Genomic DNA, 57,150 nt, shown 5'->3' on the forward strand with positions numbered 1-57,150 from the left:
CAGGCGGAAGAGCTCCTTCAGCTCCTCGGGGTCGGTCTCCCGGCGCTCCATCACGTCGAGGACGGTGAGCTGCCGGTGCACCAGGCCCTGGGTGCGGCGGGCGAGGCTGAGCACCGGCGGCGAGCGGCCTCCGCAGCTTCCGCAGCCGGTCGCACCACCGACACGGCACACCGGGACGGCCGGCCCTGGGCCGCCTATGTCGACCCGCAGCCTCGTTCACACGGCTGATCAGGCGCCGGCCTCCCCATGCGGTGTGGGAAGCAGCGGTCGTCGCAGCTGTGAAGGAAGCCGGGGAGCCCTCGGCTCGCCCCTGGTCGCTCCTGCGGGGCCGCTGGTAGGCCCACGTCGGCCCGGCGATCCCCGCCCAGCCCCGGCGCGGCGCCCGCCCAACCGCGTGGGAAGTCGGCCCAACCGACTTCCCACGCCCCTCGCGCCACCCCCGACCACCCCGGCTCGACCGCCGCCCGGGCCCCGGCGTCGAGTGGCGGCCTCCGCAGCTTCCGCAGCCGATCGCACCACCGACACGGCACACCGGGACGGCCAGCCCTGGGCCGCCTGTGTCGACCCGCAGCGTCGTTCACACGGCCGCTCGGGGGCCGACCTCCGAATGCGTGCGGGAAGCAGCGGTCGTCGTGGGGGTGGAGAAGCGGGGAGCCCTTCGGCTCGCCCCTGGTCGCTCCTGTAGGACTGTTGGTAGGCCCACACACACCTGCTTCGCACCCCGCAGGGCTGCCCGTCGTCTTCGCCCTGGCCAGCGCGACGGCGGCCGAGCGCGAGACATGCTCCACGCCTGAATGGAGCCAACAGAACTGCGCAACGCCCAAGTCCCCACAGCTGTCAGCCCATTGAGTAGGCCATGGGGAAGAGGCCGCCGTGACAGGTGTGGACGACTTGTGGGCCGGATCGAGCCGCTGCTGCCGGTGCGGCAGCAGTCGGCTTCACAAGCTCGGCCGCCCGCAGGAGATCCCGTTCGTGCTGCACACCGGAATCCAGTGGGAGTGGCTGCCTCAGAGGTCGGCTTCGGTTCGGGCATGACATGCTGGCGCCCCCTGCGGGACTGGCACGAGGCCGGGGTGTGGGACCGGCTGCACCGGGTGCTGCTGACCGAACTGCACCGCCCGGCGAGCTGCACTGGCCGCGGCGGTGATCGACGGCCCGTACCGCCAGGCCCGTCGCGGCGGCCCAAAGGGACCGAGAGCGGTCGGCCGCGCCACCGGCCGAGGCAGTTGTTCGCTGACTGACCGGCGCTACGACTTCGACAAGTACCGTCGACTCCTGTGGAAGCGAGGCATCAAGCCCGTCATTGCTCGCCGGGGTGTGCCGCGCGGCTCCGGGCTCGGAGCCGCGCGGTGGGTCGTGGAGCGGACCAACGCCTGGCTCCTCGGCTCCGGCGCCTGCGGATCCGCTGGGAAATCCGCGACGACATCGACGAGGCCTTCCTCGAAGGGGCCTGCGAGCAATAGTCAATACCTGTGGATGGGTTGTTCATGATGTTGGTGGGTTGGTTCCCTGGATGACCTGCCAGCCGGATACCGGGGTGGCTGACGTGAGGTGTCGGACACCTCGGCCTCGGAGGGTCACGAGCGCGGTGTGGACGGGGTCGAGCTCCTCGACGGAGCGGTGATAGGCGAGGATCTGCGTCAGTTCCAGGTCGATGGCTTCCACGGCGTCGCGGGTGTAGGCGAAGCGGGCTCCGCGACGAACGGGCCCGAGCGTGCAGCGCACGGTGGCGGTGGCCTCGGTCGCGGTCACAACGGTGACCTGGTCGATCTGCAGTTCCACCTCGACCGCGCGCTTGTCCGGGTTGGCGTGCTCGGTCATGCCGCCGCCTCGGCGCGCTCGACCAGGACGCCGTTCTCGAAGCTGGCGCCAGAACGAACGACGGCGACGAGGTGGGCTCCGGTGATCGCGCGCCAGCGGGCCTGGGCGGACTCGACGAGCTTGAACACCATCGCGAGGGCCGCGGCGGGACTGCCGGCCCCGCGGGTGACCTTGGTCCGCAGCTTGACCGTGGAGAACGTGGACTCGATCGGGTTGGTGGTCCGCAGGTGGACCCAGTGCTCGGCCGGGAAGTCGTAGAACGCCAGCAGCTCGTCCCGGCCGTCGATGATCTTCGCGACGGCCTTGGGCCACTTCGTGCCGTAGGTGCGGGCGAACTCCTCGATCGCCTTCTCGGCGTGGGCACGGTCCTCCGCGTTGTAGACCTCCTGCATCGCCTTCGTTGCCCCTGACTGCGCGGACTTCGGAAGACAGTTTGTGACATTCCGGGCCTTGTGCACCCAGCAGCGCTGGTGCCGGGCGGCCGGGAACACCTCGATCAGAGCCTTCCACAGGCCCATCGCACCGTCTCCGATGACCAGCTCGGGGTCGCGCATCCCGCGTCTGCGGCAGTCCCGCAGCAGGTCGGCCCAGGACTCGGTGGACTCGCGCAGGCCCTCGGCCAGGGCGATCAGTTCCTTGGTGCCGTCCAGCCGGACGCCGAGCAGGACCAGCACGCACGAGTGGGCTTGGCCGAGCCGGACCTTGGGGTGGACTCCGTCGGCCCAGACGTAGACGAAGTCGCGGTCGGACAGGTCCCGGTCCTGGAAGGCGGCGTGATCGTCGCTCCACTGCTTCGTCAGCCGGGTCACGGTCGCCGGTGACAGCCCGGCGGTGCCGCCGAGGAACTGCTCCAGCGCGGGCACGAAGTCGCCGGAGGACAGTCCGTGCAGGTAGAGCAGTGGGAGGACCTCGGAGATCTTCGGCGACTTGCGGCACCACGGGGCGAGGATCTTCGAGGAGAACCGCTTGCGTTCGCCGGTGGTCTCGTCGACGCGGCGGTCGTTGACGCGGGGAGCGGTGAGCTGGACCGGGCCGGCTGCGGTGACCACGGTCCGGGGCCGGTGATGGCCGTTGCGGACCACCAGGCGCCGTCCGTGCTCGTCGGTCTCGGCTGCCAACTCGGCTATGTACTGGTTGACTTCCGCTTCCAGCGCGGCGGCCAGCATCCGCCGGGCTCCCTCGCGGACGAGCTCGTCGAGCAGGGAGCCGGACTGGGTCGAGCCGTCGTCGGTGACTACGCTGAGCACGGGCGTGCCTTCCCGACCCGCGCTGCAACGCGGGCCTACTCGGAGACCTTACGGATCATTCGGGAAGGTACGCCCTTCGCGTCGCTCCCGGCACCGATCCACAGGTTCAGAGAATTCCTCCACCTGCTGCGTCATCGCCTGTCGACGCGTCCGCTCCCGCCGCAGGCCGAGACCCGGTCACAGCGGGGCCGGACCCCGGTCGGGAGTGCGGGGCCGGTCCCGCAGACGGCTCTCCATCGCCGTGCTGACCTGCTGCAAACCCGGCCACCGGTCCCGGCTGATCTACCGGCCGCGCCGGGACGACGGTCAACGCGACGGTCGCAGGAGCTTCTCCTGGCGCGACTACGCAATCTGCTGACCGCCGCCCATCAGCAGCTCGGCGGCCCGATCGTGCTGGTCCGGGACAATCTCAACGTCCATGAGGCCGCCGGCCTGCGGCAGCGGGCAGCAGCCCGGGAGTGGCTCACCGTCTACGACCTGCCGCCCTACGCGCCCGGCCTCAACCCCGTCGAAGGGATCCGGTCGCTGCTGCGGCGCGGCTGGCTCTCCAACGTCGCCTTCAGCACACCACCCACCCGAGCACCTTCTCCAGCGCATCCGGCGCGGCCTACGGCACATCCGGTACCGCAGCGAACTCATGGACGGCTGCCTCGCCGAGACCGGCCTGACGATCAGACCCACCTGAGCGGCCCGCCCGCATCACGAGTTCAACCGCGGTCATGCAGGGCGGCCGCGAGTGCCTCGGCCAGGGTCACGGGCGGGCGGCCGATCAGGCGGCGCAAGTCGCCGGAGTCGGTGTACATCTCGCCGCGGGCCATACCGCGGTCAGCGTCAGCGAGGACCTCCGCCAGCTCGGCGGGTAGGCCGGCGGAGGCCAGTACCTGGGCGAAGTCGGCCACCGGGAGGTCAGCGTAGGTAACCTGCTTTCCGGCCGCAGCGGAGATCGCGGCGGCGAGCTCGGTCAGGGTGAAGGATTCGTCGCCGCCGAGCTCGTACACGGCGCCGGTGTGGCCTTCGCCGGTGAGGACGACCGCTGCGGCCTCGGCGTAGTCGGCGCGGGAGGCGGCGCTGATCCGCCCCTCGCCTGCGGCGCCGACGACCGCACCGTTCTGCAGGATCTGCGGCAGTTGGCCGGTGTAGTTCTCCAGGTACCAGCCGTTGCGCAGCAGCACGCTGGGGATCCCGTGGTCCCGCAGATACGCCTCGGTCTCGCCGTGCGTGGCGCCGATGACGGTGGTGGCCGTGTCCGCGTGCGTCGTGCTCGTGTACGCCACCAGCGACACGCCTGCGGACGCCGCGGCGTCGATCACGCGGCGGTGGTTGGCGACCCGCTCGTCCACGGGGACCGAGGCCGAGATCAGCAGCAGCCTTTCCGCCCCCGCGAATGCCTCGGCCAGGCCGTCGGTGTCCGCGAAGTCGGCGCGGCGCACCGTGATGCCCCGGTCGGCCAGATCCTTGATCCCGGTGATGTCCCGGCCGGTCGCGACGATGTCCGCGGCCGGGATCCCACGCCGCAGCAGTGCCTCGACGGTGAGCCTGCCCAGCTGGCCGGTGGCTCCGGTGACGACGATCGACATGATGGTCATTCCTTCCTTCCGCGCGTGCCTCGCACGCCTGCCGCGGTCCGTCCGCCGCGGGATGGAACACAGAATGACCTGGACACTTTCTGTTGGGGAGTAGCCACTTCTTGGTACGGTACTTACCGCAGCGAAAGCATCGAGGTGAGCCGTATGACTGCTGCCGAGAATGTGACCGGGCCCATGCCGTCATTCGATCCGTACGAGCGCGGCTGCCCGTCGCGGGACCTGCTCGATCAGATCGGCAGCAAGTGGGCGGTCCTCGTGCTCGGCGAACTCGGCCGGAACGGGGCCTCCCGGTTCAGCCAGCTCCGGCACGCGCTGGCGGGCGTGAGCGAGAAGATGCTCACCCAGACGCTGCGCACCCTCGAACGCGACGGGCTGGTCAGCCGGACCATCTATCCAGAGGTGCCGCCGCACGTGGAGTATGAGCTGACCGCGCTGGGCCAGACGCTACGGGAACCGCTGAAGGCGCTCACGGAGTGGTCCGTGCTGCACATTGAAGAAGTCATCGCCGCCCGCGAAGAGTACGACGACCGCACTGAGCGAACCAGGTGATCAGCGGCGGCCAGCGGTCTGGTCACAGACGGCCGCCTCGCCGAGACCGGCCCGGCAATCAGACCCACCTGATCCACCCGGCGACATCACCAGTTCAATCTCAGAGCGGGGATGCCGGTCCCACCGAGATCGACAGCGACCTGAGCGGGCGTCTCGGGCGGGACCTCGACGCGGATCAAGACGAACTCGGGCTTCGACTGCGGCAGGGGCCGACTCACGGGAAGATCCTCTCCCGAAGGACCGGCCCGGCAGCGTCTCGGCGTTCTTGTTCGGTGCGGTAGGGGCGGGCGTAGGCCCATTCGTCGAGCAGCGTGCGGTTGAAGCGTTCGACCTTGCCGTTGGTCTGGGGCCGGTAGGGGCGGGTTCGCTTGTGCGCGATGCCCTCGGCGGCGAGGGCATCGCGCCAAGGGTGCGAGCGGTAGCAGGCGCCGTTGTCCGTCATGACGCGCTGGACGGTGATGCCGGCCCGGGCGAAGAACGCGTTCGCCCGGGTCCAGAACGCGGCGGCGGTCTCCTTGCGCTCGTCGGGCAGGATCTCGCTGTAGGCCAGGCGGGAGTGGTCGTCGACGGCGTTGTGCAGGTAGCTGTAGCCCGCTCCGGAGCGGGTCTTGCGCCCGGCTTGGCGGCCCAGGGACTTGTGGCCGCCGCCGTCCGGGAAGTTGCCCAGCTTCTTGACGTCGACGTGGACCAGCTCACCCGGTGCGGCGCGTTCGTAGCGCCGCACCGGGCGTCCGGTGGCGCGGTCGAGGTGCGCCAGGCGGGCGAGTCGGTAGCGGACCAGGACCCGGTGGACGGTGGCCGGGTTGAGACGCAGTAGATAGGCGATGCGGGCCGGTCCCCAACGGCGTAGCACGCGGACCTTGACGATCCGCCGCTCGGTGCGGGAGGGCAGTCGGCGTGGGCTGCGGTGCGGCCGGCTGGAGCGGTCGCTCATCCCGGCTTCGCCCAGCGCCCGGTAGCGGTCGGCCCAGCGCTTGGCCGTGGTCGGCGAGCCTGGAAGCGTTCGGCGGCCCTGCGAAGCGGCCAGCCGTCCTCGACCACGCAGCGGGCCAGGCGCAGGCGTCCGGTCTCGGTCAGCGGTGCGTTACGGTGTGGCATGAGGGCCTTTCTGGGAGCCGGTGCAGATGTCGCAATCCACACCGAGCCAGAAGGCCCTCACTCATTTCAAGATCGCCAGGCCGTGAACCCCGTCACCAACCTCCGTGGTCAGAACACCTAGCGAGTATGCCCGTCGCCAGCACAGCGGGCGGCAGCGGCCGTCGGCGGCGAGGTGGGTCGTGGTGGTCAGCCCACCGCGGGAGCGTCCGACGGCGCGGTAGCCGGACTCGTCGGCCGGGGCCCCTTCGGACGGGCCCCGGCCGCGTTCCGGCGTGCGCGCATGATCACGGCGTCGGCCGAGGCGACCCGGTCCCGGTCGCCCTCCGCATCAGCGCGATGAAGATGCGCTCCCGGGTGCCGTCGATCGCCGGGTGCCGTCGATCGCCCAGTTCCGCAGCCGGGTGTTCCGCCATGACCTCTGAGGTGCCTTCTACGAGTGGCGCACCTTCCTGCGCGTCCATCACGCGCTGGTGCTCTGGCGCACGGCCACGACACCACCCGGACCGCCCATGCCTCTGGATGGGCCAACACCACCAGCCTCATCGCAGCGTCCCCCGACCTCGTCGGAACGACACCGGGCCGCTACCGAGCCGGTCACCGGGCGGACGCCCGCGCGGGCTGAATTCCCGGCGGTGGTGGGGCGGTCGAGCCCTCGGGGTGCGGGGGCGCCGCTGTGCCGGAGGGAGTGGCCGGTCCGGCCGTCCCCGGGGCGGGAGGGGCCGCCGAGGGCAGGGGGTTCAGTAGATCAGGTAGCCCGGGCGGTGTCCCTCGTCCTCGATCTCCCCGGTGGCCTGGGCCCGCAGCTTGCGGGACAGCTCCTCCAGGGCGCGGGATGCCGCGACCTCCTCGCCGATCCTGGCGAGCGGGCGGTCGTCCGCGCTCTTCACGGCCTCGCCGTGCGCGCTCAGGCCGGGCGCCCTCGCGCCGACCAGCCTGGCGTTGCACGCCGTGTGCACACCGTCCTCATCGAAGCTCAGCTCCACGTCCCACTGGTTGTGCATGCCACACCTCCTGGCGCAGGCCCCCGTCGCGCCTGATCGGGCCGGCACGGGCGGTGGCCCGTGGTGGCCGCTCACACCAGCGTGCGCCTGCCCGACAGGAAGCGGCAAGCCCGAGCGGGTGGCGCCGGCGGGGGCCTGCCACCGCGCCGGGATCGCCGGTGCGGCCGCGTCCGGTCGGCCCGGCCGCCGCCCCGGCGGTACGCTGACGGAAGCACGCCGCGACCGCCGACCCCACCCCGGACCCGCCGGCGCGGCGCGGGGCAGCGACGATCTGGTGGTCCCTCCGTGGCGGTCTTCCTCCTCGCCCTCGGCGCAGCCTGCTTTCTGGGACTGGGCTTCGTCCTCCAGCAGCACGCGGCGCAGCGGGCTCCTCGTGCCGACCTCCTGCACTGGCGGCTGCTGCTGGACCTGCTGCGGATGCCGGAGTGGCTGCTCGGCACCGGTTTCATGGTCAGCGGGCTGCTGCTCTCCGCTCTCGCGCTCAACCAGGGCCAGGTGTCCTTGGTCGAGCCGTTGTTGGCGACCAATCTGCTCTTCGCGATGGCGCTCGCCCGGGTACTGACCCGTCAGACGCTGGGGCGTTCCGGCTGGGGCGGGGTGCTCCTGCTGGGCCTCGGGGTGACGGCGTTCATCGTGGCCGGGCAGCCGACCGGGGGCGGGGAGCCCGCCGGGGAGCTGCGGCACTGGCTGGTGGTCGGCACGGTGGTCGGGTTGACCCTGCTGCTGGTCTCGTTCGCCCGCCGACTGCCGCTGTTGGAGGAGGCCACACTGCTGGCGCTCGCCGCCGGTCTGCTGTACGGGCTGCAGGACGCGCTCACCCGCACCACCACCCAGCGATTGGACCACGACGGGCTGGCCGCCGTGCTGCGCACCTGGCAGCCGTACGCGGTGGTGGTGGCGGGCGTGGTCGGGCTGCTGCTGGTGCAGAGCGCGTTCGAGGCCGCGCCGCTGCGGATGTCCCTGCCCGCGTTGACCGCCGCCCAGCCGCTGTCCGGGATCGCCTGCGCGGTCGGCTTCCTCGGCGACCGGCTGCGGGTCACCCCGGCGGCGCTGGCCTGGGAGGTGATCGGGCTGTTGGCCATCGTGATCGGGGTGATCGTGATCGGTCGGCATCCGGCGATGCCCGGCACCGTCCGAGACACGCTGGAGAACATCGGGGCATCACCGGAGGACGGCCCCGGGGACAGCGGCCCCCCAGCCGAGGACGGGAAGCGGGACGGCGAGAGGGAAGGGCGAGCAAACGGGGACGGGGATGGGAACGGGGACGAGAAGGACGGGCGCGACGACCAGGGCGCGGCCGCCCGCACGGCCAGCGAGGGCCAGGACGGCAGCGGAGACGCAGCGGAACGGCCTCCGAAGGGCGCGGACACGACCCGCTACGACAGGGCCGGCAACAACGCGACCGGCCAGAAGAGGGAGGGTCGAAGCCCGGAGGACGGACGGCCGAGGGACGGGTAGCAGGCCGATGTGCTGGAGCGCGCAGGCGGACGCCCTGGCCGGCGGGCTGGTGGCGGGCGTCGGCATGGCGTGCCTGGCCCGCGCCCGACGGTCCGGCCGGCCCCAGCGGCTGCCGCTCGCCGCGCTCCCGCTGGTCCTGGGGGTGCACCAGCTGATCGAAGCACTGGTCTGGCTCGGTGCGGACGACGGCCTGGCGGACGGACCGGCCAGCGCCGCCCGGACCGCCTGGGCGGCGATCGCCCTGCCGCTGCTGCCCGTGCTGGTCCCGGCCGCGGTGTGGTGCGCGGCTACCGAGCCGGGCGACCCGGCCGGCCCGGCGCGACGCCGCGTGCTCGCCGCGCTGGTCCTGCTGGGCGCAGCGGTGGCGATCCCCCTCACCGCAGCAGTCGCAGGCCACCCGGTGACGGCCACCCCGCACGGGCACACCCTCGACTACGCGATCGGCCTCCCGCACCCGGCGCTCCTGCTCACCGGCTACCTCCTCGCCACCGTCGGCTCCCTCCTGATCAGCGGCGACCGTCTGCTCTGTCGCCTCGGTCTACTCACCGGGGCGGGCGCCGTGGCCTGCGCCCTGCTCTGGCGGTTCGCCTTCGTCTCCACCTGGTGCGCCCTCGCCGCCCTGGTCAGCCTCCTGCTCCTGCGCTGGGCCGGTCGCCCGCGCGTTGCCCGGTCGATGCCTTAGGTACGGGCGGGCTCGGTCCGCCGCTCGGTGGCCGCGGCACGCGCGTTGCCCGGTCGATGCCTTAGCTACGAGCCGGCTCGCCCCGCCGCTCGGTGGCCGCGGCACTCGCGTGCCCGCGCAGTCGGTCCATGTCCCGCCACTCCGGCCGCAGACCGGTCAGCGTCGTGGTGGCGAAGTACAGGATCCCTGCCGTGAGCAGGCTGGGTATCAGACCGACGAGCGTGACCGCCCCGCCTGCGACGATCCCGCCCAGGGGGATGCCGGCCCAGGCGAGGGAGTCCCCCAGGGCGTGGACCCGGCCGAGGAGGTGGCGGGGCACCCGTTCGAAGAGGACCGCCCCGAGGATCGGGTTGAGGAAGCCGGAGCCGAAACCGCCGACCGCGAACACGGTGACCACGGCCCACATCGGCGCGCCGAGCGCGAGCACCAGGAATCGCGGTGCCCCCGCCACCAGGAAGCCGACGAAGAAGACCGTACGGCGGGGCAGCCGGTGGGCGAGCGCCGCAGCGATCAGGCTGCCGGCCACCGCCGTGACGCCCTGGACGCTGCCGATCAGGCCGATCACGGCCGGGCCGTTCCCGGACTCCTTGGCCCACACCGGGACGAGCACCGTGCTGAACCCGGCGTCGAGCAGGTTGGTGATGCCGACCATCACGATCACGGTGAGCAGCAGCGGCTCCGTCCGGAGGAAGCCGAAGCCCTCCCGGAACTGCTGCCAGTAACCGCCGCCCTGGTGGGACTCCTCCGGTGACGCGGCACCGGCCGGGACGGCCGGACGCCCCATGCCCTGCGGCAGTGCCAGGGCGACGAGCAGCGAGCCGAGCGCGAAGGTGCCCGCGTTGACCGCCAGTCCGGCCAGCGGCCCGACCAGTGCGACCAGCCCGCCACCCACCGCCGGGCCGACGGTGGAGGCGAGCCGTTCGGTGACGCCGGAGAGCCCGGTGGCGCGCTCCAGGGGCACCCTGGCGCGGTCCGCCGCCTCCGGCACCATGACGGACTTGGCCAGGTCCCCCGGGCCACGCACCGCCCCGATCACCGCCACCATCACGAGCAGCAGCCAGAACGGCAGCAGGCCGCGCGCGTGCAGCAGCGGGACGAGCCCGGCGGCGAGCGCGCTCACCGCGTCCGTGCTCCAGGACACCACGCGCGGCCCGAGGCGGTCGACCAGCGGCCCGGTCAGCGCCTTGACCAGCACGTACGGCGCCATCTCGGCGAAGGCGACCAGGCCGGTCATGGTGGCGCTGCCGGTGGTGGCGAGGACGAACCAGGGCAGCGCGATGGCCGATATGCGGGTCCCGGTCAGGGAGACGGCGGTGGCGGCGAGCACCCCGGCAAGGGGCCGGAGGCTGCGCACCGGCGGGCCGGCGGCGGCAGCCGCGGGCTCGGTCGCGGTCATTCGGGCCTCCCCTCGGCCGGGTCGGGCAGCACGTGGAGGACCACGGAGACCTGCTCGCTGCCCGCCGGGACCGGCCCCTCGGCACCGACCCGGCGGTAGCGGCTGATCACCGCGTTCAGCTCGTCGGACAGCTGCCCGGCCTCGGCCGGTGTGAGCTGCAGCAGCAGGTCGCTGAGGTGGACCTCCTTGCGCCACTCCCGGGGCATGGTCTCGAAGGCGTCGAGCGCGCGCTGGGCGGTCAGCGTGTGGGCGGTGAGCACCGAACGCAGGAACCCGACGGCCGTCTCGGGCTCCTCGTCGGCCATGTCGTCCCCGGTCCAGACCGTGAGCCGGTGCGCCGAGCGCCACCACCGCTCCCTGGCGTTGCCCCGCTCCGTGTCCTCCTCGACGAAGCCCGCCGCGGCGAGCTGACGCAGGTGGTAGCTGGTGGCTCCGGAGTTGAGCCCCAGTTGCTCCGCCAGCCTGGTCGCCGTGGACGGGCCGTGCTTGCGCAGCAGTCCGACCAGGCGCATGCGCACCGGGTGGGCCATCGCCTTCATGCCCTTGGCAGTCAGGACGATCTGTGGGTCGTCACTGTGCATCCAGCCGCGTTCTTCGGTCATGGTCGGCAGCGTAGGACCACACACACCTGTTTGCAAAGGGTTTTTTGCGAACGCCTGTTTGCGGTCCCGTGGACGCCGGCGTGGCGCGCCCCGCCCACCAGAGCTCACGCCCCACCAGAGCTCCCCGGGCCCGGCCGACCCCCGCACGGCACCGGACCGTCGACCGCCGGCCGCCCCGCCGGACGGCGGGTGCCCGGCCTGCCGCTCGGCGGGGGCCGAGGCCGCCATCGCCTCCCGGAGCCGGATTGTCACCCGGGCGGAGCAGGCGCAGGCTGGCAGCAGGGCAAGCCGGTCGGCAGGCCCCGGTGGGCCGCGGCACGGATGGCGGCCGCCGGTCGGGTACGAGGGGCAGGGCGATGGCACGCGGGAAGCTCTGGGGCTACGTCGCTTCGGGGGCCCGGGCACTGGGCGCACTCGGCGGCGCACTCGGCGGCCCGGGCGGCTCCGACCGCACGGACGGCGGTGCCGCGCCGGAGGGCCGCGGCCCCTTCCGGCCCTTCGCGATGGCCTCGCCCCGGTCGCTCTCCCGCGCCGAGCTGGAGCGGCTGCGGTGGACCGGCCGCCAGGCCGGCTGCGATCCGCAGGCGCGGCACGTCCAGGTCGCCGAGGTGGTGCGCCGGGTGGTGCGGGGCGGCGGCCGGGCGGCAGCGGTCACGGTCCGGCTGGCACCGGGGCTGCCGGTGGTGACCGGGGACGCCCGGCGGATGGAGGCCGCGCTCGCCGGGCTGGTCGACCACGCGATCCGGCGCAGCCCGCTGGGCGGTGGGGTGCTGGTCCGGGCGGAGGTCGTCGGCACCGGCCGGGCGGCGCCCCGGTCGGCGGCCCGGGCCGGCTGCACGGCGTACGAGCGGGAGCGGGTCGAGCTGCGGATCTCCGACCGCGGGTCCTACGAGCCGCCCGCGGGGATCGACCGGCTGTCGACGGGCGTGCGCGCCACCGGGCCGGTGGGCCCGGCACTGCACAGCCTGGTGCTGGCCGCGGGCGGGCGGCTCTCGGTCGAGCCCACACCCGGCGGCGGCCTCACCGTGGTCCTGCTGCTGACGGTCGCCTACGACTGACCGACCGGGCGGCGAACGGCGGCCGCCGAACCTAGACTTGCCCCATGCCCCGGCTCAACGACCAGGTCAGGGAGCTGCTCCAGGAGTACGCCGACCTGATCAACATCACCGGTGGGGACGCCTTCCGGGCCCGCGCGTACGAGAAGGCGGCCCGAGCGGTCGGCGGCCACCCGGAGGACCTGGCGGGTCTGGACGTCAAGGGACTCCAGGAGATCCCCGGCGTCGGCAAGTCCACCGCCGAGAAGATCGCCGAGTACCTCGCCACCGGAAGGATCCCCGCGCTGGAGACCATGCGCGCCAAGATCCCGGCCGGCGTGCGCGAGATGATGGCCGTTCCCAGCGTGGGCCCCAAGCGCGCCCTCTCCCTCTACCGCGACCTCGGCATCGCCTCCGTCGACGAACTCGCCGAAGCCGTCCGCGGCGACAAGCTGTCCGGCCTGGCGGGGTTCGGGGAGCGCAGCGGCGAGAAGATCCTGCACGGCATCGAGCTGATGCGGCAGTCCGGCGGGCGCACCCTGCTCGACACCGCCATCGAGCTGGCCGACCAGGTGGTGGAGGCCCTGTCGGCCGTCCCCGGCTGCACCCGCTGCGCGTACGCGGGGTCGCTGCGGCGGATGCGGGAGACGGTCGGCGACATCGACGTGCTGGCGACCGCCGCCGACTCCGCCCCGCTGATGGCCGCGCTGACCCGACTCCCGTACGTGGCCGAGGTGATCGCGAGCGGGCCGACCAAGACGTCGGTCCGCACCACCCAGGGCGTCCAGGTGGACCTGCGGGTCGTCCCCGAGGAGGACTGGGGCGCGGCGCTGGTCTACTTCACCGGGTCGAAGGCGCACAACATCAAGCTGCGCACGATGGCGGTGCGGGCCGGGCTGAAGCTCTCCGAGTACGGGCTGTTCGAGGTGGCCGGCGATGGCCGCAAACGCGCCGGGGCGGGCGGCGCGAAAGCCTCGGGAGCTCCTCGGAAGGGCTCCGGCAGGAACGCCGGGGAGGCCTCCGGAAAGGGCGCCGAGGTGGAGGGCGCCAAGATCGTCTCGGAGACCGAGGACGAGGTGTACGCCGCCCTCGGCCTGCCCTGGATCCCGCCGCCGCTGCGCGAGGACCGCGGCGAGATCGAGGCCGCGCTGAACGGTGAACTCCCCGACCTGATCCAGGAGTCGGACCTCCGCGGCGACCTGCACACCCACACCGACCTCACCGACGGCCTGGCCACCCTCACCGAGATGATCGACACGGCGGCGGCACGCGGCTACTCCTACTTCGCCGTCACCGACCACGCGCCGGACCTGGTGATGCAGCGCATGACGGACGAGAAGATGCTCGCCCAGCGCGCGGAGCTGCGCCGACTCGCCGACCGGCACCCGAAGTTGCGGCTGCTGCACGGCACCGAGCTGAACATCGGCCCGGACGGCGGCGTGGACTGGCCGCCCGAGTTCCTGGCCGGCTTCGACGTCTGCGTGGCCTCCGTGCACTCGCACTTCACCCTCGACCGCGCCGCCCAGACCCGTCGGCTGATCCGCGCCTGCGAGAACCCCCACGTGCACGTCATCGGCCACCTCACCACCCGCCGGATCGGCCGGCGCGGGCCGATCGACGTGGATCTGGACGCGGTGTTCGCGGCCGCCGCCCGCACCGGTACCGCGATCGAGATCAACAGCGCCCCGCAGCGGCTCGACCTGCGCGACGAGGACATCCTGCGGGCCAGGCGGCACGGCGTGCGCTTCGCGATCGACAGCGACGCGCACGCCACCGGCCACCTCGCCTACCCGCGCCTCGGCGTCGGTACGGCGCAGCGCGGTTGGCTCACCGCGGAGGACGTGATCAACGCCTGGACGTGGCAGCGGCTGAAGCGCTTCCTCCGCAAGGACGCCCTGCGCGCGTAGCCGTCCCCGCCGAGCGAACCGGTCGGCGGAAGCCTGCCCCTCGGCGGACGCCCGGCCCGATCGCCGGAACCACGGCCCGATCGCCGGAACCCCGCCCCCTCGGCGGAAGCCCCGGCCCGGTCGGCGGCCGAGGCCCCGCCCGGTGGGCCGAAGCGCCGGCCCGTCCGCGGACACCGACCCCCCGGCGCCGCCGACCCCCGCCGATCCCGGCCCACCGCCGCCTACCCCATGCTGGCCCCCGGCGAGGCCAGCACCCGGGCCGCGCTGCGGTGCCCGAGTGCGGTCGCCAGCCGCAGGTCCCCGGTGTCCAGGAAGCCGGCCAGGAAGCCCGCCGCGAACGCGTCCCCGGCCCCGGTGAGGTCCCGCACCTGCGCCACCGGCGGGACCGGCACGGTGAACGGCTCCTGGCCGGGCACGTCGACGGTGGTCGCTCCGGCCCCGGCCTTGGTGACCACCGTGGTGCCCGCCAGCCGGGCGCGTTCGGGCCCCGGCAGGCCGTCCACCAGCAGCCCGAGGAAGGCCGACTCGGAGCGGTTGGCGAACAGCAGGGTCGGCGCCAACTCACCCAGCAGGGCCAGGAACCGCTCACGTCCGAACTGCTCCAGCATGCCGGTCGACGAGGCGTCCACCGACGTGCTGCCGCCGCCCTGCCGGACGCGGACGAGCGCGTCCACCGCGGTGGCGCCGACCGGCTCCCCGTCGAAGGAGTAGCCGGGCACGTGCAGGTGGGTCAGACCGGCGAGCCACTGCTCGGGCACGCGCTCCAGCAGCGTGGCGGCACCGCGGTCGGGCAGCATGGTGCGTTCGCCGTCCTGGTCGATGAGCACCACGATGCTGCCGGTGCGACCGCGCCGCTGGACCCGTACGTCCACGCCGTGGCCGCCGAGTTCGGCGACGACGCCGTCCCCGATCGGGTCCGCGCCGACGCAGCCGAGGAAGCGGGCCGGGTACTGCCCGGCGGCGAAGCAGGCCACGTTGGCCGCGCTGCCGCCGCGCCGCCGGAAGACCCGGGCGCTGGAGTCGGTGCCGTGGCGCAGCGGGCCGTCGACCCAGACCACGATGTCCTCGACGAGGTCGCCGAGCACCCCGAGCACGGGTCAGGCCCCGGTCGACGCGGCGGCGGCCAGGGCGGTGGCGATCTCGCCGCCGAGGCGGACGTTGCCGCGGTAGACCTCGACGTTGACCTCCAGGCTGCGCCCGCCGGTGTCCCGCTGGATGAAGTCGAGCAGGAACGGGGTGGAGGCGTTGCCGGCGACGCCCAGGCGTTCGGCCTCGGCCCAGGCACGGGCCAGGATGCCGTCCAACTCCTCCGGCGGCAGTTGCTTGGCCGGGTCGACGGGGTTGGCGATCAGGACGGCCTGGGGCAGGTCGAGCCGGTCGCGGGCGTCGATCACCCTGGCCGCCTCCTCGGGCGACCGGACGCTGAAGTTGATCTCGTGGCCGGAGTCGGTGACGTAGAAGCCGGGGTACTTGGTGGTGCGGTAGCCGATGACCGGGATGTTGAGGGTCTCGAAGCGCTCCAGGGTTGCCCGGATGTCGAGGATGGACTTCACGCCGGCGCTGATCACGGTGACCGGGGTGGCGGCCAGGGTGGTCATGTCGGCCGACTCGTCGAAGGTCTCGGAGGCGCCGAAGTGGACGCCGCCGAGGCCGCCGGTGGAGAAGACCCGGACGCCCGCGCGGTGGGCCAGGAAGGCGGTGGCGGCGACGGTGGTGCCGCCGTGCCGGCCGAACGCGGCGACCACCGGAAGGTCGCGCAGGCTGACCTTGTCCAGGCCGTCGGTGGCGGCGAGCTCGGTGATCTGCTCGGTGCTCAGACCGACGGTGGGCACTCCCTCGTGCACCCCGATGGTGGCCGGGACGACGCCCGCCTCCCGCAGCTGGTTCTCGGCCTCCAGCGCGACGGCCAGGTTGCGCGGCCGCGGCAGGCCGTGGGTGAAGATCGTCGACTCGAGGGCGACCACGGGCCGCCCGTCGGCGACGGCCTGCGCGACCTCCTCGGCGACCTTGATGGCGGGGGTGCTGGTGGGCAGTCCGGTCATGGTGCCAGCTTCCTGTCGGGTGCCACTGCGGTGGGGCAACGCGACGCTCAGCGTATGGACGGTCAACATCGGAATCCAGAATGAGTCCTGAGGCTTCCGATAGCTCTCTGGCTATCGGTTCGCACTAGGCTGATGGGCATGGGTCTCACCTTGCGCCAGCTGGAGGTCTTCCTCGCCGTCGCGGAGACGCTGCACTTCGGACGCGCCGCCGAGCGGCTGCACATCTCGCAGCCGACGGTCAGCCAGGAGGTCGCCCGGCTGGAACGCACCGTCGGCGTCCAGCTGTTCGACCGCAGCCGCCGCTCCGTCGCGCTGACCGGCGCCGGGGAGGTGATGGCCGCGGAGAGCACCCGGCTGCTCGAGCAGACCGAGTCGCTACTGGCCCGGGTCAGGCTGCACGAGGAGTCCCGGCTCGGGACCGTCCGGATCGTCGCCTCCCCGAGCGTGGTGAACCGGCTGCTGCCCGCCGTGGTCAGCCGGGCCGAGCAGGAGCTTCCCGCGCTGACCACCACCGAACTCGCCGTGGACACCGGGCAGGTCTCCACCACCCTGGCGGCCGAGCTCGCCGACCTCGGCCTCGGCCGGTTCCTGGAGGAGGTGCCCGGCTACCGGCTGGAGCGGATCGCCGACGAGCCGGTGCTGGTCGCCCTCGGCCGGGACCACCCGCTGGCCGGCCGGACCACCGGCCTGCGCCTCACCGAACTGCGGGACCTGCCGCTGCTGTTGTGGCCGCGCGAGCAGCACCCCCGGTACTACGACCACGTGCTCGGCCTGTGCGCGGCGCACGGGATCGACCCGCCGGTGCTGGTGAGCCCGCCCCGGATCGTCGGCTCCCGGCTCTACCTGCTCGCCCGCAACCGCGCCTTCTCACTGGTCCCCGGCTCGATGACCGGCCACCTCACCGAGGACGTGGTCACCGTGCGGCTGGACGGCCGGGCGACGCTGCCGCTGGAGATGCAGTGGCGGACGGACGACCACCGCCCGACGCCGGCGGTGCTGCGCGACCTGGTCCGGCAGGAGGCGGCGGCGCTGGAGGAGCCGTAGGCAGCCGGCGGAAGCCGGCAGTGGCTCTTGACGGTCACATGCCACCCCCGACAGGATGCCCGGATCACCCATCCGGCCCGTCGCGCGCCGACGGGCCGCCCGACACCGGGGGATCCGCCTTGGCCCTGCGCCCGCCGCTCCGCCGCACCGACACCCCAGCCCGCCACGCCGGACCCCACGGCACCCCGACCCGCGATCCCGACACCCCGGCCCGCGGCACCGGCCGCCCTGACACCCACGGCACCCGCGGCGCCCGCGGCCGCGGCACCCTCCTGCGCCGCACCGCCCGCCTGCTCGGCGCCGCCGTCCTGACCCTCGCCGCCACCCTCACCACCGCCGGCCCCGCGCACGCCGACTTCGGCAGCGACTACCACGACCCGGTCACCGCCACCAAGCCGCTCACCCGCCCCGACTCCCGCTCCTGCACCGTCGAGGTGATGCACGAACGCGAGTTCCGCAACGGCTACGGCAACCCGCCCGACACCCCGTACACCAGCACCGTCACCCCGCCCGCCGACTGCGCGGGCCCCTGGTCCGCGGTGGTCATGGACCTCCACGGGCAGGTCGCCGGACGGCAGTTCGACCGGATCTTCAGCGTCCGCCTCGGCGGCGTGCAGGTCCTGCTCTCCTCCACCCCGGAGCCGTCCAAGGACGGCATCCAGTGGAACGTCGAGCGCGACCTGACCCGCTACGCACCGCTCCTCGCGGCCGGACCGCAGCCGTTCTCCCTCGGCCTCGCCAACGTCACCGACGCCACCTACACCGGTGTCTACCGGATCTCCGCGAGCCTGACCTTCTACACCGCGAACGACCGCTGGCCCGCCGCCCACGGCGCCGACCAGCTGCTCACCACCGGACCGTTCGCCCTCACTCAGGCCGCGCCGACCGCCGGGCGCGAACTCGCCTTCCCGCAAAACCTCCAGCGGCTGACCGCCGAGGTCTACGCCCGGGGCGGCGGCGCCTGCGAGGAGTTCGCCTACGCCTCCGCGCCGGACGCCTTCGCCGCCGCCAACCCGTCGATCGGCGTCTGCGGCAAGGGCCCGTTCCGCGAGCTGCGGCTCACCGTGGACGGCCGGGTGGCCGGAGCGGTCTGGCCCTACCCGGTGATCTACACCGGCGGCTGGGACCCGCTGCTGTGGCGGCCGGTGCCGGGCGTCTTCGCCTTCGACCTGCCCGCGTACCGCCTCGACCTCACCCCGTACGTCGGCCTGCTGCTGGACGGGCGCCCGCACACCGTCGGCATCACCGTCAACGCGAGCGAGGCGCAGAGCAACGACGTCTGGACCGGCCAGGTCAACCTGTTCGCCGAGACCGACCACGGTGCCGGCCACACCTCGGGCCAGCTCACCGACTACCGGGTCGCCCCCGAGGCGACCGTGGGCACCGAGCTCACCGACCACGGCGGCGGCAGCGGCGACTGGACCGTCACGGCCGCCCGGCACGACCTCGCCCGCGGCTGGGTGCAGACCTCGCACGGCCGGATCACCACCGAGGTCCGCGACGACCTCTCCTTCAGCTCCGGCCAGCAACTGCGCGACAGCGGCAACGACGTGACGCTGCACAACCGCACGGACCTCACCCGCACCACCGCCACCTGGGGCGGCGGACCGCACCGCACCACCACCGTCCACGAGGGCGAGCCGCTGGACGTCAGCTACCGGGTGGCGCACGACGCGGCCGGCAACACCGACCAGCGCACCGCGATGGACCTCGGCTACCACCAGGAGGCCACCACCGCGACGGGCGGCCACGTCACCGAGCGCTCGACCGTGGACCACACCCTGCGGCCCACCGCCCAACGCCACGACGGGGACCGCACCGTGAGGACCGGCAGCAGCACCGAGGACTACCGCAGCACCGGGCCGGACGGGCCGTACCACCGGACGCTCGCCTTCGTGGACGGGTGGTGACGCGCGGCGGCGCCCGGTGACGCCCGGTGGCGGCCTGCACGGCCCGCAGTCCGAAGCCCGCAGCCCGCGCCTCCCCCACAGCGCACGGCTTGCGAAATTTGCCCGAATTCTGCCTGTTCACCCCTGGTGCACACGCCGTAGGAGGGGCATCATGGGTGGTGGACCTGCGAGGTAGCTGAAGGAAGTTCGACCGCAGGAGGCAGTGGCGACAGATCGAGACGGATCAGGGTCTGCCGCTGGTACCTCGGTCGACGATCGAACTACCGGCCGGAGGACGTCAAGTCCGGAGGCCACCCCCACCTCGTAGGTTCCGCGCGTCCACGGAGCACCCCCTCGGCTCCGTGGACGCGCTCCTGCGTTCCCCGGCGGGCGGAGCGCCGCCACCCGACGGACGGCCCGGACAGCCCTGACGGCCCGGACAGCCCTGACGGCTCGGCCGCCACGCGCCGGGAAGATTTCACACGGCCGGTCCGGCGCGGTTCACCTCCGCCCGGTGAGGCTGGCCGCCATGAACGCATCCAGTGGACGTCCCCCCGTCAGCAGGCGCGGACTCCTGGCCGGGGCGACCGGCCTCGGCCTCGGCGGCGCCGTCTCCCTCTCCGGCATCGCGCCCACCCCCGCCGCCGCCTCCCCACTGCTGTGGGAGCGGCCGGACCGCTCCGGCGCCCCACGGGTGGGCGGGCTCCACCTCCAGTTCGGCTCGGACGCCTCGCGCGAGGTCACGGTCTCCTGGCACACCACCGAGTCCGTCTCCAACCCCCGCGTGATGTACGGGACTTCGCACGGCGGCTTCGGCCGCAGCGCGCAGGCCGAGACCCGCACCTACCGGGACGCCGCCTCCGGCACCGAGGTCCAGGTGCACCACGCACGGCTCACCGACCTGCGCCCGGACACGGACTACGTGTACGCCGCCGTGCACGACGGCGCCACCCCCGAGCTCAGCACCGTCCGCACCGCCCCACGCGGCCGGGCCGCCTTCACCTTCACCAGCTTCGGCGACCAGGGCACCCCCACCCTGGGCAGGAAGACCGCCGGCGGCTACGTCAACGACAACCTCGGCAGCCCCGCAGCGGGCGACACCACCGCCGGGGTCGAGCGGGTCGCCCCGCTGTTCCACCTGGTCAACGGTGATCTCTGCTACGCCAACCTCGCCACCGACCGGGTCCGCACCTGGTCCGACTGGTTCGAGAACAACACCCGCTCGGCCCGCCACCGCCCCTGGATGCCGGCCGCCGGCAACCACGAGAACGAGCGCGGCAACGGCCCGATCGGCTACGGCGCCTACCAGACCTACTTCGACCTGCCGGACGCCGGCTCGGACGAGGGACTGCACGGCCTCTGGTACGCGTTCACGGCCGGCTCGGTCCGGGTGATCAGCCTCAACAACGACGACGTCGCCTACCAGGACGGTGGCAACTCCTACGTCCGGGGCTACTCCGGCGGTGCCCAGCAGCGCTGGTTGGAGCGGCAGTTGATCGCCGCCAACGCGGACCCGGGGATCGACTGGATCGTGGTCTGCATGCACCAGGTGGTGATCTCCACCGCCGACAAGTTCAACGGCGCCGACCTCGGCATCCGCGAGACCTGGGTGCCGCTGTTCGACAAGTACGGCGTCGACCTGGTGGTCTGCGGCCACGAGCACCACTACGAGCGCTCCCACCCGATCCGCGGCCAGCAGCCGACCGACACCCGGACGCCGGTTCCCTCCGGCACGGACACCGAGACCATCGACACCACCCGCGGCACCGTCCACATGGTCATCGGTGGCGGCGGCACCTCCGCCCCGTCGAACCAGCTCTTCTTCACCCCGCCCAAGGCCCGTGTCATCACCGGCGTCGGCCCCGTCGACAAGGCCACCGGCAAGCGGCCCCCGGTCTACGTGATCGAGGACGCCCCCTGGTCCGCCTTCCGCGACGCGGACAACCCCTACGGCTTCGCCTCCTTCGACGTCGACCCGGGCGAGCACGGCGGCGACACCACCATCAACGTGACGTACTACGCCGTCCACGGCCCCTACGGCGAGCTCGTCCCGGTCGACCGCTTCACCCTCACCCGCCCGCGCGGGGCTCGGGGCGGTGGCCGCGGGCGCTGACCGACGGAAGCGGGCGCCAGGGGCCGGGCCGGAACGGGCCGCGCAGGACCGGGCCGGTCCGGTCCGGTCCGAGCCAGGCAGGCCCCGCACCGCCAGGGCGGGCGCGGCGGTACCGTTCATCCCCGTGATCGGTGTCCGACCGCACCCCTGGAGGCCCGCCCAGATGTCCCCGCACCACCGACCGGTTGAAGCCGGGCCGTCCGGCCGCGGTGCGGGGTTCGACGACTCCACCGGGGAGAGCCGTTGAACCCCGCACCCACCCGCCCCGGACAACCCGACCGCCCGGGACAGCCCGGACAGCCCGGACAGCCCGACCATCCCGGACAGCCCGACCACCCCGACCACCGGCGCTCCCCGGACTACGCCCACCTCGCCGCCGTCGGCCCGTACTTCGCGCTCGACACCTCGCCGGGCGGCCCGCCGCCGGGCTTCCGCCCCCTGCCGGAGCTGTACGGCACCGGGCCGGACGCGCCGCTCGCCGCCCGGATCCGGGTGGTGGCCCGGCGACTGGGCACCGTCGAGCTCCGCGTCGCGGCCTCGATCCTGCACCTCGGTCTGGCCGCCCGCTTCTGGTCGGTGGGCCTCGGCGCGGCCGTCCTGCTGGGGACGGTCCCGACGCTGGAGCGGGCCTGGGTGCGGATCCCCGACCAGGGCCCGATCGACCTCTGGACTCCGCCCGACCAGCCGTCGACCGATGCCGGCAGCCTCGGCGACCAGCTGCACCGGGCCGTCCTGGTGGGCCGCCTGGAGCCGCTCGCGGCGGCCGTCCGGGCCGCCGTCCCGCTCTCGCCGGGGCTGCTGCGCGGCAACGCCGCCTCCGCCCTGGCCGGAACCCTGCGGGTGCTGGACCCGCACGCACCGGGCCGGGCCCGGGAGTTGGTCGCGGAGCTGCTGGACCGCCCGCCGCTGGCCGGGTCCGGCGTGCTGCGCACGGGGCGGAACGGCACGGCCTTCCGTCGGACCAGCTGCTGCCTCTACTACCGCACCGGGCCGGGCGCGGGCCTCTGCGGGGACTGCTGCTTCACCCGGCCGCCGGCCGCGCGTACGGCTGCGGCGAGGAAGGACACCGCATGACGGGCCTGCCGCTCGACGGCGTGCTGGTCGCCGACTTCGGCCGGGTGCTCGCCGCGCCCTACCTGACCATGCTGCTCGCCGACCTCGGTGCCGACGTCATCAAGGTCGAGCGGCCCGGCACCGGCGACGAGACCCGCGCCTGGGGCCCGCCGCACGCCCACGGCGAGGCCACCTACTTCCTCTCCGTCAACCGCAACAAGCGCTCCCTCACCCTCGACCTCCGCGATCCCGCCGACCGCGCCCGTGCCCTCGAACTGGTGCGCCGGGCCGACGTGCTGGTGGAGAACTTCCGCCCCGGCACGATGGACCGGCACGGTCTGGGCCCGGCGGACGCCGAAGCCCTCAACCCCCGGCTGGTCTACTGCTCGATCACCGGCTTCGGCACCGGCCCGGGTGCCGGACTGCCCGGCTACGACCTGCTGGTGCAGGCCGTCGGCGGTCTGATGTCCGTCACCGGCCCGGCGCCCGGCGAGCCGGTGAAGACGGGCGTCGCGCTGGTCGACGTGCTGACGGGGCTGCACGCGGCGGTCGGCGTGCTGGCCGCGCTGCGCGAGCGCGAGGCCACCGGGCGCGGCCAGCGGGTGGAGGTGAACCTGCTCTCCACGCTGCTCTCCGGAATGGTCAACCAGTCCGCGGGCTACACCCTGGCCGGGGTGGTACCGGGCGTCCTCGGCAACCGCCACCCCTCCATCGCCCCGTACGAGGTGTTCCCGGCCGCCGACCGACCGCTGGTGGTCGCCGTCGGCAACGACCGGCAGTTCGCCGCCCTCTGCCGGGGCCTGGACGCACCGGAACTCGCCGCCGACCCTCGTTTCACCACCAACAGCCTCCGGGTCGCACAGGTCGAGGTGCTCGCCACCGAGCTCTCCGCCCGGCTCCGGCGGCGGACCGCCGCCGAGTGGTTCGCGGTGCTCACCCCGCTCGGCGTGCCCTGCGGCCCGGTCAACGACCTGGCCGGGGCCTTCGCCCTCGCCGACTCCCTCGGTCTGCACCCCCGGGCGACCGTGCCGGGCCGACACGCACATGAGGTCCGGCACGGGCAGGAGGGCCCGCACGGGCGGGAGGGCCGGCACCGGCAGGAGAAACGGGACGGACACGACGGACAGGACGGACAGGAGGGTCGGGACGAAGCGAACGGCCGCCCGATGGACCTGGTCGCCAATCCGATCGGCCTCTCCCGCACCCCGCCCCGGTACGACCTGCCACCGCCCCGGCTCGGCGAGCACACCGCCGAACTCATCGCCTGGCTCGACGCTCCGGCCGCCCCTGCGACCGGCGCGCCGCTCGGGGAACCGGGAGCGTGAGCTGGCCCGGAACGCGAACGGGCCCGCGCCCGGCTTGTCCAAGGCCGGGCACGGGCCGCCGATCCCCACCCGGTGTCGATGCCCCGGCACCGGGTGAAGCCCTTCGAACCCCCGTCGTCCATGGTCCTCAGACCGCGACCGCCTCCTCCATGTCCTCCTCGGCCTCCGCCGGCGTCTCCACCGAACGGCGTCCGCGGCGCTCGTACGCCGCCGCGGCGAGCACCGCCGCGCCGCCGAGCAGCAGCCACACCACCAGCGTCACCACGTGCCCGCCGAGCCCGGCGCCGCCGTCGAAGTACATGACGGTGCGGGCGCCTTCCAGGAAGCCGGCACCGTTCCAGAATCCGTGCAGCGCGCCGAAGAATCCGTTCTGCAGCTCGGGGCGGTAGACCCCGCCGGAGGAGGTGAAGTTCAGCATCACGAACAGCACCATCAGGGCCAGCGTGGTCCACTTCTTCAGGAAGCTGTGCAGGCCGATGCCGATCAGCAGGATGCCGGCCGAGTAGAGCCAGCCGAGCGCCCACACGGCGGCGTGGTCGCGGTCGACCACGTGGAAGAGCGGCCCGGCGGTGACGATCCCGATCACGCTCACCACCAGCGAGACCGCGAGGCCCACCATCGCCCGGACCCGCATGCTCAGGCCCGCACCGGCCGCGCCGATCACCGCGACGCTGGCGTAGGAGCCGATGCTCAGGGCGACCAGCAGGAAGAACAGGCCCTGTCCGGTCGGGTCGCCCTCGGCGAGGGTGGTGAGGTCGGTGACGTGCAGCGGGACGCCCTGCTTGTCGGTGACGTTGGTGAACACCGCGGTGGCGGCCACCACCGAGGTGTCCGAGTTGCCCTTGGCCACGATCAGCTCGGGGTTCCTGGCGTCCGGGACGAAGGCGCCGACCAGGCCGCGGTCGCGCAGCTGCTGTTCGGCGGTGGCGCGGTCTGCGACCGTGCGGACGTCCAGCGCGGAGCCCGCCTTGGTCTGGATCGTCTGCGCGAGGCCCTGTGCCTGCGGCCCCGCCCCGACGACGGCGACCTTGAGGTGGTTCGGTTCCGGCTGGTGGAACGCACCCTGGTAGGCGAGCGCCATGCCGAGGCACATCAGCAGCGGGGTGAGCAGGTGGACGGCGAGGTGCTTGAGCGAGTGCCCCAGGGCGGGCGCTGCGGCAGGTGGCTGGGGTGTGCTCATGGTGTTCGTACCGTCCTCCGGCGAGCTCTCGGTCACGGCCGCGATTCCCACCCATTAAGGTGGTAAATGCAACCATCTACGGATGTAGCTTACAACCATCCGACGCCGATCGGAAGCCGAGCCGGCCCGGCCCGGCACGCGGCTCAGCTGCGCAGCTCGAACACTCCGTACGAGAAGCCGCCCGCCCGCAGTTCGCCGTCCACCAGCCGCGCGCCCTGCGCCTCCAACGGCCGCGCCCCGGCCCAGCCGTCCGCGAGCCGCACCGCCCCCGGTTCCCGCCGCGGGTTCACCACCACCAGGTACCGCCCGGCCCGGGTGTACACCATCGGGTAGTCGGCGTTGTGGACCTCCACGCCGCCGGACGAGCCCAGCCCGGGGTGCGCCCGGCGCAGCGCGATCAGCCGGCGGACGGTGTGCAGCAGCGAGGTCGGGTCGGCCCGCTGGGAGAGCACGTCCGGCCGCCGCGGATCCGGGTCCACCGGCAGGTAGAACCGCTCGGGCGGGGCGGTGGAGAAGCCGGCGCCGGGGCCGGGCGTCCACTGCATCGGGGTCCGCGAGCCCGCCCGGTTGTAGCGCGGTCCGAGCACGCTGCCCTCGACGTCGGGGAGCCCCGGCAGGTAGCGCATGCCGATCTCGTCGCCGTAGTAGACGGCGGGCAGGGTCGGCCAGGTGAGCAGGAAGGCGAAGGCGGCCGCGAGTTGCTCCTCGCCGCGCGGGCCGGTGGCGAGCCTGGAGAAGTCGTGGTTGGCGGTGGGCAGCACGATGTGTCCGCTGCCCCCGGTCAGTTCGGCGGCGGAGCGCCAGGCGTCCAGGAAGGGCTGCGGGGTGCCGAGCCCCTCGGCGTCGAAGAAGCACGGGCCCTGCTGCCAGAACTCCTCCACCGTCCCGCCCCCGTTGTTCCAGAGCGAGCGCAGCGGAAGGCCGTGGTCCGCCCCGCCGAAGTGCAGGAAGAAGTCCGCGTGGAACCCGGCCGCGACGGCGGCGGCCGGCTCGCCCCACTCCGCGAGCAGCACGGCCTCGGGGTGGGCACGGTCCAGCCAGGCCCGCAGTTCGGTCCAGAGCCTCGCGGTCTCGGCCTTCTCCGGGTCGTCCTTGACCAGCGAGTACGCCATGTCCACCCGGAACCCGGCCACGCCGAGGCCCAGCCAGTGCGCCATGATCCCGCGCAGCGCCGCCCGGTTGGCGCGCGGCCCTTCGGCGTCCACCGGCTGGCGCCACGGTTCCTCCGAACGGCTGCGGGCGTAGCCGAAGTTGAGCGCGGGCTGGCAGTCGAAGAAGTTCGGCCGGTACCAGCCGGGGCGGCTGCCGGGCGAGGCGACGAAGCCGTCCACCTGCCGGTCCGACCAGATGTAGCGGTGGTCGGACGGGTCCTCGGCGGAGGCCAGGAACCAGGGGTGGCGGTCGGAGGTGTGCCCGGCGACGAGGTCCAGCAGGACCCGGATGCCCCGCCGGCGCGCCGCCTCCACCAGGGCCACCAGGTCCTCGGTACGGCCGTAGCGGGGCGCCGGCGTGAGGTAGTCGCTGACGTCGTAACCGGCGTCGCGGAAGGGCGAGGCGAAGCAGGGGTTGAGCCAGACCGTGTCCACACCGAGCCAGGCGAGGTGGTCGAGGTGCTCGGTGATGCCCGCGAAGTCGCCGATGCCGTCGCCGTTCGAGTCCGCGAAGCTCTGCGGATAGATCTGGTAGAGGACGGCGTCGGCCAGCCAGTCGGGGGCGGGGCGGGACGAGGTCATGGGGCAGGTCCTCCTACCGGGGCCGGGGCCGGGGGCCGTACGGGCCTCGGCCGAAGGCTGGGCTGGGCTGTGCCGACCCGAGCGTCGGACCGAGCCGAGTCGGAGCGAGCCGAGTCGGACCGAGCCGGGCTGCCAACGATTCTCGTCCAATCCCGGCCGTCCCGACAGACCACCTCCACCACGCGGCGACTCGCGGCTGCCCGACCCCACCGCCACCGCCCGGCCCCGCCGCCACCGCCCGGCCCCGCCGCTACCGCCCGGTCTCGCCCGCCGCCGCACAGGCCCGGGTGAACGCCCGGGCCCGCCGGGTGATCTCCGCCCAGTCCCCCGCCACGACCGCCTCCGGCGGCACCACGTCCGTCCCCGCGCACACGGCGAGCGCACCCTGCGCCAGGAACTCGGCGGCGTTGCCCGCGTTCACCCCGCCCGAGGCCACCAGCGGCACCTCCGGGTACGGCCCGTGGAGGTCCCTGAAGTAGCCGGGCCCGAACGCCCTGGCCGGGAAGATCTTGACGGCGGCAGCCCCGAGGTCGACGGCCCGGGCCACCTCGGTCGGCGTGAGGGCTCCCAGGACCACCGGCACCCCGGCCGCCCGCGCCGCCTCCGCGACCTCGGGCCGGCAGCCGGGCGTGACCAGGAAGGAGGCGCCGGCGGCGATGCCCCGCTCGGCCTGCTCCGCGGTCAGCACCGTCCCGACGCCGACCCGCCACCCGGCCCCTGCGGCTCGCGCCAGATGCGCCGTGACATCCGGTGTGGTGTAGGTGAGTTCGGTCAGCCGGATCCCGCCCTCGGCGAGTGCCGCGCAGAGCGCGGCGGCGTCCGGGATGCGCGGCGCGCGGACCACCGCGATCACCGACTCCCCGTCCAGCGCCCGGGAGCCGGTCGGCGGATCGGCGGCGAGGCCTGTGGAAGGAGTCATGGGGCCAGAGTTCCTCGGTCGGTGCGGCGCAGGGCGCGGCCCGGGCGAGCGCCGGTGGTGCGTCCCTGCCGGACGACGGCGGTGCCGTTGACGTACACGTACTCGATCCCCTCGGCCGGCAGCCGGGGTCGCTCGAAGGTGGCGGTGTCCCGGACGCGCTCGGGGTCGAGGAGCACCAGGTCGGCGTGGTGTCCGGGGGCGATCCGCCCGCGCCGGTGGAGTCCCAGCCGGGCGGCGGGGCGACCGGTCATCCGGGCGACCGCCTCCTCCAGAGTCAGCACTCCCAACTCCCGGCCGTAGTGGCCGAGGTAGCGTGGAAAGGTGCCCCAGGCGCGCGGGTGCGGCCGGGCGCCGACCAGCAGGCCGTCGCTGCCGGCGGTGTGCGCGCGGTGACGCATGATCGCCCGGACGTTCTCCTCGTGCCCGACGTGCTGGAGGATCGTGGTGGCCAGGCCGTCCCGCCGCAGCAGGTCGAGGAAGACCTCCGTCCCGTCCCGCCCCCAGGTGGCGGCGGCGCGCCCGGCGGGGCCGGCCGGGCCGGCGGGTCGGGGGCTCCCGGCGGGGCCGGCAGACCGGGGACTCCCGGCGGGGCCGGCGGGTCGGGGACTCCCGGCGAGTTCGGCGATGGTCCGGCCGACCACGTCAGCCAGTTCGGCCGAACCGACGCCGGAGACCTGCACCGTCGCCCAGTCGACGGCCACCCCGTGGCAACCGTCGCTGCCCGTCTCCTCCAGTTCGCGCCGGATCCGCTCGCACGCCACCGGGTCGGCCAGCCGGGTCAGAGTGGCGGCCGGTCCGCCCTCGCCGACCCAACTCGGCAGCAGCGCGGCCAGGGTGGTGGAGCCAGGCAGGTAGGGGTAACTGTCCAGGGTGATGTCGACGCCCTCGGCGATCGCTTGGTCGACGAGCGCCAGCAGTTCGTCCGCCCGGCCCCGGTTGACCTCGAAGTTCATCGTCGCGTGGGTCAGGTGCAGTGCGCAGCCGGACCGCCTGGCGATCTCGACCATCTCCGCGTACCCCTCCAACGCCCCTGATCCGTAGGAGCGTTGGTGCGGAGCGTGGAAGCCGTCGTAGGCCGCGACCACCGTGCACAGCTCGACCAGCTCGGCGGTGTCCGCGTACGTCCCTGGGGTGTAGCTGAGGCCGCTGGACATGCCGACCGCACCGTCCAGCAGGCTCTTCGCCAGCACGTGCCGCATCCGGTCGAGTTCGGCGGCGGTCGGTGGGCGGTCCGCCCAGCCCATGGCGAGCATCCGCAGGGAGCCGTGCGGCACGAGGTAGCAGGCGTTCACGGCCGGCCGGGTGCGGTCGATGCGGTCCAGGTAGCCGGCGACGTCGCGCCAGTCCCAGTCGAGGTCCGGAGGATCGCCGTTCCAGCCGGCCAGTTGGCGGCGCAGTGCAGCCAGCGTGGTGTCGTCCACGGGGGCGTAGGAGAGCCCGTCCTGACCGAGCACCTCGCAGGTGACGCCCTGGGTGACCTTGGCCGGGTGCTCGGGCTCGAGGAGGAGGGCCAGGTCGGAGTGGGCGTGCATGTCGATGAAGCCGGGCGTGAGGACCAGGCCGTCGGCGTCGACCACGGCGGGGCCGTCCAGGTCCGGGCCGATCTCGGTGATCAGGCCGTCGGCGATCCGGACGTCGGCCCGGTAGCGTTCGGCCCCGGTGCCGTCGACGACCGTCGCTCCCTTGAAGACGGTCCTCTCGGCTCGGGGGGCCGCCGCCTCCGCGGGGCGGACGGTTCCCCCCGTTCCCCCCGCCCCCGCCCCCGCCCCCGCCATCAGAAGAACGTCCTGACCAGCCCGGTGACCTTCGGCTCGGCCGCGTCGGCGGAGTCCAGTACGGGGATCGCCGTCCACTTGTCGAAGGCCGTGCACGGGTGTGAGACGCCGAGCCGCAGCACCGCGCCGATCGGCGCGAGGTCTCCGGCGTCGCGCAGGAAGGCGTGCTGGTCGTTGAGCGCGGTGATCCGGGCCGCCGTGCCGGCCAAGTGCGCCCCGCCGCGCACGAGTTGCGGCTCGGGCAGGCCTTCGTCGAAGGGCAGGTCGCGCTTGCCCGCGTCCAGCAGTGCCAGGTGCGGTTCGGGCCGGGAGGTCACCCTGGCCCAGCCGTGCAGTGCACCCCGGAAGGGGGCGGTGTCGCCGCCGTGCCGGGCGAGCGGCGAGATGCCCCGGTAGAAGCCGTCGTCGTGGGCGATGTACGCGCCCGAGCGCAGCACCACCAGGGCTTCCGGCAGGGCGGCCAACTCCTCGACCACCAGGTCGAAGTAGGCGCTGCCGCCGGCCGAGACCACCGGCGGGGTGCCGTCCGGGTAGGCGCCGGCGAGCCGGCCGTGCAGTTCGCCGAGGGCCTTCAGGTAGTGGCGGACGGTGGTCAGCCCCTCGGCCGTGGCGTCGTGGGCGAGCGCGCCCTCGTATCCGCCGACACCTGCGAGCCGCAGGGTCGGCGCGCGCAGCACGGCGGCGGCGATCTCGACGGCGGCTTCCACCCCGCGGGCCCCGGTCCGCCCACCCGGGCCGCCGAGTTCGACCAGCACCTCGACCGGCCGCTCGGCCCCGGCGGCGCGCAGCGCCTCGTCCATCAGCCGGACGCCTTCGGTGGAGTCGGTCCAGCAGAGGAAGGCGAAGCCCGGGTCGGCGGCCAGTTCGGCGGCGAGCCACGCCAGCCCGGCCGGGTCGACCACGGTGTTGGCGAGCAGGATGCGCTGCACGCCGAAGGCCCGGGCGACCCTGACCTGGGGCAGGTTGGCGAGGGTGATGCCGTGGCTGCCGGCGGCCAGCTGGGCCTGCCACAGCGCGGGAGCCATGGTGGTCTTGCCGTGCGGCGTGAGTGCGACGCCCGCCTTGGCGCACCAGTCGGCCATGGTGCGGACGTTGTGGTCGAGGGCGGCGGCGTCGAGGGTGAGCAGCGGGGTGCCGAGCGAGGAGAGGGTGGGCCCGGTGGCGAGCCAGTCCCGGACGGAGTGGCCCCAACTCTCCGGCGGGGCGGCCTTGAACCGCCAGTCGAGGGTCTCGTCGGCCAGTGCCGCCACCGCGTCCCCGGCGATGCCCGGTCCGTCGGCGCTGCTCGCGAACGTCTGCTCCACCCTGTCCTCCAACTCGCCGGATTGCAACATGTGCAACGCGGGTTGCACATGCTGCCAGCACGGTTCTAGCATCGGCGCCGGATCACGGTCAACGGACCCGACTGACGGTCGGACCAGGTCGACAGGTCGACAGGTCGACTCGCCCGCAACGGTTGCGGACGGGACGGCCGCCGACGGAACACCCGTGCACGGAGAGCCCGTCGACGGAACACCCGCGCACGGAACACCCGTCGACGGAACGCCGCGCACGACGCCGACCGCCGGCCGCACAGAGGAGCCCACCAGATGCCGCGACAGGACACCCCGGGCCCGACCCCGCCCGGGACTCCGCCGACGGCCGTGTGCGTGGGCGAGTCGATGGCCGTCCTGCTGCCGGACCGCCCCGGCCCGCTGGAGGTGGTGGAGAACTTCCGGCTCTCCGTCGGCGGCGCGGAGTCCAACGTGGCCGGGACGCTGGCCGCACTCGGTGTGCCGACCGCCTGGATCAGCCGGGTCGGTGACGACGGCTTCGGCCGCCGGCTGGTCGCCGAGGTCGCCGCCCGGGGCGTGGACGTCTCCGCCGTCTCCGTCGACCCGCACCGCCCGACCGGCCTGTACCTCAAGGAGGTCGGCGGTGCCAGCGGCCACCGGCACGACCTCGGTCCCGGCCGCAGCCGCCTGCACTACCACCGGCGCGGCTCCGCGGCCGCTGCGCTGTCCCCCGCCCTGCTTGCCGACCCGGCCGCCGCCGCGCTGCTGGCCGGCGCCCGGCTGCTGCACCTGTCCGGCATCACCGCCGCGCTCTCCGACGACTGCCTGGCCCTGCTGCGCGCTCTCGTCGTCGAGCGCCGACCGGGCGCCGGGGTCCCGCCCGCCGAAGGCCCGGGGCTGGTCAGCTTCGACCTCAACTGGCGCCCCGCGCTGTGGCGGGACCGCGACCCCGCCGTGCTGCCGCCCCTGCTGGACGCCGCCGACCTGCTGCTGCTCGGCACCGACGAGGCGCTGGACGCCTTCGGCACCGGCGAGCCCGCCGCGCTGCGCCGCCGTTTCCCCTCCCCCGCCACGGTGGTGGTCAAGGACGCCGCCCGGGCGGTCACCGCCCTGGAGCGGGACGGTACGGCGGTCAGCGAACCGGCGCTGGCCGTCGAGGTGGTCGAAGCCACCGGCGCGGGTGACGCCTTCGCGGCCGGCTACCTGGCCGGCACCCTCCGCGGCCTGGACCAGCGCCGCCGGCTGCGGCTCGGCCATCTGAGCGCGGCCTGCGCGCTGACCACTCCCGGTGACCAGGCCGAACTGCCGCCCGCGCACGTGGTGGCGGCGCTGCTCGACGCCCCGGCCGCCGACTGGGCGGCCACCCGGGTCACCGCCGGAGGCGTCGTCTCCCCCGCGCTCCGGGCACCGGCACGATGAGCACTCCTTCCAGCCCCCCGACCGGAGCCCGAGCCCGATGAGCCAGACCGTCACCCGCGCCCTGCGCATCCTCGCCCAGCTCGGCGAGGGCGAGCGCTCCCTCGACCAGCTGGCCGAGGTGCTCGGCGTCCACAAGACCACCGTGCTCCGGCTCCTCCAGAGTCTGGAGGAGGAACGGTTCGTCTACCGCGACGCGGCCTACCGCTACCACCTCGGCGCGGGCCTGTTCGCGCTCTCCGGCCTCGCCCTGGAGCAGCGCGGCATCCGCCGGATCGCCGCCCCGCACCTCGCCGAACTGAACGCCGCCACCGGCCAGACCGTGCACCTGGCCGCGTACGAGGGCGGCGAGGTGGTCTACATCGACAAGTTCGACTCCCGCCATCCCGTCCGGATGTACTCCCGGATCGGTCTGCGCGCCGCACTGCACTGCGCCGCCGTCTCCAAGGTGCTGCTCGCGGACCTGCCGCTGCCCGAGCGCCGCCGGGTGGTGGCCGGGATCGACTTCACCCCGCACACCGGGCGCACCCTCACCACGCCCGAAGCGCTGCTCGCGGAGCTGGACAAGGTCGCCGCCCAGGGCTGGGCGCAGGACCACGCCGAACACGAGTCCTTCATCAACTGCGTGGCCGCACCGATCCGGGACGCCAGTGGACGGGTGGTCGCCGCCGCGTCGATCTCCGTGCCCGACGTCGTCCTCCCGTACGAGCAGGTGCTGGACCTCCTGCCGCAGCTGCTCGCCACCGCCCGCGCCGTTTCGGCCGACTGCGGCCGACCCGAGCGAAACCGATGACTCCCCACGACAGGCCGGTGAGCCGTCACGACAGGCCGACGACCCGCCACGACAGAAGGAGCCCCGTGCCCGACAAGACCGAGATTCGTACCGACGGCGCCCCCGTCCCCGCCTGGATGTTCTCCCAGGGCGTGCGCAAGGGCCCGATCCTGCAGGTGTCCGGTCAGGGCGCACAGGACCCGGCCACCGGCGAGATCGTCCACCACGGTGACGTGCGGGCCCAGACCCGCCGCACCCTGGAGAACGTCAAGGCCGTCGTCGAGGCGGGCGGCGCCACCATCGAGGACGTGGTGATGTTCCGCGTCTACCTCACCAAGCGTGCCGACTTCCCGCTGATGAACGAGGCCTACGCCGAGTTCATCGAGGAGAACGTCAAGCCCGGCGGCGTGAAGCCCTGCCGCACCACCGTCTTCGTGGAACTCCCCCAGGAGTCCATGCTGGTGGAGATCGACGCCCAGGCCGTCGTCGGCTGACGACGCACCGGCGGGCACCGGCGGACACCGGCCGGCGCGAACCGCCACCGCCCGACCCCGCAGGGCCCGGATGCCGCAACCGCGCGTCCGGGCCCTCGGCGTGCCCTGCGCCGTCGCCCGCTTGCCACACCCCCACCCGGACATTAGGTTAGCCTCACCTAACCAAGAGGAGGTCCGTTCATGAGCACGCTCCACGAGGTGGGCGCATGACCCCGTCCACCGCCGACACCGAGCCCGAGCCCACCACCGCCGAACGCGCCCGGAGCCTGCTCAGCGCGACCTCCTCGCTCACCGTCCGCGCCCTCGGCGAGCGCCACGACCTGGAGACCCCGGTCTCCGTCCACGGCACCCGGCTGCGCCTGCGCGCCCCGCTCGACGCCCCGCTCACCACGGCCGCCGTCGGCGCCGTCGGCGGCCTGGCCGTCGTGGTCGACGTCACCGACGTCTCCCCGGTGGCCGTCCGCGACCGGATCCGCGCCCGCCTCACCCTGGCCGGCCGGCTGCACCTGGCCCACCTCGCCGACGACGGCCTCAGCGTCCACCTGCGCGTGGACGTCGCCCACGCCGTCCTCGCCACCCCGTACGGCACCGGCGCGCTCACCGCCGCCGACCTCGCCGCCGCGGCTCCCGATCCGCTGGCACGTCACGAGGCCGCGCTGCTCACCCATCTGGCCGACGAGCACGCCGACGCCCTCGCCCTGCTCACCAGGCTGCTCGATCCCGGCCTGCTCTCCGGACATCCGGACGTCCGCCCGCTCGCCCTGGACCGCTACGGCCTGGTGCTGCGCCTGGACCACCCGCACGGCCACCGCGACGTCCGCCTGGTCTTCCCGGAACCCGCCGGTGACACCGAGGACTTCGGCCACCGGATGCACGCCCTGCTGGGCGCCGCCGAGCACGGCCTGCCCGCCCGCCGGAACTGACCGGCCCCGGCGCGGCCCACCGTCCCGCCGATGGCAGCCCGGGTGCGCCCGCGGAGCCGCCCCCTGGAAACGGCAGAGGCCGGCCCGGCGCCACGAGGAGTCCTCGTGGCACCGGGCCGGCCTTGGGCGTGTCCCGCGCCCATGTCCACCGGTGCGGCGATCACCCGGTCGAGCGGTCACCCGACATGACCATCCCGGGCGGTCGATTCGCCCCGCACCAGCGGTGGTTCTGGAACCCGCGGTCGGAGCTGCGTCCGAGCGGGGCCGACCTGCGGTCGGACCGGGTCAGAGCGCGACGCCGTGGGCGCGCAGGTAGGCGACCGGGTCGATGTCCGAGCCGTACTCCGGACCGGTGCGGATCTCGAAGTGCAGGTGCGGGCCGGTCACGTTGCCGGTGGCGCCGGAGAGGCCGAGCTGCTGGCCGACGGTGACGGTCTGACCGATCTTCACGCCGATCACGGACAGGTGCGCGTACTGGGCGTACTTGCCGTCGGCGAGCTTGATCTCGACCTCGTTGCCGTAGGCGCCGCCGTTGCCGGCCTTCACCACGACACCGTTGGCGACCGCACGCAGCGGGGTGCCGGTAGCGGCGACGAAGTCCTGGCCGGTGTGGTGCCCGGAGGCCCACATCGAGCCGGCCACGCCGTAGGCCTCGCCCAGCACCGGGTGGGCCAGCGGGGCGACGTAGCCCGAGGTGGCGGCGACCGGCGCGGCGGCGACGGCCGGGGCCGGGGCGGCGGTCTGAACCTGGGTCTGGACCTGGGCGCCCGGCTTGGCGGCCTCGGTCCGGGTCTGCACCGGGGCGGCCGGCTTGGCCGGAGCTGCGGGCTTGGCCGGAGCGGCGGGCTTGGCCGGAGCAGCCGGCTTGGGGGCGTCGGCGTGAGCCGTGATGGACAGCTGCTGACCCGGGAAGATCAGGTTCGGGTTGGCGCCGACCACCGAGCGGTTGCGCTCGTACAGCGCGTGCCAGCCGCCCTCGACGTGCTTGGCGTCGGCGATCTTCGACAGGCTGTCACCGCTGACGACGCGGTAGCTCTCCTGGGCGGCGGCCGGGGCAGCGGCCGGAGCGGCAGCCGGGGCGTCCGCGGCGGCGGCGGGCTGCGCCGCCGGAGCGGCGGCCGGAGCCGCGGGGGCGGTGTGGGCCTGGGCGCTCACGGTGGTCACGAGCGGAAGCACGAAGGACACACCGGTGACGGCGGTCGCGATGCCGATGCGGGCTGCGCGGGGCAGGGCGATACGACGGGCCTGAGCAGGCATGGAATTTTCCTCTCCGACGCCTGCGAGGTGAGCTGTCGGGTTCGGGCTGGAGTTGCCCGGCCGCATGCGCGGCTTCACCCCTAGCCGGTCCTGGACGTTCGCGCTGCGAAGCGCGGATCCGGTCCGGCGACTTACCTGTGGGTCCCCCGCTCCTGCCGTACAGAGCTCAGTTCGAACCACCCGGCAGCGGCAGGACTCGGCGTTCCACCCGGTGGATCCACCCGGGCTGGCCGAGCGGTCGCTGAACTAAAACCCATCCGTTCGGGTGAAGCAATGTCGATCTCTTGAACGCAGCACGATCCCCCGCCGACCGGTGACCCTCCGCATGATCCGGCGCACTGTACGTACACAACCCAAACACGTGGCGCCACTGATCCACGACCCTGCGGCGAACACGCACACCCAGCGCGGCGCACCCGTCACGCATCGTGCGCGGCGAACACACCTTCCGGTGACCCTTGTCACGTGCACCCCACGGGGCGCAGGATCGGGCCGTGGCCACCTCCAAGGCCGGCACCCTGCGCCTGAGCACCGCGCAGGGTCGCTGGGTGCTCCTGGCAACGGTGCTCGGCTCCAGCATGGCGATGCTCGACGGCACCGTGGTGAACGTCGCCCTGCCCCGGATCGGCGCCGACCTGGGCGCCTCCCTGGCAGCCCTGCAGTGGACGCTGAACGCCTATCTGCTCACGCTGGCGGGTCTGATCCTGCTCGGCGGAGCGCTCGGCGACCGGTACGGCAGGCGCCGCGTGTTCCTGATCGGCGTCATCTGGTTCGCCGCCGCGTCCGCCGCCTGCGCCGCCGCCCCGAACATCCAGGTGCTGATCCTGGCCCGGGCCGTCCAGGGCATCGGCGGGGCGCTGCTCACCCCCGGCTCGCTCGCCATGCTCCAGGCGGTGTTCGACCCTGACGACCGCTCGGCCGCGGTGGGCCTGTGGTCCGGGCTCGGCGGGGTGTCCGCGGCCGTCGGCCCCTTCCTCGGCGGCTGGCTGGTGGACGGCCCCGGCTGGCGCTGGATCTTCCTGCTGAACCTGCCGCTGGCCGCCGCCGTGGTCGCGGTGACCTCCCGTTACGTACCGGAGAGCCGCGACGAGTCCGCCTCCGGCCGCTTCGACGTGCCCGGCGCCCTGCTCGCCGCGCTCGCCCTCGGTGCCATCACCTACGCCCTCACCGCCGCCGGGGAGGGCCTGTCCCCGGCCGTCTGGGTCTCCGGCGCGGCCGGCCTGCTGCTCGGGGCCGCCTTCGTCGCCGTCGAACGCCGCGCACCCGAGCCGATGCTGCCGCTCGGCCTGTTCTCCTCCCGGCTGTTCACGGCCGTGAACCTGGTCACCCTGTGCGTCTACGCGGCGTTCAGCGGGGTGTTCTTCCTGCTGGTGGTGCAGCTGCAGATCGTGTCCGGCTTCAGCCCGCTGGTCTCCGGTTTCGCCCTGGTGCCGATCACGCTGCTGATGCTGGGCTTCTCGGCGCGCGCGGGGCGCCTCGGCAAGCGGATCGGCCCGCGCATCCCGCTCACCGTCGGCCCGCTGCTGTGCGCCGCCGGGGTGCTGCTGATGCTGCGCACCGGCCCCGGGTCCTCCTACTGGGCGGACGTGCTGCCCGCCGTCGTGGTGATGGGCAGCGGGATGACGCTGCTGGTGGCACCGCTGACCGCCACGGTGCTGGCGGCCGTCGAGGTACGGCACGCGGGCATCGCCAGCGGTGTCAACAACGCCGCCGCCCGCGCGGCCGGCCTGCTGGCGGTGGCCGCCCTCCCCGCGCTGGCCGGGCTGAGCGGCGACGACTACCGGGTGCCGTCCGCGGTGGACTCCGCCTTCCACACCGCGATGCTGATCTGCGCGGGCCTGCTGGCCTGCGGCGGGCTGATCGCCTTCACCACCGTCCGCGGCAACGTGCTCGCCCCCGAGGACCGGCCGGTCGCCGAGCCGGACTGCGCATGGAACTGCGGCACCACCCCGCCGCTCGACCCGGGCCACGTCCACCTGCACGAGGGCCCTGCCACCGGTTCGGCGGCAGGGCCCTCGGAGGGCTGACCGGGCGTCGTCGGACGCCCGCCCCGTCAGAGGATGTCGGCCGGCGCGTACTTGGCGGCCTCCGGGTAGGCGGCCGCGACGGCCTCCACCCGGCGGACCACCTCGGCGACCTGGGCACCGGCCGCGCCGGTGAAGGACAGCTTGTCGGCCAGCAGCGCGTCCAGCGCGGCCCGGTCCAGCGGGATCCGCTCGTCGGCGGCCAGCCGGTCCAGCAGCTCGTTCTCCCGGGCGCCCGCGCGCATCGCCAGCGCGGAGGCGACGGCGTGCTCCTTGATGACCTCGTGCCCGGTCTCCCGGCCGACGCCCGCACGCACCGCGCCCATCAGCACCTTGGTCGTCGCCAGGAACGGCAGGTAGCGGTCGAGCTCGGCCTCGACCACGGCCGGGAAGGCGCCGAACTCGTCCAGCACGGTCAGGAAGGTCTCCAGCAGGCCGTCGAAGGCGAAGAAGGCGTCCGGCAGCGCGACCCGGCGCACCACCGAGCAGGAGACGTCGCCCTCGTTCCACTGGTCGCCGGCCAGCTCGCCGGTCATCGAGGCGTAGCCGCGCAGGATCACGGCCAGGCCGTTGACGCGCTCGCACGAGCGGGTGTTCATCTTGTGGGGCATCGCGGAGGAGCCGACCTGGCCCTCCTTGAAACCCTCCGTCACCAGCTCGTGGCCGGCCATCAGGCGGATGGTCTTGGCCAGGCTGGACGGGGCGGCGGCCAGCTGGACGAGGGCGGTGAGCACCTCGAAGTCCAGCGAGCGCGGGTACACCTGGCCGACGCTGGTCAGCACGTTGTCGAAGCCGAGGTGCGCGGCGACCCTGCGCTCCAGCTCGGCCAGCTTCTCGGTGTCCCCGCCGAGCAGGTCCAGCATGTCCTGGGCAGTGCCGACCGGGCCCTTGATCCCGCGCAGCGGGTAGCGGGCGATCAGCTCCTCCAGGCGGCGGAAGGCGACCAGCAGCTCGTCGGCGATCGACGCGAAGCGCTTGCCGAGGGTGGTGGCCTGCGCGGCCACGTTGTGCGAACGGCCGGCCATGACCAGCTCGGAGTGCTGGGCGGCGAGGCTCGCGAGGCGCACCAGCACGGCCACCGTGCGGTCCCGGACGTGCTCCAGGGACTGGCGGACCTGCAGCTGCTCGACGTTCTCGGTCAGATCGCGGGAGGTCATGCCCTTGTGGATCTGCTCGTGGCCAGCGAGCTCGCTGAACTCCTCGATCCGGGCCTTCACGTCGTGGCGGGTGATCCGCTCACGGGCGGCGATCGAGCCGAGGTCGACCTGGTCGATCACCCGCTCGTAGTCGGCGACGGCACCGGCCGGCACCTCGACACCCAGGTCCTGCTGGGCCTTCAGGACGGCGAGCCACAGGTGGCGCTCGAGGACCACCTTGTGCTCGGGGGACCACAGCTGGGCCAGGGTCGCCGAGGCGTACCGGGAGGCCAGGACATTGGGGATCTGGGGCTTCGCGCTCACGCTTCGCAAGCCTAACAGCCGAGGTCACGCCGATCGTCGGCGGGCGGACGCCCCGCTACTGCGGTGCGGCGCCCGTCCGGCCGGCCAGCACCGGCAGGACCTGTGCGCAGATGGAGTGCAGGGCGACCCGCTGCTCGTCGGTCATCGCCTCGAAGGCCTGGTGGGTGCGGCCCATCTCGCTGCGGATGCGGTTGAGGATCTCCCGGCCCTCGTCGGTGATCACCACGATCTTCACCCGGCGGTCGCCGGCCGCGGCCTCGCGGTTGGCCAGGCCCAGCGACTCCAGCCGGTCCACGATCCCGGTCACGTTCGACGCGTCGCAGCCCAGCCGCCCGGCGAGCGCCCGCATCGGCACCGGCTCCTGCACCGCGCCCAGCGCCTTGGCCTGGGAGGAGGAGAGCCCGTGCCGGGCCGCGGCCGCCGCGAAGTCCTGGAAGTACGCGGCACCGACGGCGGCCAACGCCTCCATCAGCTCGGCGTTGGTCGGTACGGTCGTCGTCGAGGTCGAACCCATGGGGCCAGCGTACGGCGGAGTGCTTCAGTAACTCAAGATTTGACCACGGCAACCGTCGGCGAGCCGCCTCGCGGTTCCGCCGTTCGGGGTCCGCGCGGACGCGCCGCGCATCCGCCGCCCGCCCGCCCGCGGTGCACCCGCCGAGCGCTCCGCCGGGCCGCCTCAGAGCACCAGCTGGTCGAACAGCCGCCGCAGCTCGGCGTCCGGGTCCGCGGTCAGCCCGGTGTGCACCGGTCCCGGCTGGACGATCGCGCTGCGCGGTGCGGTCAGCCAGCGGAACCGCTGCCCGGGGCTGTCCGAAGCCGCCGGACCGGCCGACGGGCCGCCGAGGCAGACCGCCTCGATCCCCTGGAGGGCCCGCCGCACCCCGTGCACGTCCGCCACCGGGTCCAACGCCAGCAGCCGCGCCTGGTCCAGGTGCGTGCGCGCGGCCAGGTGGGCGTTCTGCCGGCAGTACAGCAGCACCCCGACGTTGACGCACTCGCCCCGCTCGACCCTCGGCACCGCACGGATCACGGCGTACTCGTAGTCGTGCAGTTCCACCACGGCCGGAAGCCCGGCCGGAACCCGGGCCGGCAGCCCGGTCGGCAGCGGCTCGGTCATGCGGGCACCTCCGGCAGCCAGTCGCGCGGACCGGCCAGTCGCCCGGTCAGCTGGGAACGGTACGCGGCGCGCACCTCGTCGGGCGAGTCGAAGCCGAACTCGTCCACCAGCCAGACCTCGGGGATCTGCGCCACCGCCGCCTCGACCGCCGCCTCCGCGAGCGGCGCCAGCGCCTTGTCCGCCGCCGCCAGGTCCGGACGCGCGCGCAGCAGCGCGTGGTCGGAGGCGTCGTACGGACGGCGCACCCAGGCGGCGGCGCCCGCCCAGTTGTGGTGGAAGATCAGGCTCGCGCCGTGGTCGATCAGCCGCAGCCCGCCGGTCGCCACCAGCAGGTTGGGATTGCGCCAGGAGCGGTCGACGTTGCCGATCAGCGCGTCGAACCAGACCACCTGCCCGGCGAGTTCCGGGTCCACGTCGAAGCAGAGCGGATCGAAGTTGAGGGCGCCGCTGACGAAGGCCATGCCGAGGTTGGTGCCGCCGCTGGCCCGCATCTGGTCCTGGATCTGGTGGTCCGGCTCGCTCCGCGCGAGCACCGGGTCCAGGTCGACGGTCACCAGCTCCGGCACCGGCAGCCCGAGCCGCCGGCCCAACTCCCCGGCCAGCACCTCCGCCACCAACGCCTTCCGGCCCTGCGCCGCGCCCACCCACTTCAGCGCGTACAGCCGCCGGTCGTCGGCCTCGACCAGGCCCGGCATCGAGCCGCCTTCTCGCAGTGGCGTCACGTACCGGACCGCCGTCACCTCGGGGAGCACGCCCGACAGCTTATCCGTGCACCCCGCACCGCCGTGCGCAGCCGTCCCGCGGCCCGTCCCCGCGCCACACCGGCCCCATCCGCACCACCTACCTCAGACGCCCTCTCCCAGTGGCAGCGACCGCTGCTCCGTGCGAGTGTGGCGGACAGTGATTGGGGACTCTGACGACCTGCACGACAAAGGGATGAGCGATGGAACGACCTCGGATCCTGATCGTGGGCGGTGGCTTCGCCGGCCTGGAGTGCGCGCGCCGCCTCGAACGCAAGCTCTCGCCGTCGGAGGCCGAGATCTCGCTGGTCACGCCGTTCAGTTACCAGCTCTATCTCCCCCTCCTCCCCCATGTCGCCGCCGGCGTCCTCACCCCCCAGTCCGTGGCCGTGTCGCTGCGCCGCACCCTGCGCCGCACCCACATCGTGCCCGGCGGCGCCATCGGCGTGGACCCGGCCTCCAAGGTCTGCGTCGTCCGCAAGATCACCGACGAGGTGGTCGCGCAGAAGTACGACGTCCTGGTGCTCACCCCCGGCAGCGTCACCCGCTCCTTCGACATCCCCGGGCTCACCGACTACGCCCGCGGCATGAAGACGCTCGCCGAGGCGGCCTACATCCGCGACCACGTGATCGCCCAACTCGACCTCGCCTCGGCCACCGTGGACCAGCGGGAGCGCGAGTCGCGGCTGCAGTTCGTGGTGGTCGGCGGCGGCTACGCGGGCACCGAGACGGCCGCCTGCCTGCAGCGCCTCACCACCGCCGCTGCCCGCCGCTACCCGCGGCTGGACGCCCGGCAGATCAAGTGGCACCTCATCGACATCGCCCCGAAGCTGATGCCCGAACTCGGCGACGCACTGGGCAACGCCGCCCTGGAGATCCTGCGGGGCCGCGGCATCGAGGTGTCCCTGGGCGTGTCGGTGGCGGAAGTCGGCGCCGAGACGGTCAAGTTCACCGACGGGCGGGTGCTGCCCTGCCGCACGCTGATCTGGACCGCGGGCGTGGCCGCGAGTCCGCTGATCGGCACCCTGGACGCGGAGACGGTCCGCGGCCGGCTCGCCGTGACGGCGGAGATGCGGGTGCCGCAGTTCGAGGGCGTGTTCGCGCTCGGCGACGCGGCGGCCGTCCCGGACCTCGCCAAGGGCGACGGCGCGGTCTGCCCGCCGACCGCCCAGCACTCGGCCCGGCAGGGCCGCGCGGTGGCCGACAACGTGATCGCCTCGCTGCGCCACCAACCGCTGGAGCCGTACTACCACAAGGACCTGGGCCTGGTGGTCGACCTCGGCGGCAAGGACGCGGTCTCCAAGCCGGTCGGTGTCGAACTGCACGGACTGCCCGCCCAGTTGGTGGCCCGCGGCTACCACCTGATGGCGATGCGCACCAATGCGGCCAAGTTCCGGGTGGGCGCGAACTGGCTGCTGAACGCGACCGCCGGGGACGACTTCGTCCGCACCGGCTTCCTCGCCCGCCAGCCCGCCCGCCTGCGCGACTTCGAGTACACCGACGCCTACCTGACGAAGGATCAGGTGCGCGCCCACGCCCAGTCCCTGCTGGCCAAGGGCTGATCCCGGAACGCCCCCGGCGCGCGCCGCGAACCACCGCGGCGGGCGCCGGGGCGCGCGGGTCACCGTGCGGTCAGGTACATCCCGCTCGCGTCCTTGCCCGCCGTGTTGCGGCAGGCGTAGTTCCCGCCGCTCTGCGCCCACACCAGGGTGAGGCAGCGTCCGAGCGCCAACTGCCCGTAGTAGTTGGGGTGCATCGACTCCTGGAGGACGCCCTGGGTGGTGTTGAGCCCGCCGTCCAGGAACCGCGCCCACTCACTGGTCGTCGCGGACGGACCGCTGCTCGCGGTCGGCTGCCGGGTCGCCGTCGAGCAGACCTCACGGCCCTGCAGCATGTCGGACAGGTCGAGGAACTGGACGCCCTTGGTCGCCGCCACCCCGGCCAGCGCGCCGGAGATCTGCGGGACCATCGAGTCGCGCGCCCAGTCGGCGTCCCCGTCCCAGAACGGGCAGCCGCCGGTGTCCGAACGGCTCCAGCCGCTCTCCGGGTAGCGCATCTCGGCGCTGCGCGGGATCGGCGACGGGTAGGACTGCAGCACCAGCCGGTAGTCCGACTGCGCGTAGCCCGCGGCGGTCATCACCGCGCGGATCTCGTCGATCGCCTTGCCCACCCCGGCCATCGCGGCCGGCATCCTGGAGTCGATCGAGGACTGCGCCGAGCCGTGGCAGTACGAGTACCAGATCAGGTAGTCCTGCACGCAGTCGGAGATGATGCTGCCGAAGCCCAGGTCGTTGCCGCCGATCGACAGGGTGATCAGCTTGACGTTGTTCTGCCGTGCCACGGTGGCGAGTTGGTCGGCCTGCGGGGCCTCGCCCTTGAACGACTGGCCGCCGTTGGCGGCCCGGAAGACGTTCGCCGTCACGGCCCCGGAACAGGCCAGGTCGATCCGGTTCTGGGCGACCGTCGATGCGCCGAGCACCTCGGCGACGTCGGAGCGGTCGCAGCCGCTCGCCGCCGTGGCGCCGTAGACCACCGAGGGGTCGGCCGAAGTGCCGTTCCAGGCCCGGTCGGTGCCGTTGCGGCTGCCGCTGGTGCCGGCGGCGTTGCCCATCCAGCGCCCGGCCTCGCCGGAGATGTAGCTGTCGCCGAGTGCCACGCTCGCCGTCGGCCCCGAGGGGACGGCGGCCGGGGCGGCCGCGGCCGGGGCGGCGACGGCCAGCCCCGCCACGGTCAGCGGCAGGGCGAAGGCTGCGGCCAGCAGCCGGCGGGCGAGTCGGGGTGCGCTGCGGGTGAGGCTCGAACGGTTTTCGGGCACGGCGGAAACTCCTGCGGCTCGGTCTCCCCGCGGTGTGGGGACGGGAAGACGCGTAGGTGAGGGTGGGCCGCCGGCCGGTGGCGCGATGAAGATGACATGGCCCCGGCCGCCGCCGCTAGGCGTGTGCGTCAGGTTTCCGCATTTGTTACCGACGGGTTCGGCCGGGGCCGCCCCGGGGGGAACGACCCGTGCTCCGCCCGCCCCGGGAGCAGGGCCCGAACCACCCGCCCCCGAACCACCCGCCCCCGGCCACCCGGCCGGCTCCGGCCACCCCGCCGGCCGCGCTCACACCAGCCGCGAGTCGGCGCCGGCCGATCCCAGCACCTGCGCCAGGTCGTCGGCCAACCGTCGGGCGTCGGCCGCCTCCAGCCGCGCCGTGGTGAACCGCAGCCCGGGCGGCGACTGGATCCGGAACCGCGCGCCCGGCGCCGGGACCCAGCCGCGCTGCACCAGCGCGGCCAGTGCCGAGGCCTCGTCCGGCACCGGGACCCAGACGTTCAGCCCGCTCTCCCCGTGCGCCGCGATGCCACGCGCCGCCAGTTCGCCCAGCAGCGCGTCCCGCCGCGCCCGGTAGACGGCCGCCACCCGCGCGACCGGCGCCGCGTCGCTGCGCCACAGCTCCGCGACGGTGCGCTGGAGCAGGTGGCTGACCCATCCCGCGCCCAGCCGCAGCCGTCCGGCCACCCGGCCGATCGTCTCCTGGTCCCCGACCGCCACCGACACCCGCAGGTCCGGCCCGTACGCCTTGGCCGCCGAGCGCACCACCACCCAGTGCTGCGACCCTGCCCCGACCAGCGGGTGGTACGACTGGTCGACCATGCCGTGGCCGTGGTCGTCCTCGATCAGCAGCACCCCGGGGTGCCCGGCCAGGACGGCCCGCAGCGCCTCGGCCCGCCGGGCGGTGAGCGCCGCACCGGTCGGGTTCTGGGCCCGACTGGTGACCACCACCGCACGGGCGCCCCCGCCGAGGGCGGAGGCCAGCGAGTCGGGCAGCGGGCCCTCGTCGTCCAGCCGTACCGGCGCGGGCCGCAGCCCCATGGCGGGCAGCAGGTCGAGCAGGCTTCCCCAGCCCGGGTCCTCGACCGCCACCGCGTCGCCGGGGCGCAGGTGGGCGCCGAGGGTGCGCTCGATGGTGTCCAGCGAGCCGGAGGCCACCACGATCGGGCCGCCGGGCAGCCCGTCGGCCTCGAACGAGGCCCGGGCCAGTGCGAGCAGTTCCGGGTCGACCTTCGGGTGCCCGTACAGCACGGGCTCGGCCCTCGCAGCCTCGGCGGCGGCGGCGAGCGCCTGGGTGAGGTCGGGCAGCAGGGCCGGATCCGGGTTTCCGGCGGCGAGGTCGCGGGCGTGCGCGGGGACCGGGACGCGGATCCGGTCCCGAGCGGTGAGCGCGGGGCGGGGCAGGATGCGACTGCCCTTGCGGCCGGCCGTCTCGATCACGCCCCGGTCGCGCAGCAGCCGGTAGGCGGCGGCCACGGTGTTGGGGTTGACGCCGAGTTCGGCTGCCAGGTCGCGCAGCGGGGGCAGGGTGGTTCCCGGGGCGAGCCGCCCGCTGCTCACGCCCTGTTCGATGTGGGCCGCGATTTCGCTGGCGCGCCGCCCTTTCAGCGGATAGTCTCCTAGCACAAACAACATTATGCACTAGTACATAGAGGTCTGTCATGCCGGCCACGCCCACCGACGGCGCCGCGGAGCGCACCGACGGCGCCACCTACGCCCGCACCCCCCGCACCACCCCGACCCGGTACAGGGACCGCGCCACCTGGGAGCAGGAGGCGATCCACGCCATCCTCGACAGCGCCTACATCTGCCACCTCGGCTTCGTGGCCGACGGCGCCCCGGTCGTGCTGCCGACGATCTTCGCCCGGGTCGGCAGCCGGCTCTACGTCCACGGCTCCACCGGCAGCCGTCCGCTGCGCGGTGCCTCCGGCGACCAGGGCATGCCGGTCTGCGTCACGGTGACCCAGGTCGACGCCCTGGTGCTGACCAAGTCCGCCTTCAACCACTCGGTGAACTTCCGGTCGGTGGTCGCCCACGGCACGGCCCACCAGGTCACCGACCCGCAGGAACTGGACGTCGCACTGGCCGCCCTGGTCGACCACGCGGTCCCCGGCCGTTCCGGCGCGGTCCGCCCCGCCAACGCCAAGGAGCTCGCCGCGACCGCCGTGATCCGACTGGAGCTCGACGAGGTCTCGGCCAAGATCCGTGCCGACGGCGCCGACGACGACCCCGAGGACGCCGACCTGCCGTACTGGTCCGGCCTGATCCCGGTCACCACGGTGCACGGCGCCCCGGTGCCGTACGACGAGTCCGTACCGCTGCCCGCGCACCTGCGCGGCTACCCCCGCTGAGAGGGCTGCACCGATGCTGATCAGGTCCTGGGACCGCGGCGACGAGGACGAGTGGCGCGCCTGGCTGGCGCAGGGCCGCGACTTCGGCCTGCTCGCCGCCAACGGCGGCCCCGACGAGGGGCCGGTGCTGGTCCCGACGCACTTCCTGCTGGACGCCGGGCGCGGCGAGATCCTGCTGCACCTCGCCGCGCCCAACCCGCTGCTGGCCGCCGTCCGGGCCGACCCCAACGTGACCCTCGCGGTCACCGACGACTACGCCTTCGCCCCCGGCCACTGGCGCGGCGCGCCCGGCACGCCCACCAGTTACTACGCCTCGGTCCACTTCCACTGCACCGCCGAGATCGTCGAGTCGGCCGCGGGCAAGGCGGAGATCCTCAACCGCCAGCTGGCGCACTTCCAGCCGGAGACCCCCGAGGTCCGGGTGGTGCCCGGCGCGGACGAGCTCGCCCGGCAGCTGCCCGGGCTGCGCGGGCTCCGCCTGACGGTGCGGGAGGTGCGGGCCAAGTTCAAGTTCGACGACAAGAAGCCCGCCGAGGCGCAGCACGCGATCGCCGAGCGCCTCGCCGAACGCGCCGCCGGCCCCGGTCGCGGCCGCGACCACTACGCCGGCGCCCGGGCCGAACTGCTGCGGCGTCACCAACGGCGCACGGCCGCCGTGGGCGCCGGGGACTGACTCCGCATCACCCGTTCGGCCCTCAACTGAGGCGGGTGGACCGCCGCACTGCTCGAATGTGAGACGAGCCCTGCCCAGCCGTCGGTGCGGGCCCGTCGACCTCGGGGAGCGTGTGTGTCCACAGTCCACCATCAGCGGGCCTCGGGCGAGGCCCACCTCGGGCACGTGGTGTTCATCTCCGCGGCGGCCGCCATGGGCGGCTTCCTGTTCGGCTACGACAGCGCGGTGATCAACGGTGCGGTGACGGGCATCCAGAAGCACTTCGCGGTGGGCCACGGCACCACCGCCTTCGTCGTGGCCATCGCGCTGCTCGGCTCGGCCGTCGGCGCGGTGGTCGCCGGCCGGCTGGCCGACCACTTCGGCCGGGTACGCACGATGCTGCTGGCCGCCGTGCTGTTCGCGGCCAGCGGCATCGGCTCGATGTTCCCGCCGAACATCGAGGCGCTGGCCTGCTGGCGCGTGATCGGCGGCATCGCCATCGGCATCGCCTCGGTGATCGCGCCCACCTACATCGCCGAGGTGGCCCCGACCGCCTACCGCGGCCGGCTCGCCTCCTTCCAGCAGATGGCGATCGTGCTCGGCATCACCGTCTCCCAGCTCGCCAACTGGGCGCTCAACCAGGCCGCCGGCGGCGAGTCGACCAACCACCTCGGCGGCGTCCAGGCCTGGCAGTGGATGCTCGGCGTCGAGACGATCCCGGCCCTGGTGTACGGGCTGATGGCGCTGGCCATCCCGGAGTCCCCCCGCTACCTGATCGCCGACCACCGCGAGGCGCAGGCCCGCAAGGTGCTGGTCGAGGTCGAGGGCGAGGACGTCGACCTGGACGCCCGGGTGGCGGAGATCCGCGCGGTGCTGGCGTCCACCCGCAAGCCCCGGCCGCGGGACCTGCTGGGCGGCCGCTTCGGCCTGCTGCCGATCGTCTGGGTCGGCATCGGCGCCTCGGTGTTCCAGCAGTTCGTCGGCATCAACGTGATCTTCTACTACTCCTCCTTCCTCTGGCAGTCGGTCGGCATCAACGAGTCCAACTCGCTGCTGATCAGCCTCTCCACGTCGATCATCAACGTGATCGGCACGGTGATCGCGATGGCCCTGGTGGACCGGATCGGCCGGAAGCCACTGGCCCTGGCCGGCTCCACCGGCATGGCGCTCGCGCTGGGCGCGGCCGCCTGGGCGTTCTCCTACCGGCACGGCACGGGCGACACCGCCACCCTCGACAACACCCACGCCACCGTCGCCCTGGTCGCCGCGCACGTCTTCGTGCTCTGCTTCGCCTTCTCCTGGGGCGTGGTGGTCTGGGTGCTGCTCGGCGAGATGTTCCCCAACCGGATCCGGGCGCTGGCCCTGTCGGTCGCCGCCTCCGCCCAGTGGATCGCCAACTGGGCGATCACCGTCAGCTTCCCGGACCTCGCCGACTGGAACCTCGCCGCGACGTACGTCATCTACGCGGCCTTCGCGCTGCTCTCCATCCCGTTCGTGGCCTTCTGCATCAAGGAGACCAAGGGCCGCGCCCTGGAGGAGATGGGCTGAGCAACCGCCCCCGCACCGCCATGGCACGCACCACCACCGCACGCACCCCTCGGCGCGCGCGCCTCACACCGCACGCCCCCACCGCACGAGCCCCCGCCGAACGCGGCCCGACCCCACCGAGAGGAAGCCATGCCCGACGAGCGCGGCTCCCGGCAGAACGTCACCTTCCCGAGCGGCGGCCGCACCGCTCACGGGTACCTGGCCCGTCCTCCGCAGGGGGTCGGGCCGGGCCTGGTGGTGGTGCAGGAGTGGTGGGGCCTCACCTCGCACGTCGCGGACATGGCCGACCGCTTCGCCGCCGAGGGGTTCACGGTGCTCGCCCCCGACCTGTTCGGCGGCGCCACCACCCACGACCGCGCCGAGGCCGCCCGCCTCAAACGGGAGCTGCCGGTCGAACGGGCCGTCCAGGACCTCTCGGGCGCCGTCGACCACCTGCTGTCCCTGGACGGCGTGGTCGGTGACGCGGTCGGCACGGTGGGCTTCTGCATGGGCGGCGGCTTCGCCCTACTGCTCGCCACCCGGTGCGGGGACGAGGTGGCCGCCGCCGTCTCCTTCTACGGGCTCCCGCCCGACCCGGAGTTCGACTACCGCGGTCTGACGGCCCACGTCCTCGGGCACTTCGGCGAGCTCGACGGCTCGATCCCGATGGCCGCCGTGGACGAGGCCGCGATCCGGATCGGCGAGGCCACCGACGTCCGCCCCGAGTTCCACTTCTACCCGGCCGGACACGCCTTCATGAACGACGAGAACATCCTCGGCACCTACGACCCCCTGCAGGCCAGGATCGCCTGGCGCCGCACGGTCACCTTCCTCCACGGCCACCTCGGCTGACGCCGCGCCGCCCGGCGGCCGACCGCGGCACCCCGGACGCAACGGAGCCCGGCCGCGTGCCCGCGCCCGCGTCGTGAGCGCCCTGTGCGCCCCGCGTGCGCCCGCCGGAGAGCAACCACTGGTGCTGCTGGTTCGTCCGACCGGGTAGGACACACCATCCACTTGGGGGGCCACCGGTGCCGAAGCCGCTGCTGTTCCTGGACGTCGACGGGGTGCTGAACCCGGTCTGTCCGCACCCGGACGCCGGGTTCGACTCCCACACCCTGCTCGGTTACGCCGTCCTGCTCTCCGCCAGGCACGGCCGGTGGCTGCGCGAACTGGCCGGTGCGTACGAGCTGGTCTGGGCCACCACCTGGGAGGAGCACGCCAACACCCACATCGCCCCGGCGATCGGCCTGGACCCGCTGCCCTTCGTGCGCTTCACCGGCTACGTCCCGCAGCCCGACGATCCGCGCGTCCCGCTGATGGAGCTGTTCTCCGCCCGCAAGTGGGCGCCGCTGCTGCGTTACGCCGGGGGCCGTCCGTTCGCCTGGGTGGACGACGTGATCCCGCCCCGGCTGGTCCGCACGTCGCTCTGGCGCCGCGACCGGCTGCTGCTGCCGATCGACCCGGGCCAGGGCCTGGAGCGCCGGCACGTCGACCGGCTGCTCGCCCGGCCGCCGCGCCCCCAGCCGCCGACGTTCGGCGGATCCGCAGCCGGCCGAGCCGCGGCCGGTCGATCCGCGGCCGACGGATCTGCGCCCGGCGGACCGACCGTCAGGGGGTCGGCAGCCAACTGACGTGCCCGGCGAGCAGCGCGTACCCGACGAAGGCCACCGTGTCGATCAGCGCGTGCGCCGCCACCAGCGGCATCACCCGCCCCCAGCGCCGGTACAGCAGGCAGAACACCGCCCCCATCACCATGTTGCCGACCAGCCCGCCGACCCCCTGGTACAGGTGGTACGAGCCGCGCAGCACCGAACTCGCCACCAGCGCCGCCGGCCAGGACCACCCCAGCTGCCCCAGTCGGCGCAGCAGGTAGCCGAGGACCACGACCTCCTCCAGGATCGCGTTCTGCCAGGCCGACAGCACCAGCACCGGCACCCGCCACCACACGTCCGGCAGCCCGGAGGGCGCGACCGTCAGGTTGTACCCGGCCGCCTGCGAGGCCAGGTACAGGGCCAGTCCGCAGCCTCCGACCGCCGCAGCGACGGCCGCTCCCCGGCCGAGGTCGCCGAGTTTGCGCCCGAGGTCGAAGCCCAGCACCTTCAGCGACGTGCCCTCGCGCACCAGCAGGTAGCCGACCAGCACCACGGGCATCAGGCCCCGCCCGATGTAGTACAGCTGCCACAGCAGGTCCAGCCAGGGCCGCCCGGGCGCGCGCGAGCCGTTCAGCGTGGCGACCTGCTGGCCGAGCTGGAGCGGTTCGGTGAGCGACCCCGCGAAGCTGATCAGCGCGCTGATCCCGCTGGCCCCGAGGGAGAGCCCGAGGACGATCAGCAGTTCCGCGCCGAGCAGCCGGCGGGTGGGCTGCTCGGTCTCCGGCGCGGTCGGGCGGGTGGTCACGGGCACTCCAGCGGGCGGGCGGTCGCTCCGGCCGTCGGCCGACCGCCGGAGCGATCATCCTGACACAGCGGCCGGGCTAGCCCACCGGCCAGGTGTGGACCGGCTCGCCGCCGCGCATGTGCTCGGCGTAGCGCCTGGTCATCGCGGCGAGCGCGGCCGGCCGGTCCATCCCGTACTGCTCGCGCAGCCGGTGGAAGGTGGCGCTCTGCCAGGCCGCGCCGTTGGTGCGGCGCAGACAGCGCTGTTCGATGATCCCCAGGTAGCGGTCCCGGTCGGCGGGCTCCACGCCCCACTCGTCCAGCCCCTGGTGGGCCATCGGCAGCAGCTCGTTCAGCACCAGGTCGACGGCGGAGATCGTCTGCAGCCCCCCGCTGCGGCCGGCCCGGCCGGAGCGCGGCCACTGGAACACCGCGTCGATGCCGTACCGGGCGCCCTGGCGGAAGTTCTCGTCCGCCCGTTCGAAGGGCAGCCGGGTCCAGACCGGCCGGGGCTGCTCGGCGAGCACCCGCACCAGCCCGTAGTAGAAGGCGGCGTTGGCCAGGGTGTCGGCCACCGTCGGCCCGGCCGGCAGCACCCGGTTCTCCACCCGCAGGTGCGCCACCCCGCCCGAGACGTCGTAGATCGGCCGGTTCCACCGGTAGATGGTGCCGTTGTGCAGCCGCATCTCGGACAGCCGGGGCGCCCCACCGGAGGTCAGCACCTTCATCGGGTCCTCGTCGTCACAGATCGGCAGCAGTCCCGGGAAGTAGCGCAGGTTCTCCTCGAACAGGTCGTACACCGAGTCCACCCAGCGCTCGCCGAACCAGGTGATCGGGCGCACGCCCTGGGCCTTGAGTTCGGCCGAACGGGTGTCGCAGGCCTGCTGGAACAGCACCGGGCGGGTCTCCCGCCACAGCTCCCGCCCGAACAGGAACGGGGAGTTCGCACCCATCGCCAGCTGGGGGCCGCAGATCGCCTGGGCGGCGTTCCACACCGAGGAGAACCGTTCCGGCGTCACCTGCAGGTGCAGTTGCAGCGAGGTCGCGGCGGCCTCCGCCACCATGGTGATCGACTCGAGCTGGAGGTGCTCGACGCCCTCGATGTCCAGCGCGATGTCCTCGCCGCGGGCGGCCAGTATCTGGTCGCTGAGAAGGCTGTACCGCTGGTTGTGGCTCATCGCGTCCAGCCCGGTGTGGTCGTGCTCCAGGGTCGGCAGGATGCCCACCATGACGATCCGGGCGCCGGCCTCGGCCGCGCGCCGGTCCGCGTAGCGCAGCCCGGTGTCGATCTCCTCCCGCAGTTCCTCGAAGACGTGCCCGCAGAGCCGGTGCGGCACGATGTTGACCTCGATGTTGAACTGGCCCAGCTCGGTCTGGAAGTCGCTGGACCCGATCGCGCTGAGCACCTGGGCGTTGCGCATCACCGGCAGACCCTGGTCGTCGGCCAGGTTGAGCTCGATCTCCAGGCCCATCACCGCCCGGGGCCGGTCGAATCGGTTCTCGCGCAGCATCCGCCCGAGCGCGTCGAGGCAGGCCTGGAGCTTGAGCCGGTACTGCTGCCGGTCCGCCAGATCCGCCCGAGTCGCCACGACCTTCTCGCCCACGGTCCCCTCCTCCTGACCCACCCGGCCGTCCGACCGTGCCAGCATCATGCCCACCCCGAAGATCGATACCCGAATGCTTGTACTGGCTTGCAATGAAAGGGAACTGACGCTTATTCAGAGCATCTGTGGACTTGCCCGGCGCCACAGCCTGTGATAAACAGATCACCCTGCGCATTTGTTCGATGAATTCGAGGAATCCGCACTGCGCTCCGGCCGGTCTTCTCCCGCCCCGAGGCACTCCTCGACGGCGGCGACCGCGCCGGCTCCGCGATCCTGCACAACCGGACACGGCCAGGCCCGTCACCGACGACGCACCGCGCCACGCCGGTATGCCGCACTCGCACGCCGATCTCGCTTGGAGAGGCGGACCCCGCCATGACCCTGCAAACCCCCCAGCCCCCACCGAGTGCCCTGCGCGCGGTCCTGGCCGCGCTCGACTCGGACGCCGCGCTGCGCCAACCCGCCGCCGCAGCCCTGCGTCACCCGACCGGACCACTGCTCCCCGCGCATCCGCTCGCGGTGCACGTCCTGGACGGCCCGCGCCCCGAGCTCACCGCCGCCCGGAGGACCGGCTGGCGCTTCCTGATCAAGGACGGCGCCGAGGTGGCCGCCGCCGCGGAGGTGGTGCAGAGCGCCGAGGGCCACACCTTCTCCCACTTCACCGCCGGCCCCTACCTCTCCTCGACCGTCCGGGCGCTGCGCGAGGCCTGGCAGCTCGCCCAGAGCTCCCGCGTCCGCTGCCAGCCCCGGCTGCTCACCTTCCCGGGCCAGTACGCGACGGCGCTCTGGCTGCACGGCCCCGACGCCGACCCGGGCGACGACCTGCTGATCCCGCTCGCCCCGGCTCCGCTCGGCGTCACCGCGCACCGCGCCCACCCGGCCGCCGAGCTGCTGCCGCTGCTCGCCCGCACCCCGCTCTCCCGGCCGCTGCTGCTCGGCTCCACCTGAGAGCGGCCCCGCCGCACCGGCCGCCGGGTCACCCCGCCCGGCGGCCCTTCGCCGTGCGCGCCCCGGCGGCCTCACCCGAACGGCCACCACCTGGGCGGGCCATCCGCAATGGCCCCACCGGGCCATGTCACGGCTGACCCGTCGGTGCGCTTTCTCCCCCGGGCCCCACCTGAACGGGTGATCTCTGCCCGGGACTTGTGGCGCATGTCACGAAATCGCTGCGCGCGCGTCCGCAGATGCCGACACTGGGAACCAGCGTGGAAGGACCACCTGTCCTACCCACTTGAACGCCGGTCCACACCTGGCCGGCGTTGCGGACAGGATCCGACTACCGCGGCGGCCCCGGACGGCAGCAACCCTCCGGGACCGCACCACGGGGAGGATCGCAGAGCGAAGCGAGGGTACGCGTATGTGCCAGCACCGTCCTGAGTGCCCGACGGCCGAGTCCGAGGACCGCGAGGCGGCCGTGCCGGTGGCTTGCCACCCTGAGCAGGGCTGGAGCCTGCTCTGCAACGGCGTCGTCCTGTTCGAGGACACCGGAGAGCTGCTGCCCGACGGCCGGGTGATCGCCCCGCGCCGCCCCGTCGCCCACGCGGCCTGAGGCCTCCCGGCGCCGGGTCGACCCGGTGCCGGGGCCCGACCGGCCCGACCCGTACCGCCGCAACCGTACGACCGGTGGCCATGGGCCCCGGCACCGCCCGACGGGGTGGCCGCCGACCGGACAGCGCACAGGGCAGGGCCCCGGCAGAAACGTTCTGCCGGGGCCCTGCCCCTCTTCGTCCGCGTCCGCGGGATCAGACGCCGTACTCGTCCAGCGGCGGGCAGGAGCAGACCAGGTTGCGGTCGCCGTACGCGCCGTCGATCCGGCTCACCGGCGGCCAGTACTTGTCCGCCGGGTTCACGCCCGCCGGGAAGACCGCCTCCTGCCGCGAGTAGCCGTGCGCCCAGTTGCCGGCCAGGGCGGCGGCGGTGTGCGGGGCGTTGCGCAGCGGGTTGTCCTCGGCCGCCCACTCGCCCGAGCCGACCTTCTCGATCTCGGCCCGGATCTCGATCATCGCGTCGCAGAACCGGTCGATCTCGTGCAGGTCCTCGGACTCGGTCGGCTCGATCATCAGCGTGCCGGCCACCGGGAAGGACATCGTCGGCGCGTGGAAGCCGTAGTCGATCAGGCGCTTGGCGATGTCGTCCACCGTCACGCCCGTCTCCTTGGTCAGCGGACGCAGGTCGATGATGCACTCGTGCGCGACCAGGCCGCCCGGGCCGGTGTAGAGCACCGGGAAGTGCGGCGCGAGCCGCTTGGCGATGTAGTTGGCGTTCAGCACCGCGACCTGGGTGGCGTGCTTCAGGCCCTCGCCGCCCATCAGCCGGACGTACGCCCAGGAGATCGGCAGGATCGCCGCCGAGCCCCACGGCGCGGCCGAGATCGGGCCGACACCGGTGGCCGGGCCGGCCTCCTCCTGCAGCGGGTGGTTCGGCAGGTACGGCGCCAGGTGGGCGCGCACCGCGACCGGGCCGACGCCCGGGCCGCCGCCGCCGTGCGGGATGCAGAAGGTCTTGTGCAGGTTCAGGTGCGAGACGTCCGCACCGAACTTGCCCGGCTTGGCCAGGCCGACCAGGGCGTTCAGGTTGGCGCCGTCCACGTAGACCTGGCCACCGGCCTCGTGCACCAGGGCGCAGATCTCGGTGATCTGGGTCTCGTACACGCCGTGGGTGGACGGGTAGGTGACCATCAGCACGGACAGGTTGTCGCGGTGCTGCTCGATCTTGGCCTTCAGGTCCTCGACGTCCACGTCGCCGTCGACCAGGGTCTTCACCACGACCACGCGCATGCCGGCCATCACCGCGGAGGCGGCGTTGGTGCCGTGCGCGGAGGACGGGATCAGGCAGACGTCGCGCTGGGTGTCGCCGTTCGCCTGGTGGTAGGCGCGGACGGCCAGCAGGCCGGCCAGCTCGCCCTGGGAGCCGGCGTTCGGCTGGATCGAGACGGCGTCGTAGCCGGTGACCTCGACCAGCTGCTGCTCCAGCTGGCGGATCAGGGTGAGGTAGCCCTGGGCCTGGTCGATCGGCGCGAAGGGGTGCAGCTGGCCGAACTCCGGCCAGGTGACGGCCTCCATCTCGGTGGTCGCGTTGAGCTTCATGGTGCAGGAGCCCAGCGGGATCATGCCGCGGTCGAGCGCGTAGTCCCGGTCCGACAGGCGGCGCAGGTAGCGCAGCATGGCGGTCTCCGAGCGGTGGCTGTGGAAGACCGGGTGGGTGAGGTACTCGTCCTCGCGCAGCAGCGCGGCGGGCAGCGCCTCGGCGGCCTCGGCGATCTCGACGGCGGGGACGCCGAACGCGGCCCAGACGCCGGCCAGGTGCTCGCGGGTGGTGGTCTCGTCGGTGGAGACGGAGATCCGGTCCGCGCCGTCCTGGTGGACGTTGATGCCGTGGGTGCGGGCGGCGGCGGCGATCTCGGCGGCGCGGCCCGGGACGACGGCGGTGACGGTGTCGAAGAACTCGCCGTGCAGCAGCTCGACGCCGCCGGCCCGCAGGCCCTCGGCGAGGGCGGCGGCGTAGCGGTGGGTGCGCCGCGCGATGTCGGCCAGGCCGTCCGGGCCGTGGTAGACCGCGTACATCGAGGCCATCACGGCGAGCAGCACCTGGGCGGTGCAGATGTTGCTGGTGGCCTTCTCGCGGCGGATGTGCTGCTCGCGGGTCTGCAGCGCCAAGCGGTAGGCGCGGTTGCCGTCGGCGTCGACGGACACGCCGACCAGGCGGCCGGGCAGCGAGCGGGCGTACTCCGCGCGCACCGACAGGTAGCCGGCGTGCGGGCCGCCGAAGCCCATCGGCACGCCGAAGCGCTGCGAGGTGCCGCAGGCGATGTCGGCGCCCAGCGAGCCCGGGGACTTCAGCAGGGTCAGCGCCAGCAGGTCGGCGGCCACGGCGACGACCGCGCCCAGCCCGTGCGCCTGCTCGATCACCGGGGCGAGGTCGCGGACGACGCCGGTGGCGCCCGGGTACTGCAGCAGCACGCCGAAGACGCCGCGCTCGGCGACCTCGGCCGGGATGCCGTCGGACAGGTCCGCGACGACGACCTCGACACCGGTCGGCACGGCCCGGGTGTTGATCACCGCGATGGTCTGCGGGAGGGTCTCGGCGTCGACCAGGAAGACGCCGCCCTTGACCTTGGTGACGCGGCGGGCCAGGGCCATCGCCTCGGCGGCCGCGGTGCCCTCGTCCAGCAGCGAGGAGCCGGAGGTGGGCAGACCGGTCAGGTCGGAGACCAGGGTCTGGAAGTTGAGCAGCGCCTCCAGGCGGCCCTGGGAGATCTCCGGCTGGTACGGGGTGTAGGCGGTGTACCAGGCCGGGTTCTCCATGACGTTGCGCAGGATGACCGGCGGGGTGAAGGTGCCGTAGTAGCCCAGGCCGATCATCGGCTGGAGCACCTTGTTGCGGCCCGCCAGCTCGCGCAGCTCGGCGAGGACCTGCGCCTCGCTGCGGCCGGCGGGCAGGTCCAGGGCGGTGATGGAGCGGATCGCCTCGGGAACGGCGGTGGCGGCGAGCTCGTCCAGGGAGCCGTAGCCGACGGACGCCAGCATCTTCTCCTGGGCGGCGGCGTCGGGGCCGATGTGGCGGTTCTCGAAGGGGCTGGCCGACTCGAGCTCGGTGAGGGTCGAGGCGCCGATGGGGCGTCCCGCGTTCGGCTGGGCGTTCATGGTGGTCGAGGCCTCCTGGTCACGGACCGGCGGGGGCGCGCACGCCGACGGCCATCCGCTGCGGACGGCGGACCGGCTCGGGCGGGCGAACCCGAAAGGCCTCCCCCTCTGTCATCGGGACCTGAGAGCTTCGCCCGCACGTCGCGCTGTCGGCGCTCCGTCGGCTTGCACCGTCGGTGAGGGTGGTGATCGTCGGCTCCCGCGCCGGCGATCCTGCCCTGCTTTCCAGAGTGACCTATCCCGCACGGTACGGAT

At 73.7% G+C, this 57,150-nt stretch carries 45 protein-coding genes, 4 pseudogenes and 3 riboswitches (1 of these 52 only partly in view); of the genes and pseudogenes, 25 read left to right on the top strand and 24 right to left on the bottom strand.

What is annotated here, in order from left to right; translation table 11 throughout:
* Positions 1-963: 963 nt before the first annotated feature.
* Positions 964-1,103: pseudogene (locus ABT247_RS33595) on the top strand (transposase); the annotation flags it as partial.
* Between the two features lie 382 nt (positions 1,104-1,485).
* On the opposite strand, the gene ABT247_RS02930 reads toward ABT247_RS33595, so the two are convergent.
* Both ABT247_RS02930 and ABT247_RS02935 read right to left on the bottom strand, forming a co-directional pair.
* Positions 1,486-1,821: a hypothetical protein gene (locus ABT247_RS02930; RefSeq protein ID WP_350736956.1), complete on the bottom strand. Its 336-nt coding sequence runs from the start codon at positions 1,819-1,821 to the stop codon at positions 1,486-1,488.
* Positions 1,818-3,068, bottom strand: coding sequence for an IS256 family transposase (locus tag ABT247_RS02935; RefSeq protein ID WP_350736959.1), 1,251 nt, complete (start codon positions 3,066-3,068; stop codon positions 1,818-1,820). The genes ABT247_RS02930 and ABT247_RS02935 overlap by 4 nt, the downstream gene beginning before the upstream one ends.
* 156 nt (positions 3,069-3,224) lie before the next feature.
* Here ABT247_RS02935 and ABT247_RS02940 point away from each other — a divergent pair.
* Positions 3,225-3,753, top strand: a pseudogene (locus ABT247_RS02940) (transposase); the annotation flags it as partial.
* Positions 3,754-3,775: 22 nt separating this feature from the next.
* Here ABT247_RS02940 and ABT247_RS02945 read toward each other — a convergent pair.
* Positions 3,776-4,654: an SDR family oxidoreductase gene (locus ABT247_RS02945; protein WP_350736961.1), complete on the bottom strand. Its 879-nt coding sequence runs from the start codon at positions 4,652-4,654 to the stop codon at positions 3,776-3,778.
* A 144-nt stretch (positions 4,655-4,798) separates the two neighbouring features.
* Here ABT247_RS02945 and ABT247_RS02950 point away from each other — a divergent pair, with 144 nt between their 5' ends.
* Positions 4,799-5,203: a winged helix-turn-helix transcriptional regulator gene (locus ABT247_RS02950; protein ID WP_350736964.1), complete on the top strand. Its 405-nt coding sequence runs from the start codon at positions 4,799-4,801 to the stop codon at positions 5,201-5,203.
* A gap of 259 nt (positions 5,204-5,462) precedes the next feature.
* Here ABT247_RS02950 and ABT247_RS02955 read toward each other — a convergent pair.
* Together ABT247_RS02955 and ABT247_RS02965 are read right to left on the bottom strand one after the other, a co-directional pair.
* A pseudogene (locus ABT247_RS02955) lies at positions 5,463-6,301 on the bottom strand (IS481 family transposase); the annotation flags it as partial.
* Between the two features lie 737 nt (positions 6,302-7,038).
* Positions 7,039-7,302, bottom strand: a complete 264-nt coding sequence (locus ABT247_RS02965) for a dsRBD fold-containing protein (RefSeq protein WP_350736967.1) — start codon at positions 7,300-7,302, stop codon at positions 7,039-7,041.
* 285 nt (positions 7,303-7,587) lie between these two features.
* Between ABT247_RS02965 and ABT247_RS02970 the strand changes: the two are divergent.
* A pseudogene (locus ABT247_RS02970) lies at positions 7,588-8,427 on the top strand (DMT family transporter); the annotation flags it as partial.
* Positions 8,428-8,767: 340 nt separating this feature from the next.
* Positions 8,768-9,442, top strand: a complete 675-nt coding sequence (locus ABT247_RS02975) for a DUF6629 family protein (RefSeq protein ID WP_350736970.1) — start codon at positions 8,768-8,770, stop codon at positions 9,440-9,442.
* A gap of 61 nt (positions 9,443-9,503) precedes the next feature.
* On the opposite strand, the gene ABT247_RS02980 is transcribed toward ABT247_RS02975, so the two are convergent.
* Positions 9,504-10,838 carry an MFS transporter gene (locus ABT247_RS02980; RefSeq protein WP_350736972.1) on the bottom strand — a complete coding sequence of 445 codons (1,335 nt, stop codon included), beginning with the start codon at positions 10,836-10,838 and terminating at the stop codon, positions 9,504-9,506.
* Complete coding sequence (locus ABT247_RS02985) at positions 10,835-11,440, bottom strand: ArsR/SmtB family transcription factor (protein WP_350736975.1); 606 nt, start codon at positions 11,438-11,440, stop codon at positions 10,835-10,837. Before ABT247_RS02985 ends, ABT247_RS02980 begins: the two co-directional genes overlap by 4 nt.
* Positions 11,441-11,796: 356 nt before the next feature.
* Here ABT247_RS02985 and ABT247_RS02990 point away from each other — a divergent pair, with 356 nt between their 5' ends.
* Entirely contained in the window at positions 11,797-12,498 is a 702-nt protein-coding gene (locus ABT247_RS02990; protein ID WP_350736977.1) for a histidine kinase, read from the top strand.
* 44 nt (positions 12,499-12,542) lie between these two features.
* Positions 12,543-14,381, top strand: coding sequence for a DNA polymerase/3'-5' exonuclease PolX (locus ABT247_RS02995; RefSeq protein WP_350736980.1), 1,839 nt, complete (start codon positions 12,543-12,545; stop codon positions 14,379-14,381).
* A 221-nt stretch (positions 14,382-14,602) separates the two neighbouring features.
* Here ABT247_RS02995 and ABT247_RS03000 read toward each other — a convergent pair whose 3' ends face one another.
* Together ABT247_RS03000 and ABT247_RS03005 are read right to left on the bottom strand one after the other, a co-directional pair.
* The gene (locus ABT247_RS03000; protein ID WP_350736982.1) at positions 14,603-15,475 is read right to left on the bottom strand and encodes a carbohydrate kinase family protein; all 873 of its coding nucleotides are present in this window, start codon (positions 15,473-15,475) and stop codon (positions 14,603-14,605) included.
* A 3-nt stretch (positions 15,476-15,478) separates the two neighbouring features.
* Positions 15,479-16,423: a pseudouridine-5'-phosphate glycosidase gene (locus ABT247_RS03005; RefSeq protein WP_350736984.1), complete on the bottom strand. Its 945-nt coding sequence runs from the start codon at positions 16,421-16,423 to the stop codon at positions 15,479-15,481.
* Positions 16,424-16,561: 138 nt separating this feature from the next.
* Between ABT247_RS03005 and ABT247_RS03010 the strand changes: the two genes are divergently transcribed.
* From ABT247_RS03010 to ABT247_RS03030, 5 genes are all read left to right on the top strand, one after another.
* Complete coding sequence (locus ABT247_RS03010; protein ID WP_350736986.1) at positions 16,562-17,467, top strand: LysR family transcriptional regulator; 906 nt, start codon at positions 16,562-16,564, stop codon at positions 17,465-17,467.
* Positions 17,468-17,586: 119 nt separating this feature from the next.
* The gene (locus ABT247_RS03015; protein ID WP_350736989.1) at positions 17,587-19,377 is read left to right on the top strand and encodes a peptide-N4-asparagine amidase; all 1,791 of its coding nucleotides are present in this window, start codon (positions 17,587-17,589) and stop codon (positions 19,375-19,377) included.
* Positions 19,378-19,885: 508 nt separating this feature from the next.
* Positions 19,886-21,469: a purple acid phosphatase family protein gene (locus ABT247_RS03020; protein WP_350736992.1), complete on the top strand. Its 1,584-nt coding sequence runs from the start codon at positions 19,886-19,888 to the stop codon at positions 21,467-21,469.
* 243 nt (positions 21,470-21,712) lie between these two features.
* On the top strand, positions 21,713-22,543 hold the full coding sequence (locus ABT247_RS03025) for a (2Fe-2S)-binding protein (RefSeq protein WP_350736995.1): 831 nt from the start codon (positions 21,713-21,715) through the stop codon (positions 22,541-22,543).
* Complete coding sequence (locus ABT247_RS03030) at positions 22,540-23,847, top strand: CaiB/BaiF CoA transferase family protein (RefSeq protein ID WP_350736997.1); 1,308 nt, start codon at positions 22,540-22,542, stop codon at positions 23,845-23,847. Before ABT247_RS03025 ends, ABT247_RS03030 begins: the two co-directional genes overlap by 4 nt.
* Before the next feature lie 127 nt (positions 23,848-23,974).
* Here ABT247_RS03030 and ABT247_RS03035 read toward each other — a convergent pair whose 3' ends face one another.
* From ABT247_RS03035 to ABT247_RS03055, 5 genes are all read right to left on the bottom strand, one after another.
* Positions 23,975-25,027 carry a hypothetical protein gene (locus tag ABT247_RS03035; RefSeq protein WP_350737000.1) on the bottom strand — a complete coding sequence of 351 codons (1,053 nt, stop codon included), beginning with the start codon at positions 25,025-25,027 and terminating at the stop codon, positions 23,975-23,977.
* 143 nt (positions 25,028-25,170) lie between these two features.
* Complete coding sequence (locus tag ABT247_RS03040) at positions 25,171-26,760, bottom strand: alpha-amylase family glycosyl hydrolase (protein WP_350737002.1); 1,590 nt, start codon at positions 26,758-26,760, stop codon at positions 25,171-25,173.
* Positions 26,761-27,010: 250 nt separating this feature from the next.
* Positions 27,011-27,679, bottom strand: a complete 669-nt coding sequence (locus ABT247_RS03045; protein ID WP_350737005.1) for a bifunctional 4-hydroxy-2-oxoglutarate aldolase/2-dehydro-3-deoxy-phosphogluconate aldolase — start codon at positions 27,677-27,679, stop codon at positions 27,011-27,013.
* Positions 27,676-29,454 (bottom strand): N-acyl-D-amino-acid deacylase family protein, encoded by a 1,779-nt coding sequence (locus ABT247_RS03050; RefSeq protein WP_350737007.1) that lies wholly within the window; start codon positions 29,452-29,454, stop codon positions 27,676-27,678. Before ABT247_RS03050 ends, ABT247_RS03045 begins: the two co-directional genes overlap by 4 nt.
* The gene (locus tag ABT247_RS03055; RefSeq protein ID WP_350737010.1) at positions 29,454-30,758 is read right to left on the bottom strand and encodes an alanine racemase; all 1,305 of its coding nucleotides are present in this window, start codon (positions 30,756-30,758) and stop codon (positions 29,454-29,456) included. The genes ABT247_RS03050 and ABT247_RS03055 overlap by 1 nt, the downstream gene beginning before the upstream one ends.
* Before the next feature lie 285 nt (positions 30,759-31,043).
* Here ABT247_RS03055 and ABT247_RS03060 point away from each other — a divergent pair, with 285 nt between their 5' ends.
* From ABT247_RS03060 to ABT247_RS03075, 4 genes are all read left to right on the top strand, one after another.
* Positions 31,044-32,147: a sugar kinase gene (locus tag ABT247_RS03060; protein WP_350737013.1), complete on the top strand. Its 1,104-nt coding sequence runs from the start codon at positions 31,044-31,046 to the stop codon at positions 32,145-32,147.
* Positions 32,148-32,184: 37 nt separating this feature from the next.
* Entirely contained in the window at positions 32,185-32,937 is a 753-nt protein-coding gene (locus tag ABT247_RS03065; protein ID WP_350737015.1) for an IclR family transcriptional regulator, read from the top strand.
* A gap of 65 nt (positions 32,938-33,002) precedes the next feature.
* Positions 33,003-33,410: a RidA family protein gene (locus ABT247_RS03070; protein WP_350737018.1), complete on the top strand. Its 408-nt coding sequence runs from the start codon at positions 33,003-33,005 to the stop codon at positions 33,408-33,410.
* 206 nt (positions 33,411-33,616) lie between these two features.
* Positions 33,617-34,333, top strand: coding sequence for a DUF2470 domain-containing protein (locus tag ABT247_RS03075; protein ID WP_350737021.1), 717 nt, complete (start codon positions 33,617-33,619; stop codon positions 34,331-34,333).
* A gap of 285 nt (positions 34,334-34,618) precedes the next feature.
* Here ABT247_RS03075 and ABT247_RS03080 read toward each other — a convergent pair whose 3' ends face one another.
* Complete coding sequence (locus ABT247_RS03080) at positions 34,619-35,590, bottom strand: M23 family metallopeptidase (RefSeq protein WP_350737024.1); 972 nt, start codon at positions 35,588-35,590, stop codon at positions 34,619-34,621.
* A gap of 2 nt (positions 35,591-35,592) precedes the next feature.
* Positions 35,593-35,767: riboswitch (cyclic di-AMP (ydaO/yuaA leader) on the bottom strand.
* Positions 35,768-36,084: 317 nt separating this feature from the next.
* Between ABT247_RS03080 and ABT247_RS03085 the strand changes: the two genes are divergently transcribed.
* On the top strand, positions 36,085-37,617 hold the full coding sequence (locus tag ABT247_RS03085) for an MFS transporter (RefSeq protein WP_350737027.1): 1,533 nt from the start codon (positions 36,085-36,087) through the stop codon (positions 37,615-37,617).
* A 26-nt stretch (positions 37,618-37,643) separates the two neighbouring features.
* On the opposite strand, the gene purB is transcribed toward ABT247_RS03085, so the two are convergent.
* From purB to ABT247_RS03105, 4 genes are all read right to left on the bottom strand, one after another.
* A complete protein-coding gene (gene purB, locus ABT247_RS03090) occupies positions 37,644-39,074 on the bottom strand; it encodes an adenylosuccinate lyase (RefSeq protein WP_350737031.1) in 1,431 nt (476 codons plus the stop codon).
* 55 nt (positions 39,075-39,129) lie between these two features.
* Complete coding sequence (locus ABT247_RS03095; RefSeq protein WP_350737034.1) at positions 39,130-39,588, bottom strand: MarR family winged helix-turn-helix transcriptional regulator; 459 nt, start codon at positions 39,586-39,588, stop codon at positions 39,130-39,132.
* A 162-nt stretch (positions 39,589-39,750) separates the two neighbouring features.
* The gene (locus ABT247_RS03100) at positions 39,751-40,191 is read right to left on the bottom strand and encodes a DUF3037 domain-containing protein (RefSeq protein WP_502892370.1); all 441 of its coding nucleotides are present in this window, start codon (positions 40,189-40,191) and stop codon (positions 39,751-39,753) included.
* Positions 40,188-40,943 carry a HipA family kinase gene (locus tag ABT247_RS03105; RefSeq protein WP_350737037.1) on the bottom strand — a complete coding sequence of 252 codons (756 nt, stop codon included), beginning with the start codon at positions 40,941-40,943 and terminating at the stop codon, positions 40,188-40,190. The genes ABT247_RS03100 and ABT247_RS03105 overlap by 4 nt, the downstream gene beginning before the upstream one ends.
* A gap of 191 nt (positions 40,944-41,134) precedes the next feature.
* On the opposite strand from ABT247_RS03105, the gene ABT247_RS03110 reads away from it, so the two are divergent.
* A complete protein-coding gene (locus tag ABT247_RS03110; protein WP_350737039.1) occupies positions 41,135-42,493 on the top strand; it encodes an NAD(P)/FAD-dependent oxidoreductase in 1,359 nt (452 codons plus the stop codon).
* 59 nt (positions 42,494-42,552) lie between these two features.
* On the opposite strand, the gene ABT247_RS03115 is transcribed toward ABT247_RS03110, so the two are convergent.
* Positions 42,553-43,746 carry a GDSL-type esterase/lipase family protein gene (locus ABT247_RS03115; RefSeq protein ID WP_350737042.1) on the bottom strand — a complete coding sequence of 398 codons (1,194 nt, stop codon included), beginning with the start codon at positions 43,744-43,746 and terminating at the stop codon, positions 42,553-42,555.
* 285 nt (positions 43,747-44,031) lie between these two features.
* Positions 44,032-45,369: an aminotransferase class I/II-fold pyridoxal phosphate-dependent enzyme gene (locus ABT247_RS03120; RefSeq protein WP_350737045.1), complete on the bottom strand. Its 1,338-nt coding sequence runs from the start codon at positions 45,367-45,369 to the stop codon at positions 44,032-44,034.
* A gap of 35 nt (positions 45,370-45,404) precedes the next feature.
* On the opposite strand from ABT247_RS03120, the gene ABT247_RS03125 reads away from it, so the two are divergent.
* The 5 genes from ABT247_RS03125 to ABT247_RS03145 all read left to right on the top strand — a co-directional run bounded on the left by ABT247_RS03125 (position 45,405) and on the right by ABT247_RS03145 (position 49,904).
* On the top strand, positions 45,405-46,094 hold the full coding sequence (locus tag ABT247_RS03125) for a pyridoxamine 5'-phosphate oxidase family protein (RefSeq protein WP_350737048.1): 690 nt from the start codon (positions 45,405-45,407) through the stop codon (positions 46,092-46,094).
* A gap of 13 nt (positions 46,095-46,107) precedes the next feature.
* A complete protein-coding gene (locus ABT247_RS03130; protein ID WP_350737051.1) occupies positions 46,108-46,767 on the top strand; it encodes an FMN-binding negative transcriptional regulator in 660 nt (219 codons plus the stop codon).
* 114 nt (positions 46,768-46,881) lie between these two features.
* Positions 46,882-48,294, top strand: coding sequence for a sugar porter family MFS transporter (locus ABT247_RS03135; RefSeq protein ID WP_350737053.1), 1,413 nt, complete (start codon positions 46,882-46,884; stop codon positions 48,292-48,294).
* A 129-nt stretch (positions 48,295-48,423) separates the two neighbouring features.
* Positions 48,424-49,125 (top strand): dienelactone hydrolase family protein, encoded by a 702-nt coding sequence (locus tag ABT247_RS03140; protein WP_350737056.1) that lies wholly within the window; start codon positions 48,424-48,426, stop codon positions 49,123-49,125.
* Between the two features lie 176 nt (positions 49,126-49,301).
* Positions 49,302-49,904: an HAD domain-containing protein gene (locus ABT247_RS03145; RefSeq protein WP_350737059.1), complete on the top strand. Its 603-nt coding sequence runs from the start codon at positions 49,302-49,304 to the stop codon at positions 49,902-49,904.
* On the opposite strand, the gene ABT247_RS03150 is transcribed toward ABT247_RS03145, so the two are convergent.
* Positions 49,882-50,676 carry a CPBP family intramembrane glutamic endopeptidase gene (locus tag ABT247_RS03150; protein ID WP_392902098.1) on the bottom strand — a complete coding sequence of 265 codons (795 nt, stop codon included), beginning with the start codon at positions 50,674-50,676 and terminating at the stop codon, positions 49,882-49,884. The genes ABT247_RS03145 and ABT247_RS03150 overlap by 23 nt on opposite strands.
* A 70-nt stretch (positions 50,677-50,746) precedes the next feature.
* Entirely contained in the window at positions 50,747-52,252 is a 1,506-nt protein-coding gene (locus ABT247_RS03155) for a glutamate-cysteine ligase family protein (RefSeq protein WP_350737065.1), read from the bottom strand.
* Between the two features lie 375 nt (positions 52,253-52,627).
* Between ABT247_RS03155 and ABT247_RS03160 the strand changes: the two genes are divergently transcribed.
* Positions 52,628-53,200: a hypothetical protein gene (locus ABT247_RS03160; protein WP_350737067.1), complete on the top strand. Its 573-nt coding sequence runs from the start codon at positions 52,628-52,630 to the stop codon at positions 53,198-53,200.
* 409 nt (positions 53,201-53,609) lie between these two features.
* Positions 53,610-53,801, top strand: coding sequence for a DUF5999 family protein (locus ABT247_RS03165; protein WP_030288352.1), 192 nt, complete (start codon positions 53,610-53,612; stop codon positions 53,799-53,801).
* Between the two features lie 193 nt (positions 53,802-53,994).
* Here the strand turns inward: ABT247_RS03165 and gcvP are convergent, their stop codons facing one another.
* Positions 53,995-56,895, bottom strand: a complete 2,901-nt coding sequence (gcvP, locus tag ABT247_RS03170; RefSeq protein ID WP_350737070.1) for an aminomethyl-transferring glycine dehydrogenase — start codon at positions 56,893-56,895, stop codon at positions 53,995-53,997.
* Positions 56,896-56,996: 101 nt separating this feature from the next.
* Positions 56,997-57,129: riboswitch (glycine riboswitch) on the bottom strand.
* Between the two features lies 1 nt (position 57,130).
* Positions 57,131-57,150, bottom strand: a riboswitch (glycine riboswitch); it runs 84 nt beyond the window's last position.

It is taken from the genome of Kitasatospora sp. NPDC001539 (assembly GCF_040298565.1).
In the GTDB taxonomy this organism is placed as follows: domain Bacteria; phylum Actinomycetota; class Actinomycetes; order Streptomycetales; family Streptomycetaceae; genus Kitasatospora.

Coding starts and splice junctions, on each gene's coding strand:
- ABT247_RS02980 (WP_350736972.1), bottom strand. CDS start 10,838: ATGACCGCGACCGAGCCCGCGGCTGCCGCCGCCGGCCCGCCGGTGCGC.
- ABT247_RS02950 (WP_350736964.1), top strand. CDS start 4,799: ATGACTGCTGCCGAGAATGTGACCGGGCCCATGCCGTCATTCGATCCG.
- ABT247_RS02985 (WP_350736975.1), bottom strand. CDS start 11,440: ATGACCGAAGAACGCGGCTGGATGCACAGTGACGACCCACAGATCGTC.
- ABT247_RS03040 (WP_350737002.1), bottom strand. CDS start 26,760: ATGACCTCGTCCCGCCCCGCCCCCGACTGGCTGGCCGACGCCGTCCTC.
- ABT247_RS03010 (WP_350736986.1), top strand. CDS start 16,562: ATGGGTCTCACCTTGCGCCAGCTGGAGGTCTTCCTCGCCGTCGCGGAG.
- ABT247_RS03075 (WP_350737021.1), top strand. CDS start 33,617: ATGACCCCGTCCACCGCCGACACCGAGCCCGAGCCCACCACCGCCGAA.
- ABT247_RS03020 (WP_350736992.1), top strand. CDS start 19,886: ATGAACGCATCCAGTGGACGTCCCCCCGTCAGCAGGCGCGGACTCCTG.
- ABT247_RS03110 (WP_350737039.1), top strand. CDS start 41,135: ATGGAACGACCTCGGATCCTGATCGTGGGCGGTGGCTTCGCCGGCCTG.
- ABT247_RS02995 (WP_350736980.1), top strand. CDS start 12,543: ATGCCCCGGCTCAACGACCAGGTCAGGGAGCTGCTCCAGGAGTACGCC.
- ABT247_RS03030 (WP_350736997.1), top strand. CDS start 22,540: ATGACGGGCCTGCCGCTCGACGGCGTGCTGGTCGCCGACTTCGGCCGG.
- ABT247_RS03065 (WP_350737015.1), top strand. CDS start 32,185: ATGAGCCAGACCGTCACCCGCGCCCTGCGCATCCTCGCCCAGCTCGGC.
- ABT247_RS02965 (WP_350736967.1), bottom strand. CDS start 7,302: ATGCACAACCAGTGGGACGTGGAGCTGAGCTTCGATGAGGACGGTGTG.
- ABT247_RS03140 (WP_350737056.1), top strand. CDS start 48,424: ATGCCCGACGAGCGCGGCTCCCGGCAGAACGTCACCTTCCCGAGCGGC.
- ABT247_RS02975 (WP_350736970.1), top strand. CDS start 8,768: ATGTGCTGGAGCGCGCAGGCGGACGCCCTGGCCGGCGGGCTGGTGGCG.
- ABT247_RS03165 (WP_030288352.1), top strand. CDS start 53,610: ATGTGCCAGCACCGTCCTGAGTGCCCGACGGCCGAGTCCGAGGACCGC.
- ABT247_RS03125 (WP_350737048.1), top strand. CDS start 45,405: ATGCCGGCCACGCCCACCGACGGCGCCGCGGAGCGCACCGACGGCGCC.
- ABT247_RS02930 (WP_350736956.1), bottom strand. CDS start 1,821: ATGACCGAGCACGCCAACCCGGACAAGCGCGCGGTCGAGGTGGAACTG.
- ABT247_RS03060 (WP_350737013.1), top strand. CDS start 31,044: ATGCCGCGACAGGACACCCCGGGCCCGACCCCGCCCGGGACTCCGCCG.
- ABT247_RS03160 (WP_350737067.1), top strand. CDS start 52,628: ATGACCCTGCAAACCCCCCAGCCCCCACCGAGTGCCCTGCGCGCGGTC.
- ABT247_RS03095 (WP_350737034.1), bottom strand. CDS start 39,588: ATGGGTTCGACCTCGACGACGACCGTACCGACCAACGCCGAGCTGATG.
- ABT247_RS03080 (WP_350737024.1), bottom strand. CDS start 35,590: ATGCCTGCTCAGGCCCGTCGTATCGCCCTGCCCCGCGCAGCCCGCATC.
- ABT247_RS03005 (WP_350736984.1), bottom strand. CDS start 16,423: ATGACCGGACTGCCCACCAGCACCCCCGCCATCAAGGTCGCCGAGGAG.
- ABT247_RS03045 (WP_350737005.1), bottom strand. CDS start 27,679: ATGACTCCTTCCACAGGCCTCGCCGCCGATCCGCCGACCGGCTCCCGG.
- ABT247_RS02945 (WP_350736961.1), bottom strand. CDS start 4,654: ATGACCATCATGTCGATCGTCGTCACCGGAGCCACCGGCCAGCTGGGC.
- gcvP (WP_350737070.1), bottom strand. CDS start 56,895: ATGAACGCCCAGCCGAACGCGGGACGCCCCATCGGCGCCTCGACCCTC.
- ABT247_RS03050 (WP_350737007.1), bottom strand. CDS start 29,454: ATGGCGGGGGCGGGGGCGGGGGCGGGGGGAACGGGGGGAACCGTCCGC.
- ABT247_RS03130 (WP_350737051.1), top strand. CDS start 46,108: ATGCTGATCAGGTCCTGGGACCGCGGCGACGAGGACGAGTGGCGCGCC.
- ABT247_RS03035 (WP_350737000.1), bottom strand. CDS start 25,027: ATGAGCACACCCCAGCCACCTGCCGCAGCGCCCGCCCTGGGGCACTCG.
- ABT247_RS02990 (WP_350736977.1), top strand. CDS start 11,797: ATGGCACGCGGGAAGCTCTGGGGCTACGTCGCTTCGGGGGCCCGGGCA.
- ABT247_RS03100 (WP_502892370.1), bottom strand. CDS start 40,191: ATGACCGAGCCGCTGCCGACCGGGCTGCCGGCCCGGGTTCCGGCCGGG.